This is a genomic window from Mesorhizobium sp. M3A.F.Ca.ET.175.01.1.1, assembly GCF_004791945.1.
Lineage (GTDB): Bacteria > Pseudomonadota > Alphaproteobacteria > Rhizobiales > Rhizobiaceae > Mesorhizobium.
The window spans coordinates 1-56,788 of sequence record NZ_SRTP01000017.1 but is presented as its reverse complement, the minus strand read 5'-3'; the positions used below and the strand labels follow the sequence as shown (position 1 = coordinate 56,788).

The 56,788-nt window shown below is 61.8% G+C and carries 53 protein-coding genes and 4 pseudogenes (1 of these 57 cut by a window edge); 20 read left to right on the top strand and 37 right to left on the bottom strand.

Annotated elements, in window-relative coordinates; genetic code table 11:
• The 4 genes from EN818_RS27505 to EN818_RS27495 form a co-directional block, all read left to right on the top strand.
• Positions 1–229, top strand: the 3' portion of a protein-coding gene (locus EN818_RS27505; protein WP_245518895.1) for a chromate resistance protein ChrB domain-containing protein. Its footprint begins 128 nt before the window's first position; 229 of the gene's 357 nt are visible here — the last part of the coding sequence; the start codon falls outside the window, past its left edge; the stop codon is at positions 227–229.
• Positions 201–341 carry a chromate resistance protein gene (locus tag EN818_RS33835; protein WP_245518894.1) on the top strand — a complete coding sequence of 47 codons (141 nt, stop codon included), beginning with the start codon at positions 201–203 and terminating at the stop codon, positions 339–341. The genes EN818_RS27505 and EN818_RS33835 overlap by 29 nt, the downstream gene beginning before the upstream one ends.
• Before the next feature lie 99 nt (positions 342–440).
• Positions 441–1,340, top strand: a complete 900-nt coding sequence (locus EN818_RS27500) for a DUF1259 domain-containing protein (protein WP_135906055.1) — start codon at positions 441–443, stop codon at positions 1,338–1,340.
• Between the two features lie 3 nt (positions 1,341–1,343).
• Positions 1,344–2,612 carry an MFS transporter gene (locus EN818_RS27495; protein WP_135906014.1) on the top strand — a complete coding sequence of 423 codons (1,269 nt, stop codon included), beginning with the start codon at positions 1,344–1,346 and terminating at the stop codon, positions 2,610–2,612.
• A 37-nt stretch (positions 2,613–2,649) separates the two neighbouring features.
• Here EN818_RS27495 and EN818_RS27490 read toward each other — a convergent pair whose 3' ends face one another.
• The 12 genes from EN818_RS27490 to EN818_RS34380 all read right to left on the bottom strand — a co-directional run bounded on the left by EN818_RS27490 (position 2,650) and on the right by EN818_RS34380 (position 8,497).
• Entirely contained in the window at positions 2,650–3,363 is a 714-nt protein-coding gene (locus tag EN818_RS27490; RefSeq protein ID WP_135906054.1) for a sulfite exporter TauE/SafE family protein, read from the bottom strand.
• Positions 3,364–3,371: 8 nt separating this feature from the next.
• Positions 3,372–4,013: a DUF1007 family protein gene (locus EN818_RS27485; RefSeq protein ID WP_135906013.1), complete on the bottom strand. Its 642-nt coding sequence runs from the start codon at positions 4,011–4,013 to the stop codon at positions 3,372–3,374.
• A gap of 78 nt (positions 4,014–4,091) precedes the next feature.
• The gene (locus EN818_RS27480; RefSeq protein WP_135906012.1) at positions 4,092–4,334 is read right to left on the bottom strand and encodes a hypothetical protein; all 243 of its coding nucleotides are present in this window, start codon (positions 4,332–4,334) and stop codon (positions 4,092–4,094) included.
• Positions 4,301–5,155 (bottom strand): site-specific integrase, encoded by an 855-nt coding sequence (locus EN818_RS27475; protein WP_189523856.1) that lies wholly within the window; start codon positions 5,153–5,155, stop codon positions 4,301–4,303. The genes EN818_RS27480 and EN818_RS27475 overlap by 34 nt, the downstream gene beginning before the upstream one ends.
• A gap of 528 nt (positions 5,156–5,683) precedes the next feature.
• Entirely contained in the window at positions 5,684–6,439 is a 756-nt protein-coding gene (locus EN818_RS27470; protein ID WP_135906010.1) for an NYN domain-containing protein, read from the bottom strand.
• A gap of 193 nt (positions 6,440–6,632) precedes the next feature.
• The gene (locus EN818_RS32890) at positions 6,633–6,788 is read right to left on the bottom strand and encodes a hypothetical protein (RefSeq protein WP_189523855.1); all 156 of its coding nucleotides are present in this window, start codon (positions 6,786–6,788) and stop codon (positions 6,633–6,635) included.
• A 96-nt stretch (positions 6,789–6,884) separates the two neighbouring features.
• The gene (locus EN818_RS27465; protein WP_245518893.1) at positions 6,885–7,109 is read right to left on the bottom strand and encodes a DUF982 domain-containing protein; all 225 of its coding nucleotides are present in this window, start codon (positions 7,107–7,109) and stop codon (positions 6,885–6,887) included.
• 107 nt (positions 7,110–7,216) lie between these two features.
• Positions 7,217–7,492: a DUF1488 domain-containing protein gene (locus EN818_RS27460; RefSeq protein ID WP_135906008.1), complete on the bottom strand. Its 276-nt coding sequence runs from the start codon at positions 7,490–7,492 to the stop codon at positions 7,217–7,219.
• A gap of 8 nt (positions 7,493–7,500) precedes the next feature.
• On the bottom strand, positions 7,501–7,809 hold the full coding sequence (locus EN818_RS27455; protein ID WP_135906007.1) for a hypothetical protein: 309 nt from the start codon (positions 7,807–7,809) through the stop codon (positions 7,501–7,503).
• Complete coding sequence (locus EN818_RS27450; protein ID WP_245518892.1) at positions 7,806–8,039, bottom strand: hypothetical protein; 234 nt, start codon at positions 8,037–8,039, stop codon at positions 7,806–7,808. The genes EN818_RS27455 and EN818_RS27450 overlap by 4 nt, the downstream gene beginning before the upstream one ends.
• A 38-nt stretch (positions 8,040–8,077) precedes the next feature.
• Complete coding sequence (locus tag EN818_RS32885; protein WP_189523854.1) at positions 8,078–8,215, bottom strand: hypothetical protein; 138 nt, start codon at positions 8,213–8,215, stop codon at positions 8,078–8,080.
• 153 nt (positions 8,216–8,368) lie between these two features.
• Positions 8,369–8,497, bottom strand: coding sequence for a hypothetical protein (locus EN818_RS34380; protein WP_281036017.1), 129 nt, complete (start codon positions 8,495–8,497; stop codon positions 8,369–8,371).
• A gap of 991 nt (positions 8,498–9,488) precedes the next feature.
• Between EN818_RS34380 and EN818_RS27435 the strand changes: the two genes are divergently transcribed.
• Together EN818_RS27435 and EN818_RS27430 are read left to right on the top strand one after the other, a co-directional pair.
• On the top strand, positions 9,489–9,779 hold the full coding sequence (locus EN818_RS27435) for a hypothetical protein (protein ID WP_135906005.1): 291 nt from the start codon (positions 9,489–9,491) through the stop codon (positions 9,777–9,779).
• 13 nt (positions 9,780–9,792) lie between these two features.
• Positions 9,793–9,975 carry a hypothetical protein gene (locus EN818_RS27430; protein ID WP_135906004.1) on the top strand — a complete coding sequence of 61 codons (183 nt, stop codon included), beginning with the start codon at positions 9,793–9,795 and terminating at the stop codon, positions 9,973–9,975.
• A 1,699-nt stretch (positions 9,976–11,674) separates the two neighbouring features.
• Here EN818_RS27430 and EN818_RS27425 read toward each other — a convergent pair.
• Positions 11,675–12,172 (bottom strand): response regulator, encoded by a 498-nt coding sequence (locus EN818_RS27425; RefSeq protein ID WP_245518891.1) that lies wholly within the window; start codon positions 12,170–12,172, stop codon positions 11,675–11,677.
• A complete protein-coding gene (locus EN818_RS27420; RefSeq protein WP_135906003.1) occupies positions 12,147–14,837 on the bottom strand; it encodes a PAS domain S-box protein in 2,691 nt (896 codons plus the stop codon). Before EN818_RS27420 ends, EN818_RS27425 begins: the two co-directional genes overlap by 26 nt.
• A gap of 1,031 nt (positions 14,838–15,868) precedes the next feature.
• Between EN818_RS27420 and EN818_RS27410 the strand changes: the two genes are divergently transcribed.
• Entirely contained in the window at positions 15,869–16,135 is a 267-nt protein-coding gene (locus tag EN818_RS27410; RefSeq protein ID WP_245518890.1) for a DUF982 domain-containing protein, read from the top strand.
• A gap of 169 nt (positions 16,136–16,304) precedes the next feature.
• On the opposite strand, the gene EN818_RS27405 is transcribed toward EN818_RS27410, so the two are convergent.
• The 4 genes from EN818_RS27405 to EN818_RS27385 form a co-directional block, all read right to left on the bottom strand.
• Positions 16,305–16,694: a response regulator gene (locus tag EN818_RS27405; protein ID WP_129553321.1), complete on the bottom strand. Its 390-nt coding sequence runs from the start codon at positions 16,692–16,694 to the stop codon at positions 16,305–16,307.
• 63 nt (positions 16,695–16,757) lie between these two features.
• Positions 16,758–18,716 (bottom strand): HWE histidine kinase domain-containing protein, encoded by a 1,959-nt coding sequence (locus tag EN818_RS27400; protein ID WP_245518889.1) that lies wholly within the window; start codon positions 18,714–18,716, stop codon positions 16,758–16,760.
• Between the two features lie 736 nt (positions 18,717–19,452).
• Positions 19,453–19,833, bottom strand: a complete 381-nt coding sequence (locus tag EN818_RS27390) for a response regulator (protein ID WP_135906000.1) — start codon at positions 19,831–19,833, stop codon at positions 19,453–19,455.
• Between the two features lie 6 nt (positions 19,834–19,839).
• Positions 19,840–20,841, bottom strand: coding sequence for an HWE histidine kinase domain-containing protein (locus EN818_RS27385; RefSeq protein ID WP_135905999.1), 1,002 nt, complete (start codon positions 20,839–20,841; stop codon positions 19,840–19,842).
• A gap of 154 nt (positions 20,842–20,995) precedes the next feature.
• Between EN818_RS27385 and EN818_RS27380 the strand changes: the two are divergent.
• Positions 20,996–21,965: pseudogene (locus tag EN818_RS27380) on the top strand (IS3 family transposase).
• Positions 21,966–22,330: 365 nt separating this feature from the next.
• Here the strand turns inward: EN818_RS27380 and EN818_RS27375 are convergent.
• The 6 genes and pseudogenes from EN818_RS27375 to EN818_RS27350 all read right to left on the bottom strand — a co-directional run bounded on the left by EN818_RS27375 (position 22,331) and on the right by EN818_RS27350 (position 27,693).
• Positions 22,331–22,589: pseudogene (locus EN818_RS27375) on the bottom strand (DUF982 domain-containing protein).
• Between the two features lie 152 nt (positions 22,590–22,741).
• On the bottom strand, positions 22,742–23,788 hold the full coding sequence (locus EN818_RS27370) for an ABC transporter permease (RefSeq protein WP_129553326.1): 1,047 nt from the start codon (positions 23,786–23,788) through the stop codon (positions 22,742–22,744).
• Positions 23,788–24,576, bottom strand: coding sequence for an ATP-binding cassette domain-containing protein (locus tag EN818_RS27365; protein WP_129553327.1), 789 nt, complete (start codon positions 24,574–24,576; stop codon positions 23,788–23,790). The genes EN818_RS27370 and EN818_RS27365 overlap by 1 nt, the downstream gene beginning before the upstream one ends.
• Positions 24,577–24,662: 86 nt before the next feature.
• Entirely contained in the window at positions 24,663–25,670 is a 1,008-nt protein-coding gene (locus EN818_RS27360; RefSeq protein WP_135905998.1) for a substrate-binding domain-containing protein, read from the bottom strand.
• A gap of 83 nt (positions 25,671–25,753) precedes the next feature.
• Complete coding sequence (locus EN818_RS27355; protein ID WP_189523853.1) at positions 25,754–26,659, bottom strand: sugar phosphate isomerase/epimerase; 906 nt, start codon at positions 26,657–26,659, stop codon at positions 25,754–25,756.
• Between the two features lie 2 nt (positions 26,660–26,661).
• Positions 26,662–27,693, bottom strand: coding sequence for a Gfo/Idh/MocA family oxidoreductase (locus EN818_RS27350; RefSeq protein WP_135905997.1), 1,032 nt, complete (start codon positions 27,691–27,693; stop codon positions 26,662–26,664).
• A gap of 195 nt (positions 27,694–27,888) precedes the next feature.
• Between EN818_RS27350 and EN818_RS27345 the strand changes: the two genes are divergently transcribed.
• A complete protein-coding gene (locus EN818_RS27345; protein WP_135905996.1) occupies positions 27,889–28,914 on the top strand; it encodes a LacI family DNA-binding transcriptional regulator in 1,026 nt (341 codons plus the stop codon).
• Between the two features lie 57 nt (positions 28,915–28,971).
• Here the strand turns inward: EN818_RS27345 and urtE are convergent, their stop codons facing one another.
• The 9 genes from urtE to EN818_RS27300 form a co-directional block, all read right to left on the bottom strand.
• Positions 28,972–29,667 (bottom strand): urea ABC transporter ATP-binding subunit UrtE, encoded by a 696-nt coding sequence (gene urtE, locus EN818_RS27340; RefSeq protein WP_135905995.1) that lies wholly within the window; start codon positions 29,665–29,667, stop codon positions 28,972–28,974.
• 70 nt (positions 29,668–29,737) lie between these two features.
• Positions 29,738–30,484: an urea ABC transporter ATP-binding protein UrtD gene (gene urtD, locus EN818_RS27335; protein ID WP_135905994.1), complete on the bottom strand. Its 747-nt coding sequence runs from the start codon at positions 30,482–30,484 to the stop codon at positions 29,738–29,740.
• Positions 30,481–31,710 carry an urea ABC transporter permease subunit UrtC gene (urtC, locus tag EN818_RS27330; protein WP_189523852.1) on the bottom strand — a complete coding sequence of 410 codons (1,230 nt, stop codon included), beginning with the start codon at positions 31,708–31,710 and terminating at the stop codon, positions 30,481–30,483. Before urtC ends, urtD begins: the two co-directional genes overlap by 4 nt.
• Entirely contained in the window at positions 31,707–33,323 is a 1,617-nt protein-coding gene (gene urtB, locus EN818_RS27325; RefSeq protein ID WP_135905993.1) for an urea ABC transporter permease subunit UrtB, read from the bottom strand. The genes urtC and urtB overlap by 4 nt, the downstream gene beginning before the upstream one ends.
• A gap of 115 nt (positions 33,324–33,438) precedes the next feature.
• Positions 33,439–34,749: an urea ABC transporter substrate-binding protein gene (gene urtA, locus EN818_RS27320; protein ID WP_135905992.1), complete on the bottom strand. Its 1,311-nt coding sequence runs from the start codon at positions 34,747–34,749 to the stop codon at positions 33,439–33,441.
• Between the two features lie 684 nt (positions 34,750–35,433).
• Positions 35,434–35,790 carry an aminotransferase class III-fold pyridoxal phosphate-dependent enzyme gene (locus EN818_RS27315; protein WP_135905991.1) on the bottom strand — a complete coding sequence of 119 codons (357 nt, stop codon included), beginning with the start codon at positions 35,788–35,790 and terminating at the stop codon, positions 35,434–35,436.
• Between the two features lie 725 nt (positions 35,791–36,515).
• Positions 36,516–36,650 carry an acetylxylan esterase gene (locus EN818_RS34375; protein WP_281036016.1) on the bottom strand — a complete coding sequence of 45 codons (135 nt, stop codon included), beginning with the start codon at positions 36,648–36,650 and terminating at the stop codon, positions 36,516–36,518.
• Positions 36,651–37,027: 377 nt separating this feature from the next.
• A complete protein-coding gene (locus EN818_RS27305; protein ID WP_135905990.1) occupies positions 37,028–38,272 on the bottom strand; it encodes an ATP-binding protein in 1,245 nt (414 codons plus the stop codon).
• Positions 38,269–38,994 (bottom strand): response regulator, encoded by a 726-nt coding sequence (locus tag EN818_RS27300; protein WP_135905989.1) that lies wholly within the window; start codon positions 38,992–38,994, stop codon positions 38,269–38,271. The genes EN818_RS27305 and EN818_RS27300 overlap by 4 nt, the downstream gene beginning before the upstream one ends.
• Positions 38,995–39,206: 212 nt before the next feature.
• Here EN818_RS27300 and EN818_RS27295 point away from each other — a divergent pair, with 212 nt between their 5' ends.
• The 9 genes and pseudogenes from EN818_RS27295 to EN818_RS27250 all read left to right on the top strand — a co-directional run bounded on the left by EN818_RS27295 (position 39,207) and on the right by EN818_RS27250 (position 52,263).
• The gene (locus tag EN818_RS27295; RefSeq protein WP_135905988.1) at positions 39,207–39,896 is read left to right on the top strand and encodes a hypothetical protein; all 690 of its coding nucleotides are present in this window, start codon (positions 39,207–39,209) and stop codon (positions 39,894–39,896) included.
• 122 nt (positions 39,897–40,018) lie between these two features.
• Positions 40,019–40,207: a hypothetical protein gene (locus EN818_RS27290; protein ID WP_245518888.1), complete on the top strand. Its 189-nt coding sequence runs from the start codon at positions 40,019–40,021 to the stop codon at positions 40,205–40,207.
• Complete coding sequence (locus tag EN818_RS27285) at positions 40,200–41,339, top strand: efflux RND transporter periplasmic adaptor subunit (RefSeq protein ID WP_189523851.1); 1,140 nt, start codon at positions 40,200–40,202, stop codon at positions 41,337–41,339. The genes EN818_RS27290 and EN818_RS27285 overlap by 8 nt, the downstream gene beginning before the upstream one ends.
• Positions 41,336–44,479: an efflux RND transporter permease subunit gene (locus tag EN818_RS27280; RefSeq protein ID WP_135905986.1), complete on the top strand. Its 3,144-nt coding sequence runs from the start codon at positions 41,336–41,338 to the stop codon at positions 44,477–44,479. The genes EN818_RS27285 and EN818_RS27280 overlap by 4 nt, the downstream gene beginning before the upstream one ends.
• Positions 44,480–44,540: 61 nt before the next feature.
• Positions 44,541–45,752 carry an efflux RND transporter periplasmic adaptor subunit gene (locus EN818_RS27275; protein ID WP_245518903.1) on the top strand — a complete coding sequence of 404 codons (1,212 nt, stop codon included), beginning with the start codon at positions 44,541–44,543 and terminating at the stop codon, positions 45,750–45,752.
• Between the two features lie 4 nt (positions 45,753–45,756).
• Positions 45,757–48,900 (top strand): efflux RND transporter permease subunit, encoded by a 3,144-nt coding sequence (locus EN818_RS27270; RefSeq protein WP_135905985.1) that lies wholly within the window; start codon positions 45,757–45,759, stop codon positions 48,898–48,900.
• 11 nt (positions 48,901–48,911) lie between these two features.
• Positions 48,912–50,411, top strand: a complete 1,500-nt coding sequence (locus EN818_RS27265; RefSeq protein WP_135905984.1) for an efflux transporter outer membrane subunit — start codon at positions 48,912–48,914, stop codon at positions 50,409–50,411.
• A gap of 208 nt (positions 50,412–50,619) precedes the next feature.
• Positions 50,620–51,162 (top strand): annotated as a pseudogene (locus EN818_RS27255) (MBL fold metallo-hydrolase); the annotation flags it as partial.
• Positions 51,163–51,235: 73 nt separating this feature from the next.
• A pseudogene (locus EN818_RS27250) lies at positions 51,236–52,263 on the top strand (IS110 family transposase).
• A gap of 789 nt (positions 52,264–53,052) precedes the next feature.
• On the opposite strand, the gene EN818_RS27245 reads toward EN818_RS27250, so the two are convergent.
• Positions 53,053–53,301 (bottom strand): hypothetical protein, encoded by a 249-nt coding sequence (locus EN818_RS27245; protein WP_135905983.1) that lies wholly within the window; start codon positions 53,299–53,301, stop codon positions 53,053–53,055.
• A gap of 387 nt (positions 53,302–53,688) precedes the next feature.
• Between EN818_RS27245 and EN818_RS27240 the strand changes: the two genes are divergently transcribed.
• A complete protein-coding gene (locus EN818_RS27240) occupies positions 53,689–54,360 on the top strand; it encodes an outer membrane protein (RefSeq protein ID WP_189523850.1) in 672 nt (223 codons plus the stop codon).
• 459 nt (positions 54,361–54,819) lie between these two features.
• Here EN818_RS27240 and EN818_RS27235 read toward each other — a convergent pair whose 3' ends face one another.
• From EN818_RS27235 to EN818_RS27225, 3 genes are all read right to left on the bottom strand, one after another.
• Entirely contained in the window at positions 54,820–55,125 is a 306-nt protein-coding gene (locus tag EN818_RS27235) for a DUF982 domain-containing protein (RefSeq protein WP_135905979.1), read from the bottom strand.
• Positions 55,126–55,151: 26 nt separating this feature from the next.
• Positions 55,152–55,577, bottom strand: a complete 426-nt coding sequence (locus EN818_RS27230) for an NADH dehydrogenase ubiquinone Fe-S protein 4 (protein ID WP_135905977.1) — start codon at positions 55,575–55,577, stop codon at positions 55,152–55,154.
• 124 nt (positions 55,578–55,701) lie between these two features.
• A complete protein-coding gene (locus tag EN818_RS27225; protein ID WP_129553346.1) occupies positions 55,702–56,169 on the bottom strand; it encodes an Hsp20 family protein in 468 nt (155 codons plus the stop codon).
• 216 nt (positions 56,170–56,385) lie between these two features.
• Here EN818_RS27225 and EN818_RS34490 point away from each other — a divergent pair, with 216 nt between their 5' ends.
• Positions 56,386–56,775: a hypothetical protein gene (locus EN818_RS34490; RefSeq protein WP_348631422.1), complete on the top strand. Its 390-nt coding sequence runs from the start codon at positions 56,386–56,388 to the stop codon at positions 56,773–56,775.
• Positions 56,776–56,788: the final 13 nt, after the last annotated feature.

Sequence of the window (56,788 nt, the reverse complement as noted above, 5' to 3'; positions counted from 1 at the left end):
GGAGACGGGCGCCACGCCCTATGACGTTCCCAACGTTGAATTTACGCATGTGGGCGACGGTTGCAGCTTTGACACTTTCGTCTCGAAGTATGGGCTGGATAGTGACTCCGCCATCGTAACGATCGCCGCGATCGTGCGCGGAGGCAGACACCGACAGGCACGACCTCACCCCTCAGTCGGCCGGGCTGCTGGCCATCTCGATGGGGCTTCGGGACGTGACACCGGATGATCAAATGGTCCTGAAGCATGGGTTTATTATTTACGACGCCCTCTATGCCTGGGCCTCGGGCCGAAAGGCCGAGAAGCACAGCTGGCCTCCGGCGGAAAAGCCGGCGGCCTGACGACCGCGCGCGGCATCACAATTCCGCGAGCGTCATCCCATTTCGGAACGGCGGACGTTTTCCATTTGGGCACCTGGGGCTGACCACAGGAGCAAAATGATGCGTGGAAAAATCATAGCTGGCCTCACCTTGGCAGCTTCCCTCGGAGTTGCACCGTCTTCCCTCGCCGCACCTGACTGGAAGGCGGTGGCAAAGGCGCTGGGTAAGTCTGGCACAGAGGTATCAGGCGGCGTTTACCGGGTCGGGCTGCCGCGTTCCGATCTGAAGGTCACTCTCGACGGCGTGCAGCTCAAACCAGCGTTGGCGCTCGGCTCGTGGCTGGCATTCAAATCCATGGGCGACCACGACGCCATGGTGATGGGCGATCTCGTGTTGACCGAGCCCGAGATCAGCCCGGTGATGATGAAATTGGTTGAAAGCGGCATCGGGGTCACGGCGCTCCACAATCACCTGCAGAGAGCCCAGCCGGAGACGATGTACATGCATGTGCTGGGGCATGGCGATCCGGAAAAGTTGGCCATGGCGCTGCGTTCGGCGTTGCAGCAGAGTGCCACGCCGCTTTCAGACGCACCGGCGAGCGCCACCTCGGCTTCGAACGCGATTGACCTCGACACCACGATCATTGACCAGGCGCTTGGCCGCAAGGGTAAGGTCAATGGCGGCGTCTATCAGGTCAGCATCCCGCGTGCAGAGACCATCAAGGACAACGGTATGGAAGTGCCGGATGCAATGGGCTCCGCGATTGCGATCAACTTCCAGCCCACCGGGAATGGCAAGGCCGCGATCACCGGCGACTTCGTCTTGATCGCTTCCGAAGTGAATCCGGTGCTAAAAGTCTTGCGGGAAAGTGGAATAGAGGTGACCGCCGTGCACAACCATATGCTCGACGACGAACCCCGGCTTTTCTTCATGCATTTCTGGGCGAATGACGATGTTGGTAAGTTGGCCAAAGGGCTGAAGCTGGCGCTCGATCAAGTACACCTTAAAACGGGCAGCTGATCTTTGGCAGGAGCCCTTCAAAACTCGGAAGGGAGCTACCTCGGCCCTGGCGGCGTCGAGCAACCCGGTTACGAGAGGAAAGGCGGCGGCGCCGCGGACGTTTACGCGGCGCGGGCTCTTCGGGATTTTGGCGATGGCTTTGCCGCGGTGCTCTTGCCGGTATACCTGACTTCAATGGGGTTCGGACCGCTCGAGATCGGCGTGGTCGCAACGGTCGCACTGCTTGGTTCGGCACTGCTGACGCTCGGCATCGGGTTCCTGGCGGCGCGGGCAGACCGGCGGACCCTGCTTTTGGCTGCGTCTGGCCTGATGATCGCAACCGGGCTGGCTTACGCACGATCGAGTACCTATGCAGTCGTTCTGCTCGTGGCCTTCCTCGGCACGATCAATCCCTCTTCTGGCAGCGTCAGCATCTTTGTTCCGCTGGAGCATGCCGTGTTGTCGCGTCTCGTCGCGGATGCGGACCGCACGAAGGCGTTCGCACGATACAGCCTGTTAGGCGCGCTGGCGGCAGCGCTTGGCGCACTTGCCGCAACCAGCCCGGACTTCCTGGTGACGATCGGCATGTCGCGGATCACGGCGCTGAAGGCAATGTTTGTCCTCTATGCCGTTCTTGGCTTGGCGGGGGGCCTGGTGTACGCGCGCATTCCAGCCGGTCCGAAAACATCTCCACAGGACCGGCCCGCCGCGGCACTTGGGCCGTCGCGTGCCATTGTTTACAAGCTGGCGGCGCTGTTCAGCATCGATGCGTTCGCCGGCGGCTTTGCCGTGCAGTCGCTCATGGCTTTGTGGCTGTTCAGCAAGTTTGGACTTTCGCTATCGACTGCCGGGGTGTTCTTTTTCTGGTCGGGTGTCCTGTCGGCGGTCTCATTTCCGGTCGCCACTTGGCTGTCAAGGCGCATCGGGCTTGTGAACACGATGGTCTTCACGCACATCCCGTCAAGCATTTGCCTGATCCTGGCCGCGTTGGTGCCGAATCTCTATGCCTCCCTGGCATTTCTTCTTGTACGCGCAGCACTGTCCCAGATGGACGTGCCGACACGATCCTCGTATGTGATGGCGGTCGTCACGCCACCGGAGCGACCTGCGGCGGCAAGCGTGACCTCGGTGCCTCGCAGCCTCGCAGCCGCCGCGAGCCCCGCCATTGCCGGAGCGCTATTTGCCGCGGGGTTCGAAGCTTGGCCCCTGGTGATCTGCGGTGCCCTCAAGATCCTCTATGACCTGGCCCTGCTTTGGGCCTTCCGCCACATCAAGCCGCCGGAGGAGCGATGAGGCTGCACACTCACTGTGATCCCGTGCGACGAATCGCTCAAGCTGCGGTGATCTGCCAGACGGCGACGCTGGCAAGCACGATCCCTGCAGCGCCTTCCATGCCGCGGCAGATAGCAGCGAAAAGCCACGGCTGGCTTTCAAAGAACTGCACCAGCCGTTCGCGGAATAAGATCGACAAAACCGCGACCGCGGACAGGGTCAGTGCAACACCGGTCATCATCGCGACGGCAAAGAGAAGGCCCGCTACCGGAACGCCCCTGGACATCGCGAAAGTCATGACGAAAAGCGTTAACGGGCACGGGATCAGGCCGGCCATGAACCCAACGGCTTCGCCTTCATGCTTATGACGATGGCCGCGGCTGAATGCCCGCCAAATCATCCAAGCGCCGATCAGCCCGAGCAGCCCGCGGCTGACATCCTCTAGCAGCGGTGCACGGCCGACGCTGCCAAGCGCAATCGAGACCAGTGGCAGAGACAACGCGGCGATGATGACCGCGATGGTGACGTGGGTGACCGAAAGGGTGATGGAGACGAGCAGGCCACGCGCGACCTTGGCATCCGAGCCGGCGAGATAGGTCGCTAGCACAGCCTTGCTGTGACCGGGCGTGAGCGCGTGGGCGGCGCCGAAGACGACGCCCATAGGCAGGAACGCCATAAAGCCCAGCCAGTCACCGCCACTGGACAGCAATTTGATCTGGTCGGCGAGGGCCAGGTAGATCGTGCGCTGGAATTCGATGAGCGTCTGGAACAGTGGTTGCATCAGGCGCAGGTCAACTCAAGTCGCGTCGCGAAGATCTTGCCGAGGTTGATGCCTGCCGGATCATTGAAGAAAGCGTCCGTCAACCGCTTCTGGTTTTGGGCAATCGCCACATCGGGATTCGGGCGCACGACCGCGCGGGTACAGCCCCGTGGTAACCCGGTTACAGCGATCTTCTCGTCGTCCGTGAAATCGATTGCCGTGTAGAATGTGGGATCATAGACGCCAATGCTGACCTTGCCTGCAAGCGGCAGCGCTTCTTTGGGCCGGGTCTCGAACTGCAGGACGAGTTGGTTGTTCTGATAGCTCGTATTCAGTCTGGTGGGCGGCGTCATCGCCACATCCTTGCCGTCTACGGTGACCATCTGGAAGTAATTGTATTCGGCAAGCGATGCATGGATTGTAAGTGCGGCGGCGTCGAGTTCCTTGGCGTCGAGCACGAGATCGGCGTTCTTGTCGAATTCCATCAGCACCGTCGAGGAAAAGAGCTCATCGAAGCGCCAGAGGTGCTTCAGCGTCTTGATGCTCTGGCCAGAATCGAGCCCCACATCCAACTTGGCCTCGGCAAAGACGTGCGGGTGAGCCCCGGCAGCAGCGGTCGAAGCCAGCAGCGCAGCGCCCAAAATCGTACCCGTCAGCCGCATACGCGCTCGCCCCTAATCGTTTTCGGTATCGACCTCTGGCAGCCCAAACAGGCGAAAATGGGACCGACCGCATGGCCGTCACTCGTCGACGATGGAACTAACTATGATGACGTTCGAGCTGCTCGAAACCGTCTCGGACGTCAAATGCACCAGCTGCTTGCGGTTGCCCGCGATCAATATGTAGAGCCTGGATAACTGGCTGCCCTTGCTTTGCTCGCCGATCTTCTCGGCATCCGTGCGCTCGAAAAAACGTTCTTCAAATTGGGCGCGGTCGACATTGGGCAGCTTTACCGTACAGGTCTGGACTGCCCGACCGTCCATGTTTCCCCTGGTGACGGCGACATCCTGAGCTTCTGGATCTCCGCCGCCTTGAGTGCGGCCGCCCAGGCGCTGCGCATGTCGTTCCGATAGCCTTCCTTGCTCCGGCCCGGGAACACCCACTCCGACTTCGGCGACTGCTCCTGCTTTATCTTGGCGAGCACCTCGAGGACTGGCGCCGTCAACGGCAACCGGTGATCTCGCTTCTGCTTCGTCACGCTGGCCGGCTTGGTCCAGATCGCTCGCGCGAAATCGAGCTGCTCCCATCGCATCTGGCACGTCTCGCCGACCCGGGCGCCGGTGAGTAGCAGCACCTTCAAGATCGCGGCCGCCTGCCGGTCTTCGAGCGCTTCGAGAGCCTTGGCCAGGCTCCGGCTTTCCGCGGGGAGGAGATAGCGCTCCCGTCCAGAGCCATGGTTCTTGTCGATGTTGCGGGCTGGGTTCTCGCCGGTCCGCCAGCCCCAATCGACGGCGTAGCGGAACAGCACGCCGGTGATCACGATGCACTGATTGGCTTGGTGCCGCTGGCCGAGGCCGGTCAGCTTCTTGAAAAGCTTCTCCACGTCGCCGCGCTCGACATCCTGGACCCGCTTCTTTCCGATCGCCGGCGCAATGTGGTTCGTGAACGCACATCCGTAGAACTTCCGAGTCGCCGGCCTCAGGCCTGGTAGGTGCTCCTCTTTGAACCGGTCGATCAGGTCGTTGACGGTCTTGCTGCGCTTGCGCTCATCGGCGGCCTTCTCGCGTGCCGCCTCGATGTCGCCAAGTGGATCGCCCCCAAGGTCGACGACCTTGCGCAGCCGCTTCGCCTCCTGGCGCGCCACGCCCACCTTCCAAGTCCGAGGTCGAACCGATCCGTTCCGCAGATCCTCACCCGCCTGCCAGCCGCGAAAAGCCTTGACATCATCGACCGGAGCAAGAGCCGCATCACCGGAGAGCGGGGTCCAACCGCGAGTCCCTGCCTGCGCCACGGTTCGCTCAAAGTCAGGGCCATTGGTGGAAGGCATCCACGGCCTGATCGACACCATCGGCAAGCGACGGCAGCGTACCCAAGCACGCGGTCGCAAGCGTCACGATGAAAACGCGCTTAGACATCCCGCCAGATTTACAAACAAGGGTCGGCAGTCAACAGAGATGGAACATAGGTTGAAGGCATGTCTCGGCAAGTCGTGCTGCGAGAGCTTGGCGGGACCAATGCCACGCGGACCTCTTGCGAGCCATTTCTAAGCGGTGAAGACCGTAAGCAGCCGTCGCTCCAATTGCCGGCCGACCGCCAAGAGGGAACGCTCGCCTAGAACCATGCGATGCTGGCCAAAACTATAGGGACGTCGGTACAACGTGCCCCGTAGCGATCACGTCTTGCGCCTTCCCCCTCTCGCGTCCTCCGGTTTTATTCTGATGCGCAACGTCCCGCCCTCGGGACGGTCGATTTCGAACGCATTCGTCTTGCGCACCAGATCGCTCAGCTTGCGGAAGCCGAAGGTGCGCGGATCGAAGTCGGAGGCCAGATTGGCAAGCTGCGTGCCGACGGCGCCGAGCGGAACCCAACCATCCTCGCTCTCCATCTGCGCGATAACCTTGCGGATGATCGGCACGGCAGCTGAAGGCGGCTGCAAGGGCTTCGTGATCGATATTGCTTCAGGCTCGTTCGCGGATGCGGACGGAAGCAGATTCTCGGTATAGACAAATCGCCGGCATGCCTGTCGGAAACTCTCCGGCGTCTTCTGCTCGCCGAAGCCGAAGACGTCGATGCCCTGCTCGCGGATGCGGGCCGCGAGCCGGGTGAAGTCGCTGTCGGAGGAAACCAGGCAGAAACCATCGAATCGGCCGCTATGCAGCAGGTCCATTGCGTCGATGACGAGCGTGATGTCCGAGGCGTTCTTGCCTGTCGTGTAGGCGAACTGCTGCTGGGGTATGATTGCGTGCTTCGAAAGGACGTCGGCCCACGCTTTCGAGCGCGAGCTGGAAAAATCGCCATAGATGCGACGCACGCTGGCCTCGCCGATCTTGGCGATCTCCTCGAACAGCCCATCGGCGATCTTGGCAGATGCATTGTCGGCATCGATGAGAACGGCAAGGCGTGGCGATCGAGGTTCGGAAGGCGTCATAGGCTTTTTCTCAGCGCTGTTCATGCGACCTGAAGTTCTTGCTTTCAATGTCGATGATATTGCCGCAGTTCGCGCATTCCATCTGGGTGTGCGTCCGAATCCAGCCGACGAGCGTCTTCGCTTGATGATGGCAACGGGGACATTCCACGTCGATTTCAAAGCTATCCGTCTCGCGTATTGTCATCGCAATGCCCTAGCTTTCATCACCAGCTACGTCTTGTGCTTCTTTCCGCTCTGTAGATGAAGGTTTGTCCTTCGCGACTTTCCCCGCAAGCTTGGCTTCTTTCTTGGCCGCCTTGGCCTTGTCTCGTTGACTCCGCTCGTACCGATAGTTCGGCTTCATCGCCATTCGAACACTCCTTGTCTGTTAGTTGGTCTAATGCTGGCTAGGAATAGCAACCCGGCAGGCGCGCTTGACTCCACACCGCGCAGTCGCTCGCCGAGCTCAGTAAATCTCAACCGTGCGGTCGTAGCTAATCCCCGCACCCTTAAGCGCGGTGAGGAATGCGACACTCGCGTCATCGGCGGCATCATCTTCGGCGCATCGCTTCATTGCGTCCGTCCAAGCCAGGCTGTCGTTTCCAGGCCAATGGTCAAACAGGAAATCGGAAGCCTGTGCGACGGACTCAATGAGAGTAAAGCCGAGCGGACCGGCGATGTAGACAACCACGGGAACTCGGAATTTTTTGCCAGCCATCGCGTACCTTACGCCCGATTGCATGGAAAGACGAGCGTAGCCGCCGATTGCTGATCAGCTTTGATCCCAAGCGGAAGCTGTTACCTGAAATCGGCGGCGGTCAAAGTGTAGGAGTCGCGGCGGTGGCGGGTATAAACCTTGCCTGCCATGTCCTGGATGGAGTTGCGCAAAGCATCGAACGCCGAAAGATACGCCGCCTCCACGCTCGCCTTCCCGCCTAGGACAATGCCATTTTTGGCCAGGGCCTCGGCTTCGATGAAGAAACGGATCTGGAACATGCCGTCGTGACCGACGAAGTAGACGCCGTTGCGCTCTGGATCGAAGCTTCGGCTGGGGTTCGGGAATGCCAGAGTCATGACTGTTCTCACGGTTTCTCGGGTGCAGCGAAGAACCGCGCGGCGATCCTCTCCTTGCGCCGCTCGCTGCTGCAAAAGTTCAGGGACAGCATGCTTTTCGTCGCTTCCGATTGGCTGAGCCCGACCATGGAGTCGCCGTTCACATGCGCTGGAATGCCGGTGAAGACGTGATAGACGGTCCAGGAACGATCGACTTCGACGCGGCGGCGATATTGATGGTCCTCAAAGTCGCAGGCCCGCGCGCCGCCTGCATTTTCCTCGCGGAGATCAGGCCAGGCGTCGCGAGCCGCATCAGTGCGAAGGTCGCTTGCGTTCATGATGTCGGCCCTTTGTCTATGTCCGTCTGCGCGGCGATGATGCTGGAATAGATCGTCGCACCCTCGGCGTCGGCAATGGCGACGGCATCTGGCCACTGGGGCATGTTCAGCGTCCTTGCTAGAAGCCGCGCGATCTCGATCACGGCGTCGAGGTCGACCGCGTCCACGGTTTCACGGCCGACGACGGCGTGCGCGTCGTCGGCAAGCCGCGTGCGATAGAATTCGATCACAACTTCATAGGAATCCGCCTCGGGCAAACATCCTGCGGTCAGCCCTTGCTCTTGCTTTGGGCGTGGGTTCCACCCGCACCTTTGATTTGGCCGAACGCCCTCTCAGGCTTGACCGGACTCTTGTCCTGCTTCGGCTTCCTGATCTCTCGGTTCGAGCGCTTCTGTCCCTTGGCCATGTCCGAATGTCCTTTCGATGAGCCTCACGCCCCGTCCGACACCTCGTCGACTGGTTCCAGCCTGTCCTCCGTCACCACCCGCTCATGCGGTTCGGCGTCGCTGCGGATACGGTATTGCGGCGAGTTCCCCCTCGGCGGGGGGTACGGGTGACACTAGATTTCGCCGGTCTTGGGGCCGGTTCTGAGACCGCCTTTGAGCCGGACCGCCTGTCCGACATCAAAAAGACGGGTCGAGGTTCCGTGCTGGATTGGTTGTGCGTTGCGTTGCATGAGGGTCGTCATGATTGCCTCCGGTCCTTGTCGAGCGCGGCCTCGAGCGAGGCCGGTTCGACGGGCACCATTTGCTGCGTGGATCCCTTTGCTGAGATCGCCGGCAGGTGAACGAAAGTCGCCACGCGGCGCCAGGCGGTGCGAGAAGCCCCTTCAAGAGGCTCCTCGTCGAGATCGCGCGATAGTCTCCGGGTGGCTGCGGCACGAAGCGAACGACGGTCTGCGTGGTACGAGGGGCCATCTGCGGCTTTCTGCGGAAACACGCGCACACTCTTCCGCTTCGATTGCACCGAACCGCCGAAACGACGTCCGGTGCTGCCAGTTGGTCAGTACCGGTATCATGGCGAGAGGCCGCGCCGGGAGTGTCGCCATGCTTTCAGCGAACGGCGAGGCTTTCATGATCACGAAGCCACCTCGACCAAATCAACGAGCTTTATATGCGCCACAATTGCGCGGCGGACAAGGCGGTGTAGGCGTTTTATTTTTGTTGGTTAAATAAAAACTCGGGCGCTGAGGCCGTAAATCCTGCAGGAATTCTCGCCATCAAACGCCATTTTTTTGCAAGTCGCAAATATTTACGGCGGATAATTTTGTGCCCCTAGAGAATAATTTCAGTTCTCCTATCCATCGCGAGGCAAACGCTCTATAGAAGGATATGCAGCCGTTCCGCCACGAGAAGAAGTTGCCCTTAAAGCAGCCGCCCGGCAGCCGCGCCGACCGCTAAGTCCGGTTTCGTATGCAAATCCAGGCTCTTCTCCGAGCGTGAAGCGCCTAGCGCGTTCGGCAAGCTCGGCACCAAGGCGCCGCTCGGTGTCGCGGCGGCCCGGTTGATGCGAAGGGGACAGTTGGGACGCGCATGGGTGCGGCGCTCTCTTCATCTCGTCCATTCGCCCTGAAGGTGGGTGTCGCGCACTGGATTTTCGCTGTGCTGATCTCGGCTTTTGTCATCACAAAGGCCTGAGCCCGTCGACGCTCCCCGAGGGCGAAAATAGAGGACGCGAACATGGCAAACCGCTACGCGCTTCGGATGGACGAGCCGAACAGTTGGACCGTTTTCGACATCTTCACCGGTCAGCCTGCCGAGTTTGAGAAAAAAATGATGATCGGCATCAAGACGCACCGGCCGGAAAAGATCGTTAGCGAACTGAACGCTCGCTCAGGACGCGAAGCGGCGGGTGGAGACCGACCGGGGCTTCCTGACGTCGGCAAGGCCGATATTGCGGTCCAGCGCTCCTGGCCCGATCATGTGCGGCATTGTCTGGGTGACGGCGGCCCCAGCATTCATTTGACCTGAAAGGAGAATACCCATGAGAACCATGAAAACACCCGATGCCCCGCCCGTCGTGATCGTGGCGGTGGCCAAGTCATCCAAGACCACGTCGGCTCGGTTGAAGATCAGAACCGACGAAGCAGCAAGGCGCAGGATCGCCGACACCGACGGCACTCTGAGGCGGGCACGTGAACTCGCGGAACGCAATCGCCTGATTTGAATTGATTGTCACGTGGGATTGGCGCCCAGAGAGCGGGCCGTGTCGTGGGTATCGAAGCTGTATCCAATTGAACGGCAACGCCGGGAGAAGAGTTCCGCCCCGAGATACTATTTGCCGGCTTTCGCGGGCCGCTGGGCAGCGCGCCACTTTATTCCCGGGCGCCCCTTGGCCTGCCCTGTCGACACCCTATGATTAAGATATGGGGACCGCGCAGATGTTTGCACAAAGCGTCCCAAAAACCTCTTGATTGCCCAGGACGACGAGCAACTGCTCGGTGCTTTGCGAATAATGGCCCGACAGTATCGAGGCGGCTCGCTAAAATCAGGTGAAGAACTGGTTGACTTGACTCTGCGAACTGCCATCGAAGAATACGCTGGCCGGCCGACGGACATGAGTCTTTTTCGATGGCTGCGAAGCGTGATGCAGCGGCATGTGCATTGATTGAAGGGCCTGCGCTTACTGAGAAGATTTGATGATGCGCTTGAGGTGGCTCGCACGAGCCCGTAGCTTTCCCCGGTCGCAATGAGCTATTGTCGACCTCCAGCTGTGCCATGTGTCAGCCCCGAACACTCCGGTACGACGCGCCTTTCGCCTTCTGTCTTGATGGAATTCATGGGCGGCTCTGTCGTTGGCTGAGAGGCCCTTGAACGTCCACTCATCCACCGGACCATTCTGTACGCCACTTGCCGTCTACCCCCTGAACGAGCATTTCAGCTTCGAAGCCGCCCGACCCGGCCACCGCGCAGCCCAGGCGCACCCCAGAGTCCAGTCGCCTACCGTACCGATACGCGGGAGCCCGGATGATGATGGCCCGGAACCGTGTCGGTAGAGGCCGCCGCACCTTGATAGTGCAAGCAGGCCTTCCGTCGGGGCCGGTGAATCTGAGGGGCGCCGCTCACCGGGGCTGCGGCTATCCGGCATAGCACTCATGCTGCTGGGATCGCTCCATCATCAATTTCGGCTCTTAAGAAACCGGGCTTCCCGCAACAAGGAGTTCCAGTTGCTTCCGATCAGGTCGATCAGCTCGCGGGCGTGGTCTTCCGAAATGCCCGCTTCCTTTGCCCCGCATCAGGCTGGGGCACTGTGCGCCCTTAACCCACCGAAAGCTAGTCGCATTACTTGCTGGATGATCGTCTCACCGGTACCTAAAGCGGCCCGGCGACCGACACGGTTCCGGGCCATCATCATCCGGGCTCCCGCCGAGGGCAGCCCGCTTGACACTTGCTAGTGGCGGGCTGTCCGGGGACCAATCGTCGCGCAAGCATTGCCATATCAAACTCTCTGTTGCGTCCGGGCTTGTCCTGCCGGCCCATCTTAAATGGCTCCGTCTTTTGAGCCGAACAGACCTCGACGCGATAGGTTTCCTTCCTCCTGTCAGCACATAAAAGTTGATTGAAAGCGGCCCATGAAGGCGTAGAGTTCTCATTGGCCCCAGGGAGGCAGGCTATGGTCAATTCCGGCATCTTGTATCCCGAAGACTTGGCCGTGCTCGCGCAGGCCGTCGACGACTTCTGTCGAGAATTCCGGATTAAGCCGGACAGCGACGAATGCCCGGATGAGACCCGTAAAGCGGTGACCATGTACGAGCACGGCTGCCGCGGCCGAGATGAACTGGTTGCAAAGCTGAGAGAGCAGAGCACCTCAGCAGCCAACACTGACGTGGCGCGCTCGGCGGATCCGGGCGCATTGCCCAGCGCGTTCAGCCCTCGTTCTGGATTTCCTGAAAGCCATTTCGGATCGCGTCAATCAGAGTCGCTATAGAATATGGCTTCTGCACCCAGCCGAGCGGCTTGGCCGCTTCCGCTCGGAGCCGCACGTCGCGATCGCCATGTGCAGTCGTAAAGATGCACCGGATACCCAGCTCTCGATACAACTCCAGGGCCGTATCGACGCCGTCCCGCTTGCCAAGCAAGCGGATGTCCATCAGGGCAAGGGCCGGCTTGGTCGCGATCGCCATGCTTATCGCCTGATCGGCGCTGGTTGCGAGGCCTGCTAGCGAGAAGCCCTCGGCCAGTAATCCGGCCTCTATGTCCAGCGCGATCAGATAATCGTCTTCGACGATCAAGATCAGCTGGCTCTGAGTGGTTTCGGCCGGTCCGCCACTCACCTCATCTCGGGAAAAAACGATCTGCGGCTTGAAGGATCCATTGATGGCCCCCGCACGGCTTAGCTCAGGTATTGCTGTTTTTGGTCGCAAGGCCAGTCTCCTGGGGCATCTGGCAAAAGGTTACGTTGCATCTGGACGGGTGCCGACTGACTTCGAACGTCCCGCCGATCTGTCGGACTAAGCCTTCGACAAGTCGCAGACCCGACGAAGACGATCGCACTGAACTGACTTCGAAGCCCGGGCCCTCGTCCTCGACCACAAGGCTAACACCTCCGCCGCTTCGTCTGATCGAAACGCGGATGCTTCCTTGCCCGATTCCGGGCAAGCCATACTTCACAGCATTGATCAGGAGCTCGTTGATAATAAGCGCCAGCGGCATCGCAATGTCGTTCGGCAGTTGGATTGGATCTGCCTCGCAGACCAATTGGACGGCTGGGGGAAACATCTGTTTTGCCGTCTCGCAAACAGCTCCCAGGAACGGCCCGGCTCCGAAGTTGACCGCATCAGGCGTGTCATAGAGGACGCGCTGAGCGGCAGCCATCGCCGCCACCCGTTTGGTTGCCTCGTCCAGAACCGTCCGAGCCTCGGAGTTCTTGCTGGTCCTTGCCGCGACCGAGAGCAGGGACTTCAACATCATCATGTTGTTCTTGACGCGATGATTGAGCTCATCGAGCAATATCCGCTGCTGGGTTTCAGCTTGCTTACGCTCGCTTACATCGACCAGCATGTTTATGGCGCCGGTGATGTTGCCAGCAGCATCGCGCGTCGGCGTGGGATATGGAATGAAGGGAACCCGAGTGCCGTCAGGTCGCTCGGCCACTGCTTCGTAACCCCGGATAGGCCGACCTTCACGCAGAGAAATAGCCATCGGACACTGGTCATGGGGAAGCGATGTTCCATCCGGCCAGAACAGCTTCCATGTCACGCACCATTCGTCGGTGCCAATCACAGGCGTCCGGCCGGCCAGTTGCACCGCCGCTTCATTGAAGTAGGTGATCTTGCCATCCCGATCGGTGGTGTAGATCGCGGCGGGAATGGCTGCGAGCAGGTCTTTGAGTTGGCGCTCGCTGTCTTTTATTTTCGCTTCCGCAAACTTTTTGTCGGTTATGTCCCGGGCAATTTTGGAGGCACCGACGATGCGGCCTGACGCATCCCGCACCGGCGATATCGTGAGAGAGATATCAACCAGCGTTCCGTCTTTGCGGCGGCGAACCGTCTCGAAATGGTCCACAAGTTCGCCATTGCGGATGCGACCTAAAATCAGCGGCTCCTCGTCCACCCGATCCTCGGGAATGATGGTGGTGATGGGCTTGCCAACGATCTCCGCGGCCGTATAGCCGAACAAGCGTTCGGCGCCGCCGTTCCAGATGGAGACGATGCCGTTGAGGTCCTTGCTCACGATGGCGTCATGGGATGACTCCACAATCGCCGCCAATCGCTGGGTCGCATTCTGTGCTCTGACACGCTCAATGCCGAAGCCTAGCTGGCGCGCGATTGTCCGGACGACGTCTAGCTCTTCTGCCGAGCAATCACGCGGCTCGTCGAAATAGGCCATGAACTTGCCCAGCAGACGCCCGCCTTCGGATATCGGGATGAAGCAGACCGCGCCAATGCGTTCTGTTCGGATTGCCTGTCTCAAGCTATTGGGGAGTTCGGCGTGTGCCACGTCGCTCATGGAAATAGGCTGTGGATCGCGGTCTGCCGCGGACCAAGGCGAATGGCCTTCCACCGCGTCTCGATACGCATCCGACAGGCCCCGCCAGGCGACAAACTTCATGATGCCGTCTTCCAACAGCAGAATAGAAGCACGTCGGCATCTCAGCCCGCGCTGAATTGCGTCGAGGGCAGCCTCGTAGACGTCTTCGCGGGTTAGAGCGTGCTGGAGCATTTCCGTCAGTTGATGGAGCGCAGCCTGCTCTTCGGCTCTTCGGGCGAGTGCCGCCTCGATCTCTTTTCGTTCGGAGACATCGTGCTGCACCCGTACTGCGTAGCGAAACTGCCCGCCCCCGTCGAGAACGCTGGAAGATGTCACGACAGCCCAGAAAACCGATCCGTCCTTGCGCACGAACCGCTTCTCAATGGTATAGCTTTTGATCTCACCGGCGACCTGTTGGCGATATTTCGCGCGATCCACCTCGACGTCGGCAGGGTAGGTCCAATCGAAAACCGGTCGACCAATCAACTCCTCCTGCGTATACCCCAAGAGACGGCACAAATGCCCGTTCACCCGCAGCAGCCGGCCTTCGGCGTCAGCTTCCACTATCCCCACACCGGCGCTATCATAGGTCAGGGCAAGCCTCTGCTCCTGCTCGCGCAACAGCTCTTGCGCTTTGACCTTTTGAGTCACGTCGATGGTGATGCAGCGCGTGTTTAGGAACCGTCCGCCGGTGGAGCGCACATTGGATGTTATCTCAACCCAGCGGATTGAGCCGTCCTTCGTGCGCAACCTCGCGCGATACTGTTGAAGGTTTTCATGCCGGGAAAGACGGTTCAGAATATCGTCGATCGTGGCGGGATCGGCGTGAAATTCGCGGATGTTGCGGCCGATGTATTCTTCCGCAGAATAGCCGACCAAATCCAGTTCGGCCCGATTGGCACGCAATATGGTGCCGTCATGGGCCACAAGGTGGAGAGCCACGGCTGCGTTCTGGAAGAAATCTTCCAGTTCCCCGGCGGGTTGGACCGCAATGTTCACTTCACGGCTTTTATCACCTCCCGCACCGGAAATGCCGGAGGACAAAACTCGTTGTTCCATGGCGGGCCGAAATCCCCCTGACCAAGCGTAACACGCGTTTCGGCAAAAGGTTCCAAAGATTTGCAGGATCGCCGCCCTAGAGCGTGCATGATGGCATTGCGATCACCCCACGATGCCGCCGTCGAGGCACCTGGTCGAGCACGAGACCGCTACGGCTTGGGTCTGCCAGACCCTTTGCCGCCAAGGCCTGCTTTGGAGCGCACAGGTTTAACCCGACTTCAGTTTGAGTTGCTTAAGCCGACTTCCGAAGCTCCGTCACATGGAACACCAAGGCGGAACGCCTGGCCGTCAGCATAAGACCGAGCGTAGTCCTGTGCCTCGAACGGGAAAGTCAAAGTGCTGCCATAGACGGTGACCCGTACCGCCCATGTGGCTTCTCGGATGATCTCGACAGAATGATCTTCGTGCGCAGACAAACTCTTCCCCTACGGCAGACTGCATCATAGCGGGCAAAAGATACTTGGCATACGAACAATCGAGGTTGGCTTACGAATTCTTATTCCGGCCCCTCCTCGGGTCGGCCTGCCCCCTTGAGTTCGCCGGCCAGACGCGCTCCCCTTACTCGCTTCGCTGTTTAGATCACGCTCCGCCGGTGTCGATGAACGAGGCATTTAAGTGACACGTTCACTTGGCCCAGCCGAGCGGGCTGTTACCGATTTTGAAGCAAAATGCCCGTCCGCCAAAACTTGGCAGACGGGCTGCGTCACGTTCATGGGAGTGCAGAGCGGATCAGTTGGCAACACGGATTTATCAGACCGAGAGATCGTTGAGATAGGCGTCAATCTGATGGCCGCGAGGGCCGCCAACGCGGCCCACCAACTCCCTTGGATTGGAAATAGACTCCTCCAATATTTTTCTCCGGTGCCGAGGGTACTCGCCAAGCGGGAGATGATAGTCCGACTAGCCCGGGCGCGTTGAAGGCAAAATCTTGCTCAGTGGGTCTGAAGGGAGGTTGCCATGGAAGACGGAACGTTCAAGGGCCGATTTTCGCGAGGGACGACAGCCTCCTTCTTCGAACGATCGAATGTATCATGGATGCGATAGAGTTTCTGGAGGAATGGCCCGTCGAAAGGCGTGGCCTCCTGCACGCAGCTGCGTATGAAACCTGTTACGCCGCGTATGATGGCCGGAAGTCTCTCGAGGCCGCGCAAAAGACCTTCATGACGTGGGCACGCAGGGTCAGGGTCATCGAGGATGCCCCCTTGGCGCCATCATGGATGACAGGGCCGAAAATCAGCCCCTTTAGACCGCCTTATAGAAGCTGGCGGCTGAATTCGCAGCGACCTCGCACTCTCTAGCGCCGCAAGGAACGCGAAGTCGCATATAACCGGCAGCATTTGGACCGACGTGATGAAACGCAGCGCCGCAGATGGTCCAATGGTAAAAGGAAAATGCGAAGTGGCAAAGCTTAGGACGAGCGTCGTAATGGCCGTAAGGGAGATGGATTCTCGAAGCAGGCCAGCGCAGTCAGGTCGGATCGATCGTCGGCAGTTGGTTGAGCAACGTGGATACCGCCGTGACTATCTGCGGCATGAAGAACGGCTTTGTAATCATGATGCTATTCGGGACGCCCTCGTGAGCCCAGTGGGTCGCACTGTCGCCGCTAATGTAGACGACCGGCAGCACTGCATTGGCGCGGCGACAACGCCTCGCCAGCTCCCATCCCGTCTCGCCAGAGCCCATTCGGATATCCGTCACCAGCGCCTTGAATTTTTCCGGGTCGGCATCAAAAGCGGCAATCGCGCTTGCCGCGTTATTTGCCCCTACGACCTCGAAGCCCGCTTCTTCCAGCGCCGATTCCAGATCGAGCAAAATCATCGTCTCGTCTTCAACGACTAGAACCGCGCCACTGCCCATCTTTCCGGATACCCCGAGCGGAGCACAACGCTTCACCGGAACTTATGTTCCGTGAATGTTGAACTACCTTTCCTCGGTGAGGTTCACTCGAAACACGCAACGTAGTCCAATCCGGTCGTAGCTGATCTTCGCCCCACCAGCGTTCTTTCCCTCGAATACCCGCTCGAGCAGTTGGGTACCAAATCCGCGTTTGCCGGGGGTGACAGGTGGGCCGCCCTTCTCACGCCAATGGAACTCAAGAAGCCGGCCGCCTTCAGCCTCCTGCAGCTTCCAATTGATCTCGATCGATCCCGTTGAGTTGGAGAGTGCGCCATATTTGATCGCATTTGTCGTCAGCTCATGAAGCGCGAGGGCGAAGGAGAGTGCGATGTTGGGTGGAAGCCAGATTTGTTCGCCGTGCATGTGGAAACGATCGAGGGAGGCATGCGGCTCAACGGCGGCTACAATCAGGGCGCTGAGGTCGGCGCCGCTCCAGTTCTCGAGGGTCAAGATGTCGTGCGCCTTTGCCAGAGACACCAGTCGGCTGGAAAGCGCCTCACGCGCCTGTGCCAGGCTGCTGGCGTTGCGCATGGATTGGGCAGCTATGGCCTGGACCACAGCCAGCGTGTTCTTGACCCTGTGGTTTAGTTCGTTGACGAGCAACTGGCGCTGTTCCTCCCCCCGTTTTCGCTCGGAAATATCCAAGCTGATCTGCACCGCGCCTGCGACAGAGCCGTCCGCGCTGCGGATCGGCCGTGCACTGGAAAGCAGGTATCGCTGCGCTCCCGACGGGAGAGTGTATGCAAATTCCTCGTTGGTGGTCTCTTCGCCTCGCATCGCCCTGCTGAGTGGGCGGTCCTCACGACTGACAGCTTGGCCATCCTTGTACGCAAGAGTATCGATCACCAGATCCGCTTTTCCAAACGACCTGTGAGGCTGCGACGGTAGCCCCATGAGGTCTGCAGCAAACCGGTTGCGGATTACCTGGCGCGCCTGCGGATCATAGGTAAACCATACCGCGGCGGGAACGGTTTCTAAAACCGTTTCCAACTCGCGCGTGCGCTCCGCGATGGCGTGCTCTGCCGTGATCATGGCCTGCCCAATCGTGTCGAACTCCGAGACCGAGGAAACGATCGGCTGCACTGGCCGCCCGCTGCCCAGCGCATCAGCTCGCTCGACGAGATCTGCGGTCGCCTTTGTGAAGGTCCTGCCGACAAAGTAGGCCAGGGCAACCGAGAAAAGCAGTGCCGAAAGACCAATCCCTGCAATCTGCGCGACAGACCACCATAGCGGCGCGTGGACCCGGGATAGTGGAACGTTGGCGGTGTAGAACCAGCCAGAGTAAGGCGACCGGTAGTATCCAGCCAGCAATCTGGTCCCTTCGAAATTCTGAGATTGGAAGGTTCCGGAGCGGCCCACGACCTTGGCTATGTATTCGGGCAAACCGGGTTTCCCGGTGACCTGGTCATGCATTTTGGATCTCGCGACATATTTTCCCTCGCGGTCGCCGATGCCGACAGTCCATCCCTCGGGGACCGCTGGCAGCATGACAAGGCGGATGCGTTCGGTAGGAACTGATATCGAAAGCAACAACGGTTCGCCGTTGAAACCCGAGACCTGCCTGCTGACGGCTACGCGATACTCGTTCGGCTTCTGCCCGGCGAACACATTGCCAACGAGGAGTCCAGCAAGTTTCAGTTGCTCGCGTTCGTCGAGAGTAGGCGCTGCTGCGAAAGGCTGATCGGAGGACGGCTCAGATTCAGTACTTACCACCCAACGACCGTCAATATTTCGCAGCGTGATTACCTCATCGGTCCCATCGACAAGGCGGCGTGCCTCGGCTCCAAAGGCCTGCCAATCGCCATTGGCAAGAGCGGGGGACTTGGAGAGCCCATCCAGAACTGTCTTGAGACTGGCGAGTTCCCCTTCCACTACCAGCGACACCTGGCGAGCCGTCCAAAGGGCCTCCTGCTCGATCCGTGATCTTTCATGCAGGGCGTAGGTTCCAAGCAGGTAGGCAGCAAAAAGCCAGACCGGCAACACAGCTGCCGCGATTAGTCCAAGCAGATGGACTCGTGCCGATCGACGAGACAATCTTTCTCCCCCCTATCCGACCCAATAGGACCTTAAACCGATGTGTGCGAACGACAAGGGCGCCGCGGTGATGTGATGAACGAGATCGACCAGATCGCGCTAACCTCGGTCACGCCGTCGTCGCGGCCACCGACATTCACAATTCCGTTGACGACAGAAACCGACGCTCCCACCATTGACCGCAATGTACCTTGTTCAGATTCTGTTGCCTTGTGTGGACAACGGCGGCCGGCCTTTCGCCCAAGAAGACTTTGAGAGTGTAAAGCGAGAGCTGACGCTCGTTTCGACGGCGTCACCGCCTACCTGCAGGCTCCTACCGACGGTTTGTGGAGGTGACGAGCCAAATGCCGACAAGATCGTCATCTTTGAAGTCATGACCGAGAGATCGACCTACTCGAGTGGCGTGATCGCCGTCTGCACTTGAGCGACGTTTCCGGCAGGATAACGTGATCATCCGCTGTGTGCCGATGACGTTGATCAAGTCGGCAGGTAGTCGCCGGATCGACATGCGTCCGCGCTCGACAGTGGGGCGATAAATTGGCGCCATCCCAACCCATGCGCCCCAGATCGACTCAGCGTTCGGCAGCTGGTGACTGGCACCAGCAAGTTACCCCGGGGAGTCATCATCAACCGATTTCGCGGAGTAACTAGCTCGAATGCAGCCCGAACCGGTTCGAAGGAAATGTCAGATATTGCGATCGCTCGCCTGCGTCGAAGCCGTGAGCAACCTCAACACCTCCGCCAGCCGATGCTCCGAGGTCGGCTTGCCCACATTGTGCACTCCTGACATCACAGGGCCACCGGCGAGATCCGGCCGGTCATAAGCGCTTGCCACAGCGAAAGGAATGCCGAGGCTGCTCAACATTTCGGCGACAGGAGTGACAACCTCATTGCCCAGATGGATATCGAGGAGCGCGACCGACGGCAGTTCCTCTTCCAGCAGGCGCTGTGCGTTTGCAACAGTCGCAACTGGACCCAAAACCCTCCAGCCGCGACGCTCAACCATGGCTTTGAGGTCCATCGCGATCAGAAATTCGTCCTCAACGATCAACGCGGTCTTCTGCACCAGCCCTCAATCCGGGCGAGCCGCCCTTTCGAGTGGGATGACGATTTGGGCCTCCAAACCACCAGGATGATATGTCTGTTCCACCCGACCGCCCAGATTGTAGGCGATTGCAAATTGGATGAGCTGGGTTCCATACCCCGTCGAGGTCGGTTCAGCGACCGATGGTCCGCCACGCTCAGACCATGTGATCCGCAGCGCATTCCCATCTTCAAGCAGCCACCGGATGTCCACTTGCCCTGCCGGTACTGACAAGGCCCCGTATTTGACGGCGTTGGTGGCCAGCTCGTGAAGGACGAGGCTGAGTGACATGATCTCTTTCGACGCAAGCGTCACCGGCGTTCCGGGCTCAACTCTGATCGCCTCGGGGCTGGACTGGAAGCCTCTGGTCGCACGCGCCACGAGCGCTTCAAGGCTATCTTCGCCATGATCTTTGAGGGAAAGGTCATTCGCCTCCACAATAGCGTCTAGGCGGCCTAGGAACGCGTCGCGATACTCCTCGCCCGAGATGCCCTCGGCCCTTGTTTGATTGGCTAGTGCCCGCACCAAGCCAAGCAGGTTCTTCATCCGGTGTCGTAGCTCACTGAATATCGCTTCGAACTCTTCGGCTTTGCGGCTTCTCTCGGTAGCGTCCACAATCGACAACAACATGACGTGGCTGACGTCGTCCGGGCTGAACAAGGTGCGCGCGGTGACAAGCATGGTCTTTTTCCCGATGTCCGGGAATTCGTGCTCGACCTTGTAATCTATGACGGCCGTACTTCTCGGAATGACATCCGACAGCAGACGCCGAAGCTCGGGAATGTCCCATTGGCCGTTTCCTAACTCGTAGAGATGCTGGCCGATGGTCTCATAGCGCTCGACGGCGAATGTTTTGATAAACGACCGGTTGGCGCTCTGCACGGTTAGACCGGCGTCGAGCACCAACAAGGGGTCGGGAACGGTGTCAACAATGCCCTGCGCTTGCACGTGACCAGTTCTGAGAATGCGATAGAGGTCTTCCAAGTTCATCGTCGAGATACCTGCTGAATGAGGTCAGCCTATGGGCCAACTGGTGTTTACACAACCCGCCGGACTGAGGCTGGTGACGTGCTCCCGGTTTTCCGGACCGTTCAGAGCTGGAATTTTCCAATTATGATCCCGATGATGGGAGAAGGAGAGTTCCGTGAAGAGGTCAAGGTTTTCGGAGGCGCAGATCGCGTTCATTTTGCGCCAGGCGGATGAAGGAACGCCGGTTGCGGAGGTGTGCCGCAAGGCCGGCATTTCGGACGCGACGTTCTATAATTGGAAGAAGCATTATGGCGGGCTGACGCCATCAGAGGTCAAGCGCATGCGCCAGCTCGAGGATGAGAACAATCGGCTGAAGAAGATCGTCGCCGACCTAACGCTCGACAAGGCCATGCTGCAGGATGTCCTGTCAAAAAAGCTCTGAAGCCTGTTCGCCGCCGCCGTCTTGTCGATGATGTCCGAAAGGATTGGAAGGTCTCGATCAGGCGGGCCTGTGCCTGCCTGCGGATCGATACCTCACTCTATCACTACAGGTCGAAGCGCGGCGACCAGGCGGCCTTGAAAGCTAGGATCAGGGAGATCACGGCGACGCGGGTGCGCTACGGCTACCGGCGCGTCCATGTATTGCAGCGCCCGGAGGGATGGTCCGTGAACGCCAAGCGAATCTATCGCCTCTACAAGGAGTTGGGCCTGCAAATCCGCAACAAGACGCCGAGGCGACGAGTGAGGGCAAAGCTGCGGGAGGATCGCCAGCAACCAGGTCTGGGCCATGGACTTCGTTCACGACCAACTGGCGACCGGCCGCAAGATCCGCGTGCTCACCGTCGTCGTCTCGCGCTTCTCCCCTGCGGTCGACCCAAGATTCAGCTATCGGGGAGAAGATGTCGTGGCGACACTTGAGAGAGCCTGCCGGTCGCAAGCCAACGGATAACGCCTTCATCGAATCCTTCAACGGCAAGTTCCGCAGCGAATGCCTCAACGCCCATTGGTTCCTGACGCTTGACGACGCCCGCCTGAAAATGGAGGAATGGCGTAAGGACTACAATACCGTCCGCCCCCACAGCGCCAGCGGGAACAAGCCGCCGATATCGCTCATGAAAGGCTCATCGGCGGCTTCCGCTGCCTGAGCCAGACACCCCGGAAGTTCCCGCCCGGGGCGGTCCAAAGACGGGGAGCACCTCACAACGTGAACAGGGCTAACTTATAGGCGCCGACAAAACGGGGAGCAGGTCACTGGCTGCCTAGCTGCCTCGGCGTGAAGGTCCGTAAGTCTGATGAACCGAAACCTTCCCGACCCCCGCACGTTTCATTGCCGCCAGCATCAAAGTGGGAGTTTCCACGCAGGGTCAGGACATCAGTGGGATCAAGCCTACAATCCTGCCGAATTCGCAGCAAACCATGGACTAACGGTCAGGCAGGCAATCTGGTTATTGAAAGCAATGGCCCCTCGCGTAAAAAATGCGATCAGGCGGGGCATGCGTTCGCAGCAGCCCTAAAGCAGTTCGGCCATGACCGTCACCCAAAGAGAACGTCTCCGGCAGATGCCGGCAACGGGCATCATTCCGTCTTCGACCAGGATGTCCTTCCTCCTGGCGAACTGACCGAAAATGCCTCGCGCCGTCTCGGCGTCGATCTCACCCGCCAATGCAGCCTTGCAGGCGCGGATCGCAGGTTCCGGTGTTCCCACACCAGTCCATGACGAACTGGTAGGCATCCACCCCGGAATTCATTTCACGAGTGGGCCGTTGCATCGATCAGCAACGGACAATGCCGCGCCAGGCTTCTGACGCACAGGACTCAATCTGGCCCCGGGCCTCGCAATATCGCCCCCCGCTCACGAGAAAGATGGTTGATTACTACGAAAATGGATGAGCCCTATCTGACCGATGTCCCCAGTGTGGCTTCACCGATATCGCGCCTGGTTCCACTTATGGCCGAGCAGCGACAGGATGATGATCAGCCCGTTGAAGAACTGCACGTAAAAGCCGCTCAGGCCCGCAGCTACCACGCCGGTCTGGATGAACGACACGGTGACCGCGCCGATGGCGCCGCCGACCACCGTGCCGATGCCACCCCAGGTCGGCGTGCCGCCGACGAATACCGACGCCAGTACCGGCAAAAGATAGCCGTCACCGGCCGTCGGCCACCAGGTGAAGTTGATCATCACCGAGAACGTGCCGGCGATCGCCGCCCCGATGCCGGTGAAGACAAACACTTTCACCTTCACCAGCTTGACGTCGATGCCCATCTGCCTGGCGCTGTCCGGATTGTCGCCGACCACCCTTACCTGGGCGCCGAAGCGGTGCCGGTTGTAGAGTAGCGCCGAGAACACGACGAAGGCGATCGCCCAGAAGATCTGCACCGGAATGCCCCAGATCTGGCTGGAGAGGATCTTGTAGGCCGCGCTGTCGGCCAGATTGGTCAGCGCCGTCGACTTGCCCTCGTTGATGATCTGGATCAGGCCGCGCAGCAGGAAGTTCATGCCGAGGGTGGCGATCAGCGACGATAGCCCGCCATAGACCACCAGCGACCCGACCAGGAAGCCGAGCAGCGTGCCGGTGACGAGAGCGGCCGCAATGCCGAGGAACGGATCGTAGCCAGCCTGCACCACCAGCGCGAAGACCCAGGACGCAAAACCCATCGTTGCCGGGAACGACAGGTCGATCTCGTCGCAGGTGACGACGAAGACCAGCGGCACCACCACGAACAGCGCAACGGGAAGCGTCGTCAGTACCGAGCTGTAGAGATACCAGGTAGTGAAGACGGTCGGGTTGGCGATGATGAAAACCGCCATCATGACGATGAACACGGCAAGCGTGCCCAATGATGCGCGGTTGTCGAGGACGAAGCCGCGCAGCCAGTGGTTGGACGGATGACTCCACTCCTTGGCAGCCGGGCCGCTTGTTCTTCCGAGGGGAGTTTGCAGGTCGGGTTCCATGGCCTTGCTCATCACCTTCTCTGCTCCGCGCCCTCGTGCAGCCCCGGCAGGCCGCCGGGATGCGCCACGTCTTCCATGAAATTGATCAAGTCCTCGGCAGACTTCACCTCGCTACGGTCGGCCGTCAACGCCACCTTGCCGCGGTCGAGCACCACGAAGCGATCGGCGATGTCGAAGACGTGGTGGATGTTGTGGCCGATGAACAGGATCGAGCGGCCGCTCGCCCGCACCTGGCGCACGAAATGGAAAACTTTTGCCGTCTCGGTCAGCGACAGCGCCGTCGTCGGCTCGTCGAGGATGATCAGTTCCGCCTGCTTGTAGATGGCGCGCGCGATCGCTACGCCCTGGCGCTCGCCGCCCGAGAGCTGGCCGACGATCGAATGCGGCGTGAACACTTTCGAGGTGAAGCCGATCTCGCGCATCAGCCGGCTCGCCTCCGCGATCTCCTTGTTGACCTTCAGCCAGCCCATGAAGCCGGTTAGCTCTCGACCCATGAAGATGTTGCGCACGATGGTCTGCTGCACGGCCAGAGCCCGGTCCTGGAACACGGTCTCGATGCCGGCCTCGCGCGAGCGCGCCGCGCTCCATCCCGTGACCGGCTTTTCCCCTACCAGAATCTCTCCGCTGGTCGGCCTGACCACGCCGGACAGGATCTTGATCAGCGTCGACTTGCCGGCGCCGTTGTCGCCGATCAGGCCGACCACCTCGCCGCGATCGACGCTGAGGTTGACACCGCCCAGCGCATAGACCTGGCCGTAGGATTTCTTGATGTCGCGCAGTTCGATGATGCGTTCGCCCATGCGATCCTCGCTTGCAATGGCTGTTCGGCGGCTTCTTCGCCGGCGGTCCCGCCGGCCGGGTTAAGCCCGGCCGGCTGCCTGGGAGGTCAGCGCAGCGCCTGCTTGGCGAGCTCTGAGACGATCTCGTAGTTCTGCGGCGTGACGAAGCCGGCGCCGGTGTCGACATTCATGGGAGCCAACCCCAGCACCACCTGCTGGCAAAGGCTGAGGATCGGCATGTAGCCCTGCATGAACGGCTGCTGGTCGGCCGTCAGTTGCACCCAGCCACCCTTGAAGGCCTCGACGATCTGTGGGCTGGTGTCGAAGCCGAAATTGAAAATGTCGCCAGGCTTCCTCCCCGCCGCCTGCATATAAGTGGCGACATTGCCGAGCATCTGCCCGCCGGGATAACCGACCGCCTTGACGCCGGGGTTGTTGAGCAGCGCGGCAGTGATCGGCGGGATCGCGAGATTGGGATCGGCTGCCCATTCGGTTTGTGAATTGATCTGAACGACATCCACGCCGGCCTCCTTCAGCGCGGCGACCGTCCCACGCTCGCGCGCACCGCGGCTCTCATTCTCGAACGGACCGATCATGATCGCCTTGTCGCCGGCCTTCAGCCCGGCCAGCTTGAACGCCTCGGCGCCGAGCGCGCGCCCCTGCTGCTCCTGCTGCGCGCCGACATAACCGCCCCCGAACGCCGCCACCACAGTCGGCACCGGAACGTTCTGGTACATCATCTTGATGCCGTCCTTATGCGCCTGTTCGGCCAGCGGCATGATCGCTGCGTCGCCCGGATGGCCCATCATGGCGATGCCCTGGGGCTTGACGGCGACCGCTTCACGCAACTGCTGCACCATCTTTTCGACGTCCCAACCGGAAAAGATGTAGTCGACCTTCGGCCCGAGATCGGCCGCTGCCTGCTTGGCGCCATTATAGACGATGGTGCCGAAGGCGTCGCCCTCGGCGCCGCCGACGAAGAAGCGGATGTGGACGTCCTTGCACCATTGCGCGTCGAGCGCCTTTGCCGGCAAGGTGGAAATCGAGGCGCAGAGCGCCGTGGCGGCCGCCACGACGGTCGAGCGTAGAACGGTTCTTCTGGTCGTGATGCTCATGCACGTTCCTCCCTTTTGGTCCCTCGCGATCAAGGGTTTTCAACAGTTGCTCGGATCGGCCGGCTCCTCCCGCCGGCCGGCACTCAAACCGGATTGGGCAGGTAGCTATTGCCTCCCCGGCATTGCTTCAGATAGTCGAGCGCGCGCGCCTGCCCGGTGATCTCCAGGTCGCCGCGATAGACCGGGTCGTGCCAGCCCTCGATGTCGATGGCGCCCTTGTAGCCGGCCAGCCGCAATTCGCTGATCACCCTCGTCCAGTCGCTGTCGCCGAAGCCCGGCGTGCGCATCTGCACGAAAGGCAGGCGACCGAACACGCCATGCTCGCGGATTACGTCCCAACGCACGGTGGCGTCCTTGCCATGGACGTGGAAGATGCGCGGCGCCCATTTGCGGATCTGCGGGATCGGGTCGATCAGGTATACGAGCTGGTGGCAGGGCTCCCATTCGAGCCCGAGATTGTCATTGGGCAATTCGTTGAACATCAGCTCCCAGGCGTCCGGGTTGTGGGCGATGTTCCAGTCGCCGCTCGCCCAGTTGCCGTCCATGGCGCAGTTCTCGAAGGCGATGCGCACGCCCTTGTCGGCGGCGCGCCTGGCCAGTGGTCCCCAGACCTCGCGGAAGCGCGGCAGGCTGTCGGTCAGCTCCTTGCCGCGGATGCGGCCGGTGAAACCGCAGACCATCGAAGTGCCGAACAGATGCGCGTTATCGATGACGGCTTCCCAGGCGCGGAGCACGCCCTGATCGACCTCGCCGCTTTCGAGTGGATTGCCGAACACCCCAATCGACGACACGGCCACGTCGGCATCGCCGATCGCCTCCTTTATCTGGCCGGCCAGCCTGGGCAGGTCCTTGCCGCCCAGCGTCTGCCAGAAGAAGGGCTGGATGCTCTCGAAGCCAAGCGGCACTATCTCTCTGATATAGGCCGCCGGATCGTCGAGATTGGCCCGCACCATCGTGCCGATCCTGATGTCGAGAAGCGGGTTTGGCATCGTCATCCTTCCTGGATCTCGATCGCTACGCGCCGTCCGGTTTCCGCGCTTTCGATCGCGCCGAATACCATGGCGAGGCTTTTGATGTTGTCTGCGCCGCGGGTCTCCGGCTCGGTGCCGGTTTCGATGGCGCGCATGAAATCCTGGATGATGCCGAGATGGCCGTCGACCCGGTCGGCGGGATCGAGCGGTGGCACCTCGATGGCTTGCGTCTTGTCGATGATACCGTCGCGGCCGGAGGCAACCACCTCCGCCGTCAGCCGGTCATGGCCATCCCACAGGAGGCTGCCGCGCTGGGCGACGATGCGCCAGTCGCCTTCCCAACTCGTGCGAAAACCGTCGGCGCACCAGGAGCCGGCATAGGTGAAGACCTTGCCGCCGCCGAGATCGAAGACTGCGCTCGCCGACGATCCCTGCCGGTACCAGGAACTGGCCGGCTCCCACTCCTGGCAATAGACGCTTGCCGGCTCGCCGGCGACCATGTAGCGCGCGGCGTCGAAAGTATGGATCGCCATGTCAAGCAGCAGCACGTGGCGCATCTTCTCGCGAAATCCGCCGAAATGCGGCGCGATGAAGAAGTCGGCATGGATGCTGGTCGGCTTGCCGATGGCGCCGGAGTCCAGGAACCGCCTGATCCGCCTGACATTGGCGACATAGCGCCGGTTCTGCACTACGGCGTGGACGCGGCCGGCCTGGCGCGCCGCCGCGATGATGGCCCGCGCATTCTCCGGGCTGTCGGCCAGCGGCTTTTCGGTGAGCAGGTGGCAATGATGGGCAAAGGCCGAAAGCGCGACTTGGCGGCGGGCCGCCGGAACCACGACATCGAACACGGCGTCGGGCTTCGCCTCATCGAGAACTGCGTCGAGACTGGTGCCGATGACGGCGTTTGCGAGATCGAATTCGCGCGCCCTCGCCTTGGCCCGCTCCGCATCGAGATCGACAAGGCCGGCAATGGCAAGCCCCTCGATCCGCCTTGCGGCATCGAGCCACTGCCTGCTCATGGCTCCGCACCCGACCAGGACGACCTTCATTATCCAGCGCTCCTCCTCCGCTCGGCCCCTCCCGGCCGAGTGTCACGGCACCGACGGCATCACCGTAAACGTTTCTCCGTAAACGTTTACGAGAACACACCCGATGGCGTAGAATGTCAACCGGCTGTTCGCGAAAATCGTCCCGAAGCCTTGGCCTGAGCGACAGCCGGTGCTAGCCAAGGCAAGGGAGAGTGGCTCTTGGCGTCCAGCATTCATGACCTTGCGCGTCATCTGAAGATTTCGATCGGCACCGTGTCGCGGGCGCTGAACGGCCGCGCCGACGTCAATGCCGATACGCGCCAGCGCGTGCTGGAAGCGGCGAGAGAGTTGAACTATTCGCCGAACCAGTCCGGCCGTAGTCTGAGGCAAGGCGCTACCCGGTCGATCGCGTTCATGCTGCAGCCGCATCCGGGCGACCAGCAATATGGCGAGCCTTTCTTCATCCCTTTCCTGACCGGCCTGCAGGCGCGGCTTGCCGAAAGCGGGCTCGATCTGATGGTCGTCATGGGTGAGCCCGGCCAATACCAACCGGAGAGGCTGCGCCGCGTGGTTGAAACTCGCCGGGCCGATGCGGTCGTGTTGGCTAACACACGGCGGAAAGACGATCGGATCGACTATCTCAGCAAGGCCGGCTTTCCATTCGCCACGCTTGGCCGGAGTCAATCCGGGGGCGACAGCTATCCTTCGCTCGATATCGATTTCGAGAGGGCGGGTGACGAAGCAGTCGACCGGCTGGTCGCGCGCGGCCACCGCCGCATTGCCGCCATCCGCCCTTCGCTTGATCTCAACTTCGGCTACCTGTTCCTCGACGGCTACCGTAAGGCGCTGAAGAGGCACGGCATCGAAATCGACCCCGACCTTATCGCCGACGGTTTCATCAACGAGGCCGGTGGCTACGAGGTCACGCCGCGCGTGATGCTCCCCAAGGAAAGGCCGACCGCAATCATCTTCAACAATGACGCGATGGCGCTTGGCGGCTGCAAGGCGCTGGCCGAGATGGGCATCAGGCCGGGCCACGACGTCGCGGTGATCGTCATCGTCGACACGCCGCTTTGCCGCTACTTCTCCCCGGCGCTAACCGCCTTCCGTCCGTCGCTGGAGCCCATGGGAAGGCGGCTCGCCGAAATGCTACTCGCAGCACTCCCCACCTTCGCCGGCCCAGACGGCGCGCGCGTCATCCGCGAGGTCTGGCCGCTGGAGTTGATCGCGCGAGAGAGCGATTAAGCTGGCTTAGTAGGGTCCGCCACTTGCGGCTGTCGCCTGCGCGTCAAAGGATGATCACTAGACAGTAAGGAGCTTGCGTACAGCGCGCCTGTCCAGATCCTCGGCGGGGCCGGTATGCACTATCTGGCCACGGTCCATGATGTTGACGTCGTCGGCAAGGTCCCGGCAGAAATCCAGGTACTGCTCGACCAGCAGCACCGCGATCCCGGCCTGGTCGCGCAGATAGCGTATGGCGCGGCCGATATCCTTGATGATCGAAGGCTGGATGCCCTCGGTCGGCTCGTCGAGCACCAGGAGCTTCGGCCGCATCACCAACCCGCGGCCGATGGCGAGTTGCTGCTGCTGTCCGCCGGAAAGGTCGCCGCCGCGGCGCGACAGCATCTGGTTCAGGACTGGGAACAGCTCGAAGACATGCGACGGGATGTTGCGGTCGCCCGGCTTCAGCGGCGCGAAGCCCGATTCCAGATTTTCGCGCACCGTGAGCAGGGGAAAGATCTCCCTGCCCTGCGGCACGAATGCGATGCCCGACCGGGCTCGGTCATACGCCGCGCTCCGGTCGAGCGCCTTCCCCTCGAAGGCAACGCTTCCGCTCGTCAGCCTGTGATGGCCGACGATGGATCTCATCAAACTGGTCTTGCCGACGCCGTTGCGGCCGAGCACGCAGGTGATCTTGCCCGCGCCGGCTTTCAGCGAAACACCGCGCAGCGCCTGGGCAGCGCCGTAATGCAGCGTGGCGTTGGAGACTTCGAGCATGCTCAGCCCCTTCTCCAGCGCCGAAGGAAGGAAAGGTCGAAACGATGAAAGGAGATCCGCCAGATCATGCTCAGCGCCCCAGATAGACTTCGACGACGCGCTCGTCGGCCGAAACGAAATCAAGCGTGCCTTCCGACAGCACCGAGCCTTCGTGCAGGCAGGTGACCTTGACGCCGAGCTCGCGCACGAAATGCATGTCGTGCTCGACAACGATCACAGAATGGTCGCGGGCGATGTCCTTGAGCAGGCGCGCGGTCTCCTCGGTCTCGGCATCGGTCATGCCGGCGACCGGCTCGTCTACGAGCAAAAGCTTCGGGTCCTGCGCCAACAGCATGCCGATCTCCAGCCACTGCTTCTGGCCATGGCTGAGAGTGGCGGCGAGCTCCTCGCGCTTGTCGCCGAGGCGGATGATGCCGAGGATATCGTCGATGCGCCGCGCCTCGGCGGCCGAGCGGCGATGGAACAGGGCCGGGAAGATCGAGCGCGGCCCCTTCAGCGCCAGCATCAGATTGTCCTCGACGCTGTGGCTCTCGAAGACGGTCGGCTTCTGGAACTTGCGGCCGATGCCCATCATGGCGATCTCCGCCTCGTCATATCGGGTGAGGTCGACCTGACCGTCGAAAAACACCTCGCCCTCATCCGGCCGCGTCTTGCCGGTGACGATGTCCATCATCGTCGTCTTGCCGGCGCCGTTAGGCCCGATGATGGCGCGCATCTCGCCCTTGTCGAGCACCAGCGACAGATTGTTGATGGCGCGAAAGCCATCGAAGGAGACCGAGACGCCGTCGAGATAGAGGATGGTGTTCGACTTGCTCATGGTCGCTCACTCCGCCGGCTGCGGTTCGGGGCCGGGGGCGACCAGGCGCCTGGAGTCGTCGCCGCCGAGCGCACGATTGTCGGCTGCGCTTCCTGCGGATCGGTGCCGGCTTCCGCGGCGAGCGAGGCCGCTCGCGCCCTGGCCTTGCCGCGCCAGCCGTCCCACATGCCGACAACGCCCTTGGGCAGGAACAGTGTAATGGCGACGAACAGCCCGCCAAGCGCGAACAGCCAGAATTCCGGCAGCATGCCGGTGAACCAGGATTTGCCCGCATTGACCAGCAGCGCGCCGATGATCGGGCCGACGATGGTGCCGCGCCCGCCGACGGCGGTCCAGATCACCACCTCGATCGAATTGGCTGGCTCGAACTCGCCGGGATTGATGATGCCGACCTGCGGCACGTAGAGCGCCCCGGCAATGCCGGCCATGACGGCCGAGACGGTGAAGGCGAAGAGCTTTACTTTCTCGGCCCGCCAGCCGAGGAAGCGGGTGCGGCTCTCCGCGTCGCGCACCGCCATCAGCAGCTTGCCGTATTTGGAGTGCACGATCGCCGCGGTGACGAAGACGGCGAGCGCGAGCGTGACGGCGCTTGCCGAAAACAGCGCCGAGCGCGTCGCGTCGGCCTGCACGTTGAAGCCCAGAATATCCTTGAAGTCGGTCAGGCCGTTATTGCCGCCAAAGCCCATGTCGTTGCGGAAGAAGGCAAGCAGCAGCGCATAGGTCACAGCCTGGGTGATGATCGAGAGATAGACGCCGGTGACGCGGCTGCGGAAGGCGAACCAGCCGAACACGAAGGCGAGCAAGCCGGGCACCGCCAGCACCATCAGCACCGCGAACCAGAAATGGTCGAAGCCATGCCAGAACCAGGGCAGTTCGTTGTAGTTCAGGAACACCATGAAGTCGGGCAGGATGGGATTGCCGTAGCCGCCGCGTGAACCGATCTGGCGCATCAGATACATGCCCATCGCATAGCCGCCCAGCGCGAAGAAGGCGCCGTGGCCGAGCGAGAGGATGCCGCAATAACCCCAGACGAGGTCGAGCGCCAGCGCCAGCAGCGCGTAGCAGAGATACTTGCCGACCAGCGCCACGATATAGGGCGGGACGTAAATGGCGCTTGCCGGCGAGACCGCGAGGTTGAGCAGCGGCACGATGATGGCCGCGGCCAGCAGGATGACTATCGTGATCGCGACGCGCCGGTCGGCGCCGAGGAAGCGCTGCGTGATCATGCTTCCACCGCCCTGCCCTTCAGCGCGAACAGGCCGCGCGGGCGCTTCTGGATGAACAGGATGATCAGTACCAGCACGACGATCTTGCCGAGCACCGCGCCGGCATAGGGCTCGAGGAACTTGTTGACGATGCCGAGCGAGAAGGCGCCGACCAGCGTGCCCCAGAGATTGCCGACGCCGCCGAACACCACGACCATGAAACTGTCGATAATGTAGCCGCGGCCGAGATTTGGCGAGACGTTGTCGATCTGGCTGAGCGCCACACCGGCGATCCCGGCGACGCCGGAGCCGAGCGCGAAGGTCAGCGCGTCGACCCAGGGCGTCCTGATGCCCATGGATGCGGCCATGCGGCGATTGGCGGTGACGGCGCGCATCTGCAGGCCCCAGGGTGTTCGCTTCATGACATAGAGCAGAACGCCGAACACCAGGAGCGCGAACACCAGGATCCACAGCCGGTTCCAGGTGACGGCCAACTGGCCGATGTTGAACGCCCCCGACATCCAGGACGGATTGCCGACCTCCTGGTTGGTCGGGCCGAAGATGGTGCGCACCGCCTGCTGCAGGATCAGCGAGATGCCCCAAGTAGCCAGAAGCGTCTCCAGCGGCCGGCCGTAGAGGAAGCGGATGACCCCGCGCTCGATGGCAAGGCCGACCAGCCCCGACACCAGGAAAGCGAGCGGCAGCGCAATCACCAGCGACCAGTCGAAGAGGCCCGGAAATGAGGTGCGGATCAGCTGCTGGACGACGAAAGTGGTGTAGGCGCCGAGCATCACCATTTCGCCATGCGCCATGTTGATGACGCCCATGACGCCGAAGGTGATGGCGAGACCGATGGCGGCCAGCAGCAGCACCGATCCGAGCGATATGCCGTACCAGATGTTCTGGCCGGCATCCCACAGCGCCAGCGTCGAATTGATATGGCCGATCGCGGCGGTCGCCGCGTCCTTGACCGCGCCTTGCGCGCTGGTCTCCACGGAGGTCAGCAGCGAAAGCGCATCGCGGTTGCCACGCGCCGCGATGAGCGCGATGGCAGCGAGCTTGTCGGCTTCCGGCTTGTCGGAAGCCAGAACCGACGCCGCGCGCGCCTGCTCGAACAGCGCCTTGACGGCAGGGGCGGTTTCGGCGGCGATCGCGGCATCGAGCGGCTCGATATTCGCGGCGTCAGGCGTCTTGAACATGGTCGTGGCGGCGGCGAGGCGCACGCTCGCATCCTTGGCGCGCAGCGTCAGCGCGCCCGACGCGTCACGAATGGCGCGGCGAAGACCGTTATTGACCTTGATCTTGGTGAGATCGGCCTTGGCGGCATCGGCGGACTTGTCGCCGCTCAGCGGATCGAGCAGTTCGACGCCGCTCGCCGCGTCCTTGCCGATGAAGACCTGGGAATCGGCCTTGCGGATATAGAGGTTGCCGTCAGCGAGCGCCGATAGCGGCTTTTCGACGGCGGGGTCGCCGCTGGCCGCGAGCTCGCGCACGATCGCTTCCGTGGCCGAGAAATTGGTTGCCGTCGCGAATTTGGCGATGGTCGCGCGAAGATCGGCCTCGGCTGCCTTCGACTGCAGCAGGCCTGCCATCGTCAGCAGCAGCGTCAAGCCAATTGCGCGCAATAGGATCATCAGCTTCAGCGAATCTCAAAGATTTGAGTTTCTGCCCGGGCGGGACGCGAAGGCCCCGCCCGGGCCGCGGTCTCGGATCGCAGGGCCACGCCGCGACCGGACAGACCTGGGAGGATCAGTTGGTGCCCTTGCCGCCGCACTTGCCGGTGGCGACGTTGAAGTTGCCGCAGGAAAGCGGCGCGCGCCAATCGGAGATCAGGTTCTTGGAATCGGGCAGGTAGTCGGACCATTCGTCGCCCATCACGAGGCCGGGCGTCTGCGAGACGGTCTCGAACTGGCCGTCGGCCTGGATCTCGCCGATCAGCACCGGCTTGGTGATGTGATGGTTCGGCATCATCGTCGAATAGCCGCCGGTCAGGTTCGGCACCGAGACGCCGACCATGGCGTCGATGACCTTGTCCGGATCGGTGGTGCCGGCCTTCTCCACCGCCTTCACCCACATGTTGAAGCCGATATAGTGGGCTTCCATCGGGTCGTTGGTGGTGCGCTTGTCGTTCTTGATGAACTTGTGCCAATCGTCGATGAACTTCTTGTTCTCGGGCGTGTCGACGCTCTCGAAATAGTTCCAGGCGGCGAGGTGGCCGACCAGCGGTCCGGTGTCGAGACCGGCCAGTTCTTCCTCGCCGACCGAGAAAGCCATGACCGGGATATCCTCGGCCTGGATGCCCTGGTTGCCGAGTTCCTTGTAGAACGGAACGTTGGCGTCGCCATTGACGGTCGAGACCACGGCCGTCTTCTTGCCGGCAGTGCCGAACTTCTTAATCGCCGAGACCTCGGTCTGCCAGTCGGAGAAGCCGAACGGCGTGTAGTTGACCATGATGTCGTCGGCCGGTACGCCCTTCGCCTTGAGATAGGCCTCGAGGATCTTGTTGGTCGTGCGCGGATAGACATAGTCGGTGCCCTCGAGCACCCAGCGCTTCACCGAGCCGCCATCGGCGCTCATCAGGTAGTCGACGGCCGGGATGGCCTGCTGGTTCGGGGCAGCACCGGTGTAGAAGACGTTGCGCTCGCTTTCCTCACCCTCATATTGCACAGGGTAGAAGAGGATGTTGCCGAGTTCCGAGAACACCGGCAGCACCGATTTGCGCGACACTGAGGTCCAGCAGCCGAACACAGCCGCGACCTTGTCCTTAGAGATCAGCTCGCGCGCCTTTTCGGCGAACAGCGGCCAGTTGGACGCCGGATCGACGACGACCGCCTCGAGCTTCTTTCCGAGCAGGCCGCCCTTGGCGTTCTGCTCCTCGATCAGCATCAGCATGACGTCCTTCAGCGTCGTCTCCGAAATCGCCATAGTACCCGACAGCGAATGGAGGATGCCGACTTTGATCGTGTCGTCGGCCGCCTTGGCCGGAGCCGAAATCGACAGACCGGCAGCGATTAGGCTGGCCGAAAACATTTTTGTTATTGTCGAGAAATTACCCCTCATGTTCCACGCTCCCAAACTGGTTGTTGTGCATCGCAACATATCGGTGCAAGCTGCGTGCCAAAACCGAAAGCCCAAAGCGCCGGACAGAAAAACGATAGTTTACAGACGGTTAATTAGTTTCAACTCAAGTTATAACGGCCGATTCTGCTGGAGGGTATGTCAAATTTTAAGCTTCTGCCTCTATTTTCATCGCTTTTCCTGTTGCCTGTTTTCAGATCTGCCGTTGGCCTTCCAAGGAACCACCGGAAATCCCAGCAGCGGATAACGCGATCCTGTCGAGATTGAGAGAGAGAAGCCGTGTCGAATTGGGGGGGCTGGGCCTGGGGAGACGCGCGGCGGCTAGGCGAGCGCTATTCGGCAGGAAATGCGTCCGTTCTAGCGGCTGCTTAACGGCGCATTGCCGCCCGGCAACTTATAGGGCCGTAAGCCGACCGGCAGCCGAGGCCTCGCGTACGAGGACGACGCACGACAACAGCCGGCGGTTCAGGCGCGAACCGACGATCGTCAGTTCCTTCCGAACCACTTGCTAATGCTTGCCGACTTTGAAGGGCCCGCCCGAGTAGCCCAGCAGGCGGACATCGTCGCACGCCGCTGCACGGTCGACGGCTTACAGGATGAATTCGACGTCAATTGCAGCGGGGTTTGACCTCGGTGTCGTTGCCTCTCCGGACGGGCTTGACGCAACTATCCTTCGACGAGTTCACTTTCCGGCAGCTGGGAGAACGCCGCCTCGAGAGCCGATGCACACTCGTCAACATCGTAGAGGCTGAAACAGAGAGACGGCCTATTTATGATGTTGCCAAGCGGTCCTGTTGACGTTGCCATGACGCCCAAGAGTTTGACCCATTCTCGGATCCATCGTGCAGCGTTGCGTGCGGGAATTTTCGACGCGCCGTCTGTGACGAGGTCAAGTCCATAAAACAGACCTCGCCCGTGGGCATAGCCGATGCAGGAATGCTTTGCCGCGAGGAGGTCGAGCCGGGCCTGCAGGGCTTCGCCTACCACCCTCGCCTGATCCTTCAGTCGATCGTAATCAAACATTAAGGCAACATCAGGCGCAAATGGTCATTCCTGAGCCGAGCACGACCGGTATAGGTGACGCCCGCCCTTTCGCACGCCGTTGCCGCCGATCCCCGCACCCACCGTCGGAGAGGCTTCGAAATCCAAGGGCTTGCGCTACGTCTCACAGGTGACGTCAACAAGACGATTGACCAGCGAGCCCAAAATCATTCCATCCATAACTCATGATATGTGACACCGCTCGCTTAATTCTTGAAGAATTAAGCGTAACGCGTTGATATATAATGATTTGGTTGGTCCGGAGGGCAGTCGTTTTCGACGGAAAATCAATATGTCACCGGACGGGCTAATTCAATCCAATCGGTGTCAGCCGTCACCTGCCAAGAAAGCGGCACTGATTGCTTTGTCCTGGTATGAACGCGACTGGTTTGAGGCCGCTTGCTGCCTGTCCGGTCCTCGGGCAGAGGACTGAGTAAGCTGACACCGAGCAGGGGAGCCGATGCCATCCAAACCCACACGGCTCGGCCAGGGCGGCTGTTAAAGCTGCTTCAGCATCGTTGAGCGGCTGGGTTGGGCAGGCCCTCGAAGCGTATGCCGGGGTGCTGCTGCAGAATGGAAGTGCGTAGAGCAACACGGGCGGCTGATAGCCGTTGGAGCTTAAATTGCGCGCCAAGCAGAGGCGCGCTGCGACGGCGAAACGTAGTGCTGGGCCGCTCGCGTCGGCCGACACCGAACAGCCCGCTCAGCTACGCCATCTGTTCGCGCTCCTGATAGCCCTGCCCGCCTTCATGGTTGTTGAAATGGTACTCTACGATGGTCTTTTCGCCATCGTAGGCATTGAATGCGCCATAAACGGTAGAGGGCGGGCAGACTTCGTCCATCAGGGCCACCGAAAAACAGCGCCGCTGCCTTGCACTGCCGGGCGAAGTTGACGCAGTCGAAATAGGAGAGCGTCTCAAAGACCTTCGCCTTCTTCTCGCGATACGACTGTTTCCATTGGTACACAAAATGTCTGGAAAGGACGCATGGGCGGAGAAATACTGCGGGCAAATTGCGGCTTCAGCGAAGACTTCACTTCCGAGGCGAGCAGAGCCCCACGTACAGATAGGGTGCGCCAGCTCTGCCACCGCGGGCGCGCGCGAGACCGGGCTAGAACGTGGCGCGTAAGTCGCGCCTTTTCCCTGTCGACAGATCGAGCCCGGGATGACGTGAAATCATATGTTTTTTGAGGGAGCCGACGGTATCGTTGGCTCGTGTTCTATTCCCGGGGAAAGATGATTGTCTGCACCAGTCCACCCCCCTGCCTGTTCTCAAGCCTTATCGATCCGCCATAACGCTCGATGATCTCCTTGGCGATCGCCAGCCCCAGCCCGGCGCCGGGAATGAACTGCATGCGCGCCGGGTCGACCCGGAAGAACGGTTCGAAGGCTTTGTTCAAGAGGTCCGGCGGAATGCCGGGGCCGCGGTCGCCGATGGTGAGAACCGCTCGGTTGCCTTGCCCGGATAGCGAGACCGTGCAGTTCTTGCCATGCGTGGCGGCGTTGACGATCAGGTTGCGCAGCGCCCGGCGCAAGCCAAGCGCGCCGGCGTTGACCGACACATGGTCGAGATGGTCGATCGTCACCGCATGACCGAGCGAGACCATCTCGACTTCGATATCGCGAACCAGCGTGTCCAGAGCCACCGGCTCAACCGCGTCCTGGTTGACCTCCTCGCGCACCAAGCGGATGGCGCTGTCGGCGATGCGGTCAAGCTCGTCGAGGTCGCTCAGCCACTTCTCGCGGTCCTCTTCGAGGAACTCGGCGCGGAGCCGCATCCTGGTCATTGGGGTCCTGAGATCGTGGCCGGCGGCGGCCACCAGCCGCATGCGGCTTTCCATCGCCGTTCTCAATCTTGCCGACAGTTCGTTGAGCGCATGGGCGGTGGCCCTCACCTCGACCGGGCCTTTTTCCGGCAAGGTCGCCAGCACCCCGTCCGAGCCGATCTTGCTGACGGCGGCTTCGAGCATTTCGAGCGGCCGCACCAGCACGCCGGTGAAATAGATCGACACCGGCGTCGCGCCGAGCACGATCAGCGCCATCCAGCCGGCGAAAACATACCAGACATCGCGCGGCGGGCCCAAGTCGGGGACATTGACGATCATAAAGCGATGATCGGGCAGCGCGACCGAGGCGATCATCCCAGGTTGCCCGGCATTGCGGCTGACGACCGCCGAAACATCGAGGCCGTTCTGGCGCAGCATGTCGTTCAGCACCCGCGTGTGCTTGCGGTCCTCGAAACCCGGCGCCGGACGATCGCTGATCGTCACCGGCGCAGCGCCGCTGCCCGGCACATGGCCGGGAACCAGCTGCACCATGTACTGTATCTGGTGCGCCAGCGGCCCCATGGTCAGCTCCGGCGACGGCCCACCGAGGACCTTGACGGCGACGAAGGTGGCAAGCCCGACCACGCCCAGGATCGAAACGACCAGAAGGATGATCAGCCGCCGGCGCAGCGAGGTCATGCCCCGGTCTCCGCCGTCTCGACGCGCGCGGTCAGTTGATAGCCACCATTGCGCACGGTCTTGAACAGGTTCTCCTCGCCCGCCTCGGCGAACTTCCGGCGCAGCCGGCTCATCAGCACGTCGACGGACCGGTCGAGCGGCTCGCGCTCGCGCCCTTGCGTCAGATCGAGCAGCTGGTCGCGCGACAAAAGCCGCCCCGGCCGGTCGAGAAAGACCTGCAGCAGGTCGAACTCGGCGCCGGTAAGATCGATCAGGGCTCCGTCGGCGTTCATCACACTGCGCGTGTCCGGCTCCAGCCGGTAACCGGCGAAATGATAGACGCGAACCTTGTGCGGGGCGACTTCGTCCGGCGCCGAGCGCCTGAGCACCGCCCGGATGCGAGCCGTAAGCTCGCGCGGATTGAACGGCTTGCCGAGGTAGTCGTCGGCGCCGAGCTCCAGCCCGATGATGCGGTCGACATCTTCCTTCAGCGCGGTCAGCAGGATGACCGGGATATGCGGCTTGCGGTCCCGCAGGCTCCGGCAGATGTCGAGACCGGAGCCGTCAGGCAGCATGACGTCGAGCACGATGAGGTCGAACTGGCCGGAGCCAAGCTTGTGCTCGCATTCGCGCCGGTCCGCCGCCACGGAGACACGAAATCCCTGTCCGTCGAGATAGCGCCCGAGCAGCGTCCTGATCTCGCGGTCGTCGTCGACGACGAGGATGTGGGATTGTGTCTGCATTCTTCGCCCGCTTGGCTTTTCGTCCCTGATTATAGGGATCGACGCCGCCAAGCGGCACGGAAAATTGCAACGGAACGTTTCCGCAAAGCCGTTGGAAACATTCGGCAACAAATCTCCTTTTTCCGGAAACCTTCGGCAATGCCGCGACGCGAAGCGGCAAAAGACGCCTCCTATCCTCCAGCCATCCGAAGCATGCAGCAAAGGATCACGTCATGCGAAGCAAACTCTTGGCGCTCGGCCTGTTTTCGGTCGCGGCCATCCATCCCGTGCTGGCCGCTCAGCCCGATCCCGGCGCCGCACCGGGCGACGAGCCGCTGGCCATCAATCAGAAGGACGACACGGGCCCGGGGCCGATGCCCTGGCCTCGCCCGCCTGGGCCGATGCGGCACGGGCCGCAAGGGCCGGAAGGCTTCGGCTTCCGCCGCATGGGACCGCCGCCGCCGGAAATGCTTGCCGCCCGGCTCTCGGCCCTCGAGACCCGCATCGGCATCCGGTCTGAGCAACTCGATGCCTGGCGCGACTATACCAGCGCGCTGCAGGCGGTGCTGGCGCCTCCGCAGTTCGACCGTGGCCCCGGCGCTCCCGGCGGTCCCGAAGCGGGCGGGCCGGGTTCCCCCGGCGGCCCCGGCCAGGCGCAACGCGATCCCTTCGCCTTCCAGGAGGGCCTGGCCGACGAGGTCACAAAACGAGCGGCTTCGGCCGCCAAGCTGAAGGATGCGATCGCCGTGCTGCGCACCAAGCTGACGCCCGAACAGCTCGAAATCCTCGCTTCGGCGGATCGGCCGCATGGCCACCCCCCCGGTCCATGGGGTGATCCGCCGGATGCAGCCGGCCCCGGAGGTCTGCCTGATCACGGCGGAGAGTTCCCCCCACCGCTACCCCGGAGTGGCGAGCAACTCTGACCGGCTGCGCCGGCCGGCTCCCTGACCCACCCGTTCAAGAGCCGGCCGGTACTTTTTGCGAATTGGCGGACGTGTGCGCGCGACCGCCATCAAGGATGGAACGCGTTATGATGTGGGAAGCCATGATGATGCTGCGGCAGCTTGCCTCCCTGGGCTCGCCCCTGTCGATCCGCCCCGGCGCCAAGGCCAGCCAGCGGATCCTGTCGACCCAGGTGCTGACGGGAGCGATCCGGCTCAGCTTCGCCGCTTATCGCCTGTCGCTTCCAATCGCCTCGCTCAACGTCAAAAACGATGACCGCAAAATTGCGTAAAAGACATCTTCTTCTGGCGGCCTTGCTGGTCGCGCTGGCCGCCGTCGCAGCGCTCAAGGCTTATGGCCGCGCCACGCCCGAGCCGGCGGCGCAGACGCCTGCGCCGGCAGCGACGCTCACCGTTTCGGTGGAGAAAGTGGTCCCCCAGACGGTGACCTCGTGGGTCAGCGCAACCGGCACGGTGGCTGCATGGCAGGAAGCGACGATCGGCGCAGAAGAAAGCGGCCTGCGCCTGACCGAAGTCCTGGTGGCCGAGGGCGATCATGTGAAGGCCGGCGATGTCGTCGCAAGGTTGGATGACGCGCTGCTTAAAGCCCAGCTCGCCGAGCAGAAGGCAGCCGTCGCGCAAGCTCAGGCAACCCTCGATTCCGCGCTGTCGGCCGCGGCCCGCGCCAACAAGCTGCTCGCCAGCAACGCCGTCAGCACGGAGACCGCCGAGGAGAAGGCGACCGCCGTCAAGACCGGCAAGGCCGGTGTCGACCAGGCAGAGGCCGCCGCTCAGCGGCTGCAGGCCCAACTCGACAGGACGATTATCCGCGCGCCGTTCGACGGCATTGTCTCCAGCAAGCCGGCTGTGACAGGCTCCATCGTCCAGGCCGGCACCGAGCTGATGAAGATGGTCCGCGACGGCAGGCTGGAGGTCGGCGTGCTTGTCCCTGAAAAGGTCCTGGCGGCAATCTCGGCCCGTCAGCCGGCGAACATCGTCGATGCGTCCGGCCGCGCCTTCTCCGGCAGCGTTTCGTCGATCGCCGAGACCGTCAACTCGACCACGCGGCTCGCCACCGTCTATGTCGCCGTCGGTGAAGGCTCGGGCCTGAAGCCAGGCATGTTCGCCCGCGTCACCATCGAGACGGTGGCGTCGCGGCAGCTCACCGTCGCCGAGACGGCCCTGGTCTGGCATGACGGCAAGCCGGCGGTGTTCGTCGTCGGCGACGACGGCAAGGTCAGCGCGCGTCCCGTCGTGACCGGCACGCGCCAGAACGGCCGGGTTGCCATCGAAAGCGGCCTGCCGGAGGGCGCTCCCGTGGTCGTCGCCGGAGCCGGCTTCCTCAATGACGGCAACCTCGTGCGTGTCGCGGCGGGCGAAGCCGCGGCTGCGGATGCCGCAAGCGCGGCGGAGCAGGCGCAATGAACGCCATCTCCTCCTGGTCGATCCGCAATCCGGTTCCGACCATCGTGCTGTTCCTGTCGCTCAGCGTTGCCGGCGTCTACGGCTTCATGCAGCTGCGCACCAATAACATGCCCGACATCGACCTGCCGACCGTCACCGTCACGGTGGCGCAGCCGGGCGCGGCGCCCAGCGAAATGGAAGTCCAGGTGGCGCGGGTCATCGAGAACGCGGTCGCGACCCTTGAAGGCGTCGACGACGTCTCGACCTCGATCAGCGAGGGCTCATCCGTCACCACCGTCGAATTCACCCTCGGCACGGACCCCGAGACCGCCACCAATGATGTCCGCAACGCCGTCTCCGGCGTGCAATCCAGCCTGCCGGCCGCCGCGCAGACCCCGGTCGTGGCGAAGATCAACGCAACCGGCAACTCGGTGCTCACCTTTGTCGTCGAGGCGCCGACCATGTCGCCCGATGCGCTGAGCTGGTACATCGACAATGAGGTCGCCAAGGTGCTGCTTGGCGTCGACGGCGTCTCAAAGATCACCCGTTCCGGCGGCGTCGACCGCGTCATCCGCGTCGAGCTCGACCCCGACCGGCTCGCCGCCCTCGGCATCAGCGCCGGCGATGTCAGCCAGACGCTCGCCTCGAACAACGTCAACCAGCCGGGTGGCCGCGCCAATATCGGCGGCCAGGAGCAGTCGGTGCGCACGCTGGCCAGCGCCACGACCGTCGAGGCGCTGGCCGATACCCGCATCGCGCTGAGCGGCGCCGGCGACGTCAAGCTCTCCGACCTCGGCACTGTCGTCGACAGCTGGGAAAAGCCGCGCCAGGCCGCCTATCTCGACGGCCGGCAAGTGGTCGCCTTCAATGTCTACAGGTCGGTCGGCTCGAGCGAGATCGATGTCGTCAAGGCCGCGCGCGCCGCGATCGCCGACATGGGCGCCAAGACCACGCAGGCAAAATTCACCGAAGTCACCTCCTCGTCCGGCTTCGTCCAGGAAAGCTACGACGCCGCCTTCGAAGCCTTGTGGCTCGGCGCACTGCTCGCCATTGGCGTGGTCTGGCTGTTCCTGCGCGACATCAGGGCAACGCTGGTCTCGGCCGTCGCCATGCCCTTGTCGCTGATCCCGACTTTCGCGGTGATGGCGGCCTTCAACATTTCGCTCAACAACATCACCTTGCTGGCGCTGTCGCTGGTGGTCGGCATCCTCGTCGACGACGCCATCGTCGAGATCGAGAACATCGTGCGCCATATGCGCCAGACCGGCGTCAGCGCCTATCAGGCGGCGATCGAGGCGGCCGACGAGATCGGGCTTGCCGTGGTGGCAACCACCGCGACCATCGTCGCAGTCTTCCTGCCGGTGGCTTTCATGTCCGGCATTCCAGGCAAATTCTTCCTGAGTTTTGCCGTCGTCGTCTGCGTCTCGGTGCTGTTCTCGCTCTTGGTGGCGCGCATGCTGACCCCGCTGATGGGCGCCTATCTGGTGCGCGCCGGCGGCCATGACGAGGACGACATGCCGGCCTGGGTGCCGACCTATCTCTGGCTGCTGCGCAAGGCGCTCGATCATCGCTGGATCACGCTTGTCGCCGGCATCGCCTTCTTCGCCGGCTCGATGATGCTGGCGACGCATCTGCCGACCGAATTCATGGCGGCGGCGGATCGCGGCCGCTCGATGATCTCGGTCGAGCTGCAGCCCGGTTCGACCATCGAGCAGACCACGGCGGTGGTGCAGGACATCACCAAACGTCTGGAGAAGGAGCCGGCCGTCGACAGCGTGTTCGCCACGATCGGCACGGCCGCCTCGTCGGGCGGCGGTCCCAACCAAAGCTCGAGCTCGGCCGAAGTGCGGACCGCGACCGTCACGGTCAACCTGAAGCCGCGCGCCGAACGCACCATGAGCCAGCAGCAATTCGAGGCCGAGGCTTCGCCGAAGCTCAACGACATTCCAGGCGCCCGCATCCAGTTCGGCGCCGACGGCTTCGCCGGCGCCAAGGTGTCGATCACGCTGGTCGGCGACGATGGCGCGGCCCTCGAGAGGGCGAGCAACGCGCTGATCGACGGGATGAAATCGGTTCCCGGGCTGATCAATCCGACCTCGACCGCGGCCACCACCAAGCCCGAGCTCATAGTGCGGCCCGACAGCGCCAAGGCGGCCGAGCTCGGCGTCACGCCGACCGAGATCGCCGCGACGGTCAAGATCGCCACCATCGGCGACACCGACACCAGCCTGGCGAAATTCAATCTCGGCGACCGTCAGGTGTCGATCGTCGTCACCTTGCCCGACGGCGCCATTGATGATCCGGCGAAGCTTGCCATGCTGCCGCTGACGGGCACCAAGGGCACGGTACCGCTCGGCGCCGTCGCCGATATCGGCTTCAATGCCGGGCCGAACAGCATCACGCGTGTCGACAGAAGCCGCAGCGCCACGGTCGAGGCCGATCTTTCCGGCCTGACGCTCGGCCAGGCGACCACCGCCATTCGCGCGCTGCCGATCATGAAAAGCCTGCCTGCCGGCGTGCATGAGCTTGCGCGCGGCGATACCGAACGCATGAAGGAGCTGTTTTCCGGCTTCGCCACCGCAATCGCCGCAGGCATTATCCTGATGTACCTGACGTTGGTGCTGCTCTTCCGCAGCTTCGTGCAGCCGGTGACCATCCTGGTCGCGTTGCCGCTGTCGGTCGGCGGCGCGCTTGGTTTCCTGCTCATTACCGGCAAGGCGCTCGGCATCTCGCCGTTGATCGGCATACTGATGCTGATGGGCATCGCGGCCAAGAACTCGATCCTGCTCGTCGAATATGCTCTGGTCGCCGAGAAAGAGCATGGCATGGCCCGCTTCGAGGCACTGCTCGACGCTGCCCGCAAACGAGCTCGCCCGATCGTCATGACATCGATCGCCATGGGCGCCGGCATGCTGCCGATCGCGCTCGGCATCGGCGCCGACGCCGAGACGCGTGCGCCGATGGCAATCGCCGTCATCGGCGGGCTCCTCTCCTCGACCGTGCTCAGCCTCGTCTATGTGCCGGTCGTCTATACCTTCATGGACGACATCCAGCGGTTCCTTGCCAGACATCTCGGCAAGTTGCTGGTCGAAAGATCTGATGCTGAAACGTCGACTGCAGCAACCCCAGGGACTCATCCGGACAATGCCTATTCAACTTAGTCGATCTGCATTTGGCGCACGTTTATCCCCTGTGCCCCGGACGGGGGCGGTCTGCGCCGTCATGGTCCTGGCAGGCTGTACTCAGCAAAGCGCAACTAGCGCGCCTCCCGGCGGGGCACCGGCCCGGCCGCAGGTCGGGGTCGTCACAGTGCATCCGCAATCGGTCGCGATTACCGCTGAGTTGCCGGGACGCACGGTCGCCTCCCTCGTTGCGGAGGTGCGCCCTCAGGTCGACGGCATCATCCAGTCGCGCCTGTTCAAGGAGGGCAGCGAGGTTGCCAAGGGAGATGCGCTCTACCAGATCGGTCCGGCGAGCTACCAGGCCTCCTATGACAGCGCGATCGCCACCGAGCAGAAAGCCGAGGCAGCGGTGCCGAGCGCGCAGGCGAAGTTCGACCGCTATGCCGGATTGATCAGTCAGAATGCGGTGAGCAAGCAGGATTACGATGACGCCGCCGCCTCGCTGGCGCAGGCCAAGGCCGAGGTTGCGTCAGCCAAAGCAAGCGTCGAGACTGCACGCATCAATTTGGCCTACACGAAGATCGTCGCGCCCATTGGCGGGCGCGTCGACAAGTCCTCGCTGACGCCTGGAGCCCTTGTGACGGCAAACCAGACCGATGCCCTCACCACCATACGCACGCTCGATCCGATTAACATCGACGTCACGGAATCGAGCACCAACCTTCTCGACCTGCGCCAAGCAATTGCCGACGGGCGGCTGAAGTTCAACGGCGAAGGTGTCAGCGTGAAGTTGAAGCTCGAGAACGGCACCATCTATTCGCAGACCGGCAAGATGGAATTCGCCGAGGCAAACGTCAGCGAGACCACTGGCACGTTCGCGCTGAGGGCCCAGTTCCCCAATCCCGACCGGCTGCTGCTGCCAGGCATGTATGTGCGCGCAATCGTCGAGGCGGCGGTCGCACCGAACAGCTATCTGGTGCCGCAGCGCGGGGTCAGCCGCAATACCAAGGGCGAGCCAACTGCCATGGTCGTTAATGCCGACGGCAAAGTTGAACAACGCATTCTCAGTGTGCGCAACAGCGTTGGTAACGACTGGCTGGTCGATTCCGGCATTAACGATGGCGAGCGTATCATCGTCGAGGGCCTGCAGCTGGTGCGCGCCGGAGGCGACGCGACAGCGGTCGAAGTGACGATCGACGAAACGACCGGCGAGATCAAGGACCGCGAGCAGAGCTCCGCCTCGGCGAACGCCGCCGGCGGCAATGCCGCCGGTACCGCCAAGCAGCCCGCCTCTGGCGCAACCGGGAACTGAAGCAATGTCGGGATTCTTGATCAACCGGCCGATCTTTGCCTGGGTGATCGCCATCGTGATCATGCTGGGCGGCCTCTTGGCGCTGCAGTCGCTGCCGATCTCGCAATACCCGCAGATCGCTCCCACCACCGTCAACATCAGCGCCACTTACCCCGGCGCCGACGCCCAGACCGTCGAGAACTCGGTGACCAAGGTCATCGAACAGGGCATGACCGGTATCGACAATCTCGACTATATGACGGCGACGTCGACCTCGACCGGACAGGCCTCGATCACGCTGACCTTCACCAGCGGCGCCAACGCGGACACCGCCCAGGTGCAGACGCAGAACAAGCTGCAGCTCGTGCAGTCGCAGCTGCCGCAGGTCGTCCAGAACAACGGCATCACCGTCTCCAAATCCTCGACCGGCTTCCTGATGGTCATCGGCTTCGTCTCCAGCGACGGCAAGATGAACTCGACCGACCTCGCGGACTATGTCGATTCAACCGTCAACGACACGCTGAAGCGTGTCAAAGGCGTCGGCTCGACGCAGCTTTTCGGCTCCGGCTATGCCATGCGAATCTGGCTCGACCCGGACAAACTAGCGCAATACACGCTGATGCCGAGCGATGTCGCCACGGCCGTCGAGGCGCAGAACACGCAGGTCTCGGCCGGCCAGCTCGGCGGGCTCCCGGCGCGCAAGGGCCAACAGCTCAACGCCACGGTCACGGCGAAGAGCCGGCTGCAGACCCCCAAGCAGTTCCGCAACATCATCCTGAAGAGCAATACCGACGGCTCGCTGGTGCGGCTGAACGATGTTGCCAAGGTCGAGATCGGCGCCGAAAGCTACACCACCCAAGCCCATTACAACGGCAAGCCGACCGCCGGCGTCGCCATCAGCCTGGCGACCGGCGCGAACGCGATCAGCACGGCGGAAGCTGTACGCACGACGATCAATCGCCTGAGCTCGACCTTCCCGCAAGGCGTCGAGGTTGTGTACCCGTATGACACTTCACCCTTCGTGCGGCTTTCGATCGAGGAAGTGGTGAAGACGCTCGCCGAAGCGATCGTGCTGGTGTTCCTGGTGATGTTGCTTTTCCTGCAGAACCTGCGCGCCACCATCATTCCGACGATCGCCGTGCCGGTGGTGCTGCTCGGCACATTCGGCGTGCTCTCCTTCTTCGGCTATTCGATCAACACGCTCACCATGTTCGCCATGGTTTTGGCCATCGGCCTGCTCGTCGACGACGCCATCGTCGTGGTCGAGAATGTCGAGCGCGTCATGCACGAGGAAGGCCTGCCGCCGAAGGAGGCTACGCGCAAATCGATGAACGAGATCACCGGCGCGCTGATCGGCATCGCCACCGTGCTGTCGGCCGTGTTCGTGCCGATGGCCTTCTTCGGCGGATCCACCGGCATCATCTACCGGCAGTTCTCGGTCACCATCGTCTCGGCGATGGTGCTCTCGGTGCTGGTGGCACTGGTGCTGACGCCGGCGCTCTGCGCCACCATCCTGCGCCCGGCCAAGGACCATGCGACGCAAAGGGGTCCGTTCGGCTGGTTCAACCGCATGTTCGATCGCAGCACCATCGCCTACCGCGACGGCTCGCACGGCATCATCAACCGTTCCTGGCGCTTCCTTGCCGTGTTCCTCGCCATCGTCGTTGCCATGGGCTGGATGTTCGCCCGTCTGCCGAGCTCGTTCCTGCCGGATGAGGATCAGGGCATCCTGATCACCAGCGCTTCACTGCCGGCCGGCGCGACGCAGGACCGCACCCAGCGCGTGCTGGCTGAGGTGACCGACCACTATCTCAACGAGGAGAAGGACGCGGTCGAAGGCGTGTTCACGGCTTCCGGCTTCGGATTCGGCGGCTCCGGGCAGAATGTCGGCATCGCCTTCGTGCGGATGAAGGATTTCGACCAGCGCAAGACCAAGGCTCTTTCCGTGTCTGCGGTCGCCGGCCGCGCCATGGCCGCCTTCTCCAAGATCAGGGATGCCCAAGTCTTCGCCCTCGCCCCACCGGCAATCCAGGGTTTCGGCAACACCAACGGCTTCGATTTCTACCTCCAGGATGTCAATGGCGCCGGCCATGAGGCGTTGATCCAGACGCGCAACCAGTTGCTCGGCTTGGCCGGGAAGAGCACGCTGCTCGCCAACACACGCCCCAACGGCCAGGAGGACCAGCCGCAATTTTCGGTCGATATCGACCAGGAAAAGGCCAGCGCGCTGGGCATCAGCCTCGCCGACATCAACAACACGCTGTCGAGCGCCTGGGGCAGCGACTACGTCAACGACTTTATCGATCGGGGACGGGTCAAGCCGGTCTATCTGCAGTCGGACTCGGATTTCCGTATGCAACCGGAAGATCTCGACAAATGGCAGGTCCGCAACTCCAGCGGCGCCATGGTGCCGTTCTCGGCCTTCGCCTCCAGCCACTGGACCTACGGATCGCCCCGCCTCGAACGCTACAACGGCTCGGCGGCGGTCGAGATCCAGGGCGCCGCGGCCGCCGGCCAAAGCTCAGGCGCGGCGATGGACGAGATCGACAGGCTGGTCGCGCAACTGCCCGCCGGATATTCGCATGAATGGACCGGCCTGTCGCAGCAGGAGAAGCTTTCCGGCAACCAGGCGATGTCGCTCTACGCGATTTCGGCGCTGGTCGTGTTCCTGTGCCTTGCCGCGCTTTACGAAAGCTGGTCGATCCCCTTCGCGGTGATGCTGTCGGTGCCGATCGGCATCTTCGGTGCGCTGGCGGCGGCCACCCTCTTTGGCCAGACCAACGACGTCTATTTCAAGGTCGGCCTGCTCACCACGATCGGCCTTGCCTCGAAGAACGCCATCCTCATCGTCGAGTTCGCCATTGAGCGGCAGGCGGCAGGCATGGGCCTGGTCGAAGCAACGCTCGAAGCAGCGCGACAGCGCCTGAGGCCCATCCTGATGACGTCGCTGGCCTTCATTCTCGGCGTCACACCTCTGGCGATCGCCAGCGGCGCGGGCTCGGGCGCGCAGAACTCGGTCGGCATCGGCGTGATGGGCGGCATGATCGCGGCGACCGTGATCGGCGTCTTCCTGGTGCCGCTTCTCTTCGTCACGGTGCGCCGCATCTTCAAGGGCAAGGCAGCCAGCGAGAATTCGGGCGGGACCCCAGCCACAGCCACTCAAGAATAGAGGTTTTTTCCATGCCAGGTTTTGAACGCGGTCTCGCGACCGCGAAGGGGCTTCTTTTGCCCGCGTTTGCCGCTGCCCTGCTCTCGGGATGCGTCGTCGGTCCCGACTACCAGAAGCCTTTTCTGGCAATGCCGGCGCGTTGGAGCGGGCAGAAGGCGGTGAAGCCGGCTAAGCCGGCGCAGCTGTCGCAATGGTGGCAGCGCCTGCGCGATCCCGAGTTGAACGCGCTCGTGGAGGAAGCGGTCGCCGGCAATCTCGATGTCGTGACCGCCAAGGCCAAAATCCGCGAGGCGCGGGCAAGCTACCGCCAGTCGGTGGGCAAGTTGCTACCCTCCGCCGAGGGTTCGGCCTCGGCCACCCGCAATAGGACCGCAGCAACCAGCTCGGGCACGGCAACCAGCACAACCTATGACCAGTACGAAGCAGGCTTCGATGCCAGCTGGGAACTCGACCTCTTCGGCGCCAACCGCCGCAGCGTCGAGGCCGCCAGCTACGGCTTGGACGCTTCCGAGGAAAGCCTGCGCTCGACCCTACTGACCTTGGTCGGCGATGTCGCCTCCAACTATATCCAGGCGCGCGGCTATCAGACGCGCATCGCGCTGGCCCGGCGCTCGGCTGCGTCACAAAGGCAGACCGCCGAGCTTACCCGCACGATGGCCCTGGCCGGCACTGCGACGGCGGCAGATGTCGCCAAGGCCATGGGACAGGCAAGCAGCACGGAAGCGGAGATTCCGACGCTGGAGGCAAGCTACGCTGAAGCCGTGCACCGGCTTTCAGTGCTGACCGGCCGGCCGCCGGGGGCCCTGACCCAGCGGCTGAAGCGCGCCAAGCTGATCCCAGCGCCCCGCCTGCCTGTCCCGACCGGCATCCCGGCCGACATCCTGCTCACCCGTCCGGACGTGCGCATGGCTGAGCGGCAGTATGCGCAGTCCACCGCCAAGATCGGCCAGGCCGAGGCGGCGCGCTATCCGAGCGTCAGCCTGACCGGCGACATCAGCACCACATCCCTGAAGCTCGGCGATCTCGGCAAGAACTCCACCATCGGCTGGTCGTTCGGTCCGTCGCTCAGCGTGCCGCTGTTTAACGGCGGCCAGTTGCGGGCGGCCGTCGACGTCGCCAAAGCCCAGCGCGACCAATATTTCGTCGCCTACAAAGCCTCGGTCCTGACCGCGCTGGAAGACGTTGAGAACGCCACGGTTTCGCTGTCGCAAGAGCGCATCAGGAACGGCAAGCTCGCCTCCTCCGCGAAATCCTACGCGGACGCTGCGCAACTGGAGCGCACTCTCTACAAAGCCGGCGAGGCAAGTCTCCTCGATGTGCTGGACGCCGAGCGTTCAACCTACTCGGCGGAGGATTCGCTGCTGCAGAGCCGGGTGTCGATCGCCACCGACTATGTCGCTCTCAACAAGGCACTCGGCGGCGGCTGGGATGGCACCGTGGACAGTACGACACCCGAGATCATCGATGTCACGATTGGTCCACGCTTCGCGTCGAGAGCCGCGGCGCAGTGAACAAGATGCACGGTCAATCAGAGGAGAGAGAAATGACCGACGACGCCTCGAAAGATGCAATTTTGGAACTCACCGCAGACGTGATTTCCGCATATGTTTCGAACAACGTTGTTCTCGCAGGCGAAAACGGTCGGTACGAATAGCTGGATCGGAGGGTATCGCGGACCAGAAGCTTCGCCGCGGCGCGACAAGGCACGCAGCGCCAGTCAGCGGCACCGGCTTCAGGCGGCTTCACCGCTGCTGCTTACGCATGCCCATTTCGACCATATCTTTGGAATCCCCGGCCTGTTCTCGACGCTCGGGTTGCGGCAAAGCGGCGAAGAGCTCTTGACCGTACATGGAGGCCCGGACACCCTCGACGTCGTCGTCCGCAGGCTCGCTGGTCTGTGGGGTGAAGGACGAGCGCCAATCCGCTAATGCTTGAACCGCTGACGCCCGGTCGATTTTTCGACGCGGATGAATTCATGATCGACTGCTTTTAGGTTCGTTACCGCGACACCGATAGCTACGGCTTCGTGCTCGAGACACGAGCGCGCCGTCACCTTCGCGCCGAGCACCTCACGTCTCTCGGCGTGCCAGACGGTCCAATCAGGAAGGAACTGGTGGAGGGCCGGTCCATCACCTCGCGGATGGCCGAACAGTTGCTTCCGAAGACGTGCTAGGACCGCTGGAAGCAGGCAAGAAGCTGGTCATCATCGGCGATGCGGAGTCGACCGATGAGCTTGCGGACCATGTCCGCGACGCCGACCTGGCTGCCGTCGCTCCTTTGACGAAGACTCGGCTGACGGCAAAAGCCGCCGACCATTGAGATCAAGGAGGCCGCAGTGAAGCAATATGTCGGATTGGATGTGTCGCAGCGAGAGACGAGCGTTTGCGTGGTCGAAGATGCTGGAAAGACGGTGTTCCAGGGAAAGGCGAAGTCCGATCCGGGAGCCTTGACGGAGTTGCTGCGTAAACGTGCGCCTCACGCCGAGCGCATCGGATTCGAGACGGGCGCCTGTCGAGCTGGCTCTGGCATGAGCTTAAACGGGTCGGATTGCCGGTTGTCTGCATTGATGCTCGACATGCAAAGGCAGCGCTTTCAGTCCGAATGAACAAGAGCGATGAGAACGATGCCCGCGGCCTGGCCGAGTTGGTTCGCGTCGGCTGGTATCGGGAAGTGAAGGTCAAGAGCGCAGAGAGTCAGGCCACCCGGTCCATGCTCGTGGCACGGTCAAGACTTGTCGAGATCCGTCGCGATCTCGAAAACCAGACACGGTCCATGCTGAAGGAATACGGGCTGCAGTTCGGTCGAGCGATTGGGTCACAGTTCCGGCGAAAGGTTTGGGAACTGGTTGCTGACGGGCATCCGCTTCGGCCTTTGGTTCAGGCGCTTCTGTCTGTCCATGAGCAAGTCTGCTGTGAACAGGAGAAACTTGATCGGCAGGTCCGGCATCTCGCTCGTGAAGACGAAACCACACGGCGGCTGATGACAGTCCCCGGCATCGGCGTGGTGACCGCGCTCACCTTCCGCCACACGATCGACGATCCCTCGCGCTTTCGCTCGGCCGCCAGCGCGGGAGCCTATCTCGGCCTGACTCCACGACGAAAGCAGTCCGGTGAAACGGATATCAATGGCCGCGTCTCACGTTGGGGAGATCGACTGTTGCGAACCTATCTGTACGAGGCGGCCAACGTGCTCCTGCACCGGACGAAGAAATGGTCCACGCTGAAAGCCTGGGGGATGCGCCTGTCGAGACGGATCGGCTTGAAGAAGGCAAAGGTGGCGATCGCACGGAATATCGCCGTTCTCCTTCATTGCATTTGGGTTGACGGCACCAGCTTTGAGTGGCGTAACGAAAAGATGGCTTAGCCGACTCCATCCCAAACGAGTTCTCGGGCTGCTATCAACGCGGAACTCGTGATGTCCCCGCCGGGACGGTGGTTGCGGCGACCTCGGTCAAACGGCTGACAGCAGTTCATCTGCATCTCGTTGGAAACGTTGAGGCGCCCGACCCGAACATCATCATGAGGCATTCGACCTCGGAAAGGACCATGACCCCGGCGATGGCAATGCGAGATTCGAATTGACAACTACCCGCAATTAAAGGGCCGTTTGACATCGATACGCTCGTTGTTGATACCGATGAAGCGTCCTACCTGGCAGAATTGCATCCGGCTTCGTGGCCAAGTCGCCGCGGACAGAGGTGACCTGACGGGTGCCACGTCCCTGTTCGAAGCAGCGATTGCTACAGCCCGTCGGCAGCAAGCGAGACTCTTCGAGCTTCGCGCCACAACGCAACTAGCACCAGTTCTGGCACGACAAGGTCGTGTCCATGAGGCGGCGACTGCTCTGCAAGCGGTGATCCGCGCATTTGACACAAGGTATCCAATCGTCGACCTCGTCGCCGCACAAAGGGAGCTGGGCGCGTTGCGCCTTTGAGCTCGCATCGCCTTCCTTTGGCTCCGACATAGTCGTATGCGTCGATTCGATCCAGTTTCTTGCTCGTTGCCGCGCCCAAGACGGACGCTTGTCCGGTTGGATCGGAACGTCACGGAAGGGTTGAGATGAGTCGTTCACGTTTGAAGCGGCATAGGTCTGAACACGGGGCAAAGCCATCGATGGCGTCGACGAAGTCGACACGGGACCGACGAGTAGTGATCATGTCGGAGAGGTGGTGTGCTGGCGGCATTGTTCTTGCTGTTGCGTAAGGTCACGGATCGCGGCGCCGAGCAGCTTGAGCACGGTTGGGCGGCGCTTCGGCGCGACTATCGATACTGCTTCCAATGTGCAGTCCCGAATCAAGCCAATTTCATCCCGCTCTAGCGCCTTCGCGATGACGTCGAGTTGGTCAAGCCTCACATTACGGGACGCGTCCGGTTCTTGCGCTGCGAGTATGTTCTTCGGCATCCTCGCTGCAGGGTTTTCGGTGAGAGTCGGAATAGCGCCTGCGCCGCCGCTCCCGCCGTCGCTGGTCCATCCGCAGTCGACGGCGGGTGCAGGGACTTGGGTACTCACCCTCGGTGCGAGGGATTGCACCTTCCTGTGCGTGAAATCTACGATCACATTAGAAATCACGCGATTAGTGCAAAATGCGAGCGGCCTCATCCTTTCAGGGGGGTCCATCTCCCTGCCGCCCTGGGGCGTGGTCGGTGCGATGGGGGCTGCACTCTGAAAGAAACTCGCCTGGCGAGGAAATCCAACCTCAAGCGCAAATCTGGTTCTAGTGTGGCAGAAATACGACTGCACGTAGCGGCGCGCTCTGCTACGAAAGGGTAGGTTACAGGGGGATTGTCGATGAAGAAGTTGCTTCTTGGTTTGTCGTTGTCTCTGCTGGCGTCTTCGGCGTTTGCTGCCGATGCTATCGTCCAGCAAGTCGCCGATGTCGCGCCGGGTTTTAGCTGGACAGGCGGATATATCGGCCTCCAGGCAGGTTATGCTTGGGGCGATGGCGACATAGACCAAATCGGTGGTCCGGGCTTTGTCGAGACAGATCCTGACGGATTCCTGGGAGGGGTTTACGCCGGTTACAACTATCAGATGTCGAGCAACATCGTGATAGGTGGGGAACTGGACTTCGTCTCTGCGGGTGTTGATGGCAGCGGCCAAATATTCGCCGCTCCCGGTGTGCCAATTCCGGGCGCCATCGCCACCGAAGAACTCAATTGGAGCGGGGCGGCAAGACTTCGCCTAGGATATGCCGTTGATCGTTTTCTCCCTTATATCGCCGGTGGCGTTGCATTTGGCGACATCGACGTAAGCAGCAATGGCGGTGGATCATCGTTCGGAGATACGTTCACAGGATGGACGATAGGCGCGGGCTTGGATTACGCTATGACCGACAATCTGCTGCTGCGCGCCGAGTATCGCTATACTGACTTCGGTTCAGAATCGTTTGGTGATCCGGTCAATGCTGATGTCGATCTGAAGACCAACGAAGTTCGCTTCGGCATCGCCTACAAATTCTAGTCCTCTCAAGTCCCAATAGAGAGCCTGTCGCAAACCGCGACGGGCTTTTTCTTTGCGCAACGCAATGGGCGAAGCCGGGCATCACCGGTCGGGTGAAGTTCCTCCGGGGGCGAACATATTCTCCGCCATGCCTCGATGCAGGGTTTCAGTGTGGGAGGAAGCTGAGACGACACGCGGGCGCTGGAGACGGTTCGTGCGCTTACCTTCGACGTGCAGGGCACATGGGTGGATTTCTACCTGCCTATCCTGCGCATGGGCGAAGCTGTGAACCGTGCCAAGGCTTGGATATCGATTGGGCTGCTCTGTCCTCTGATTGGCGCGATCTCTACCGCTTTGCGCTCGATCAGGTTATTGTAGGTCAACGGCCATGGCTGCGGGTCAACCGCCTCCATCGCGAAGTTCGCTGAAATCTTTGATGCGGTGCCATATCGCCGTTAGCCGAAGGCCTTCGCCAGGCTCTCAAGAGAAGCCTTCACCTTTCGGTGGCCTCTCTGCTACTTTTGCGTCGGGCGGCGCAGACAAATCGGTTTTGGCCAGGATCCCGGCGATTCTGGCGAAGCCGACAAATGCCTGCCGTGCCTGATCGGTTGTCATCTGCCCGGCAATCGCGGCGTTGCAACTTCTTACTGCGCAACTGTATACCGGTCCGCGCCGCGGTTTCGGCCATTGATTCAAGAACACGAGCGACTCTCGCACTGCGTTGATGTCGTGGACCTCGTCGTTGGTCTTGATCCGGACGGGGACCAGAAAAGCCAGACCTCTCATCGTTGCCTCCCTGAGATTCCAATGAATTACCGTTGTTTCACCTCTCGCCTTTGATGTTGCAGGGGGACGGAGCGTGCTGCCGTTTTTCCGAAAGGGTCTCGAACGTTTCGTCGGGGCCTCTCGGCCGGACCAGTCCGAATGACGTAGTCCAGTCCCTGATTCTCAGCGAAGTCGACGGCTGCGTCCACGCTGGGAAAATCCAGCTGCACTTGGGTCAGCGTGTCACCGCCGCCGCAATAGCCCATCAGGGGTTCAATGACGGGCGGGCCTCGCCGTTCGAACACGAGACGCCACGGCCGGGAGGTGACCCGCGCCGACGTCATGACCGAACGGCTGGGCCGAAAGATCCTCGCGGCAGCCTGGCAGGAGACTGGGAGCGGAGTGGCGACGACCACAGGACACCGTTTCCTGGCCTGCCGGCTCTGCCTAGCTGCTGCAAATGGTTCCGTCATTGGCGCCCTCGCCCATCTGCCAAGGCCGGGGCACGTTCGCGCCCCCGGGCCTGAGTTCGCGTCCCTCATCCGTTGTCGTTGGGTGGTGCTTGTCTGCACCTTCTCGGCTGCCGACCACCAAAGACTAGGCGGCTGCGCTTTCATTGCGCTGGGACGTCGCCTTCCTGCCGGTCTCGACGTCGATCGCAATTCGACGCGGCTTCATCTCCTCCGGAATTTCTTTCCTGAGATCGATGGTCAGCAAACCGTTTTCTAGTGTGGCCCCGACTATGGTCACGTGATCGGCCAGCTCGAAATGGCGCGCGAACGACCTCAGAGCTAAGCCATGATGGAGGTAATGGACCTCTCTGGTCTCTGTCTTGGCGCCCTCGATCACGAGCACATTCGGCTGATGCGTAATCGTAAGCTCGTCTTCGCTGAAACCGGCGACCGCTAGGACAATCCGGTAGGCGTCTTCCCCGAGTTTCGCGATGTCGTACGGCGGCCAATTGTCGGCATTCTGCGAAGGACTGGCGTTTTCGAGCATACTGAAGATCCGGTCAAATCCAATGCTCGACCGATAGAAAGGAGAAAAGTCCAGGTTGGTTCTCATAGCTACATCCTCCTTGGAGCAACATAGATACGAGGGAACGCCAAGAAGCTGCGGCGCTCCCTGACAAATCGGTCCCATGCCAAGGCAACCGACAATGATGAGTTGGGCATCGATTTCCGCGGCGTCAAGAGGGCCGCTGAAATGCGAACGGGCCGCTAGCGAGGCCTCCATCCAATACCCATGTCCTTCTCTGGTATTTCGACGGGAGGAAAAGGGATGACCGTGACACGCCAAGATGTTCTTTCGGTCCTCGGACGCGTGGACGACGTAACAATTGCGGAGATCATCGCATTCGGCGCCTCGCTCGATGAATTGAGAGAGGCGTGGGCATGGGCCTTTGGTGATGAGGCATTGATGAGCCTGGGGCGACCGTTGCCTGGAACACGGGCGGCAGCGCTAATCGACCTGATCGAACCTGACGACGAAGGCGACCTGACGGATCCGATCCAAGAAGATCGGGGCGACGGCCATCGACTACGATGCCGTCTATGGGGGACTGTCAGGAATTCTGTGCGCGAGGCCATGATGATGGAAAGGAGAGAATCATCACATGGCTATCGAGAAAGAACTTCTGGACCAGTTGCTTGCCGGGCGCGACCCGAATGAGGTGTTCGCCCGG

Bases quoted from the DNA above. Each gene is read 5' to 3' on its own strand.
- EN818_RS27295 (WP_135905988.1), top strand. From the start codon at position 39,207: ATGCGAAGCAAACTCTTGGCGCTCGGCCTGTTTTCGGTCGCGGCCATC.
- EN818_RS27385 (WP_135905999.1), bottom strand. From the start codon at position 20,841: ATGAACTTGGAAGACCTCTATCGCATTCTCAGAACTGGTCACGTGCAA.
- EN818_RS27410 (WP_245518890.1), top strand. From the start codon at position 15,869: ATGGATGCGATAGAGTTTCTGGAGGAATGGCCCGTCGAAAGGCGTGGC.
- urtC (WP_189523852.1), bottom strand. From the start codon at position 31,710: ATGATCACGCAGCGCTTCCTCGGCGCCGACCGGCGCGTCGCGATCACG.
- EN818_RS27245 (WP_135905983.1), bottom strand. From the start codon at position 53,301: ATGCCGAAGAACATACTCGCAGCGCAAGAACCGGACGCGTCCCGTAAT.
- EN818_RS34380 (WP_281036017.1), bottom strand. From the start codon at position 8,497: ATGACGACCCTCATGCAACGCAACGCACAACCAATCCAGCACGGAACC.
- EN818_RS34375 (WP_281036016.1), bottom strand. From the start codon at position 36,650: ATGGACGAAGTCTGCCCGCCCTCTACCGTTTATGGCGCATTCAATGCC.
- EN818_RS27235 (WP_135905979.1), bottom strand. From the start codon at position 55,125: ATGAGAGGTCTGGCTTTTCTGGTCCCCGTCCGGATCAAGACCAACGAC.
- EN818_RS27480 (WP_135906012.1), bottom strand. From the start codon at position 4,334: ATGGACGGTCGGGCAGTCCAGACCTGTACGGTAAAGCTGCCCAATGTC.
- EN818_RS27225 (WP_129553346.1), bottom strand. From the start codon at position 56,169: ATGAGAACCAACCTGGACTTTTCTCCTTTCTATCGGTCGAGCATTGGA.
- EN818_RS27500 (WP_135906055.1), top strand. From the start codon at position 441: ATGCGTGGAAAAATCATAGCTGGCCTCACCTTGGCAGCTTCCCTCGGA.
- EN818_RS27470 (WP_135906010.1), bottom strand. From the start codon at position 6,439: ATGACGCCTTCCGAACCTCGATCGCCACGCCTTGCCGTTCTCATCGAT.
- EN818_RS27275 (WP_245518903.1), top strand. From the start codon at position 44,541: ATGGTCCTGGCAGGCTGTACTCAGCAAAGCGCAACTAGCGCGCCTCCC.
- urtD (WP_135905994.1), bottom strand. From the start codon at position 30,484: ATGAGCAAGTCGAACACCATCCTCTATCTCGACGGCGTCTCGGTCTCC.
- EN818_RS27265 (WP_135905984.1), top strand. From the start codon at position 48,912: ATGCCAGGTTTTGAACGCGGTCTCGCGACCGCGAAGGGGCTTCTTTTG.
- urtA (WP_135905992.1), bottom strand. From the start codon at position 34,749: ATGAGGGGTAATTTCTCGACAATAACAAAAATGTTTTCGGCCAGCCTA.
- EN818_RS27230 (WP_135905977.1), bottom strand. From the start codon at position 55,577: ATGACGGAACCATTTGCAGCAGCTAGGCAGAGCCGGCAGGCCAGGAAA.
- EN818_RS27305 (WP_135905990.1), bottom strand. From the start codon at position 38,272: ATGACCTCGCTGCGCCGGCGGCTGATCATCCTTCTGGTCGTTTCGATC.
- EN818_RS27420 (WP_135906003.1), bottom strand. From the start codon at position 14,837: ATGGAACAACGAGTTTTGTCCTCCGGCATTTCCGGTGCGGGAGGTGAT.
- EN818_RS33835 (WP_245518894.1), top strand. From the start codon at position 201: ATGGGGCTTCGGGACGTGACACCGGATGATCAAATGGTCCTGAAGCAT.
- EN818_RS27485 (WP_135906013.1), bottom strand. From the start codon at position 4,013: ATGCGGCTGACGGGTACGATTTTGGGCGCTGCGCTGCTGGCTTCGACC.
- EN818_RS27455 (WP_135906007.1), bottom strand. From the start codon at position 7,809: ATGAACGCAAGCGACCTTCGCACTGATGCGGCTCGCGACGCCTGGCCT.
- EN818_RS27315 (WP_135905991.1), bottom strand. From the start codon at position 35,790: ATGTTTGATTACGATCGACTGAAGGATCAGGCGAGGGTGGTAGGCGAA.
- EN818_RS27270 (WP_135905985.1), top strand. From the start codon at position 45,757: ATGTCGGGATTCTTGATCAACCGGCCGATCTTTGCCTGGGTGATCGCC.
- EN818_RS27365 (WP_129553327.1), bottom strand. From the start codon at position 24,576: ATGGGCGAACGCATCATCGAACTGCGCGACATCAAGAAATCCTACGGC.
- EN818_RS27370 (WP_129553326.1), bottom strand. From the start codon at position 23,788: ATGAGCAAGGCCATGGAACCCGACCTGCAAACTCCCCTCGGAAGAACA.
- EN818_RS27405 (WP_129553321.1), bottom strand. From the start codon at position 16,694: ATGGGCAGTGGCGCGGTTCTAGTCGTTGAAGACGAGACGATGATTTTG.
- EN818_RS27280 (WP_135905986.1), top strand. From the start codon at position 41,336: ATGAACGCCATCTCCTCCTGGTCGATCCGCAATCCGGTTCCGACCATC.
- EN818_RS27300 (WP_135905989.1), bottom strand. From the start codon at position 38,994: ATGCAGACACAATCCCACATCCTCGTCGTCGACGACGACCGCGAGATC.
- EN818_RS27360 (WP_135905998.1), bottom strand. From the start codon at position 25,670: ATGAGCATCACGACCAGAAGAACCGTTCTACGCTCGACCGTCGTGGCG.
- EN818_RS27460 (WP_135906008.1), bottom strand. From the start codon at position 7,492: ATGACTCTGGCATTCCCGAACCCCAGCCGAAGCTTCGATCCAGAGCGC.
- EN818_RS27430 (WP_135906004.1), top strand. From the start codon at position 9,793: ATGAGAACCATGAAAACACCCGATGCCCCGCCCGTCGTGATCGTGGCG.
- urtE (WP_135905995.1), bottom strand. From the start codon at position 29,667: ATGCTCGAAGTCTCCAACGCCACGCTGCATTACGGCGCTGCCCAGGCG.
- EN818_RS32885 (WP_189523854.1), bottom strand. From the start codon at position 8,215: ATGGCCAAGGGACAGAAGCGCTCGAACCGAGAGATCAGGAAGCCGAAG.
- EN818_RS27240 (WP_189523850.1), top strand. From the start codon at position 53,689: ATGAAGAAGTTGCTTCTTGGTTTGTCGTTGTCTCTGCTGGCGTCTTCG.
- EN818_RS27290 (WP_245518888.1), top strand. From the start codon at position 40,019: ATGATGATGCTGCGGCAGCTTGCCTCCCTGGGCTCGCCCCTGTCGATC.
- EN818_RS34490 (WP_348631422.1), top strand. From the start codon at position 56,386: ATGACCGTGACACGCCAAGATGTTCTTTCGGTCCTCGGACGCGTGGAC.
- urtB (WP_135905993.1), bottom strand. From the start codon at position 33,323: ATGATCCTATTGCGCGCAATTGGCTTGACGCTGCTGCTGACGATGGCA.
- EN818_RS27435 (WP_135906005.1), top strand. From the start codon at position 9,489: ATGGCAAACCGCTACGCGCTTCGGATGGACGAGCCGAACAGTTGGACC.
- EN818_RS27355 (WP_189523853.1), bottom strand. From the start codon at position 26,659: ATGCCAAACCCGCTTCTCGACATCAGGATCGGCACGATGGTGCGGGCC.
- EN818_RS32890 (WP_189523855.1), bottom strand. From the start codon at position 6,788: ATGGCGATGAAGCCGAACTATCGGTACGAGCGGAGTCAACGAGACAAG.